This window comes from Nitrosospira sp. Nsp13, from assembly GCF_900101945.1.
Lineage (GTDB): Bacteria > Pseudomonadota > Gammaproteobacteria > Burkholderiales > Nitrosomonadaceae > Nitrosospira > Nitrosospira multiformis_D.
Genome location: NZ_FMVD01000014.1, coordinates 1 through 57,671 on the forward strand (window position 1 = coordinate 1; position 57,671 = coordinate 57,671).

At 53.3% G+C, this 57,671-nt stretch carries 43 protein-coding genes and 1 tRNA gene (1 of these 44 running past the window's edge); 21 read left to right on the top strand and 23 right to left on the bottom strand.

The window, feature by feature from the left end; translation table 11 throughout:
* The 5 genes from BLO43_RS13760 to BLO43_RS13785 form a co-directional block, all read right to left on the bottom strand.
* On the bottom strand, positions 1 to 657 hold a 657-nt coding region (locus BLO43_RS13760; RefSeq protein ID WP_254773486.1), incomplete at its 3' end, for a cytochrome c oxidase subunit II.
* 546 nt (positions 658 to 1,203) lie between these two features.
* The gene (locus tag BLO43_RS13770) at positions 1,204 to 2,307 is read right to left on the bottom strand and encodes a metal-dependent hydrolase (protein WP_090907561.1); all 1,104 of its coding nucleotides are present in this window, start codon (positions 2,305 to 2,307) and stop codon (positions 1,204 to 1,206) included.
* 55 nt (positions 2,308 to 2,362) lie between these two features.
* Positions 2,363 to 2,980, bottom strand: a complete 618-nt coding sequence (locus BLO43_RS13775) for a TetR/AcrR family transcriptional regulator (protein ID WP_090907562.1) — start codon at positions 2,978 to 2,980, stop codon at positions 2,363 to 2,365.
* Positions 2,981 to 3,137: 157 nt separating this feature from the next.
* Positions 3,138 to 3,860, bottom strand: a complete 723-nt coding sequence (locus BLO43_RS13780) for a flagellar brake protein (protein WP_090907563.1) — start codon at positions 3,858 to 3,860, stop codon at positions 3,138 to 3,140.
* Between the two features lie 661 nt (positions 3,861 to 4,521).
* Positions 4,522 to 8,595 (bottom strand): translocation/assembly module TamB domain-containing protein, encoded by a 4,074-nt coding sequence (locus BLO43_RS13785; protein ID WP_175443969.1) that lies wholly within the window; start codon positions 8,593 to 8,595, stop codon positions 4,522 to 4,524.
* A gap of 128 nt (positions 8,596 to 8,723) precedes the next feature.
* Between BLO43_RS13785 and BLO43_RS13790 the strand changes: the two genes are divergently transcribed.
* Complete coding sequence (locus tag BLO43_RS13790; protein WP_090907565.1) at positions 8,724 to 9,818, top strand: tellurite resistance/C4-dicarboxylate transporter family protein; 1,095 nt, start codon at positions 8,724 to 8,726, stop codon at positions 9,816 to 9,818.
* Positions 9,819 to 9,880: 62 nt separating this feature from the next.
* On the opposite strand, the gene BLO43_RS13795 is transcribed toward BLO43_RS13790, so the two are convergent.
* The 6 genes from BLO43_RS13795 to BLO43_RS13820 form a co-directional block, all read right to left on the bottom strand.
* Positions 9,881 to 11,716 (bottom strand): autotransporter assembly complex protein TamA, encoded by a 1,836-nt coding sequence (locus BLO43_RS13795; protein WP_254773480.1) that lies wholly within the window; start codon positions 11,714 to 11,716, stop codon positions 9,881 to 9,883.
* Positions 11,717 to 11,965: 249 nt separating this feature from the next.
* Positions 11,966 to 12,739, bottom strand: a complete 774-nt coding sequence (locus BLO43_RS13800; RefSeq protein ID WP_254773481.1) for an MlaA family lipoprotein — start codon at positions 12,737 to 12,739, stop codon at positions 11,966 to 11,968.
* A gap of 535 nt (positions 12,740 to 13,274) precedes the next feature.
* Positions 13,275 to 13,931, bottom strand: a complete 657-nt coding sequence (locus BLO43_RS13805) for a PqiC family protein (protein WP_090907568.1) — start codon at positions 13,929 to 13,931, stop codon at positions 13,275 to 13,277.
* Positions 13,928 to 15,649 carry a PqiB family protein gene (locus tag BLO43_RS13810; RefSeq protein ID WP_090907569.1) on the bottom strand — a complete coding sequence of 574 codons (1,722 nt, stop codon included), beginning with the start codon at positions 15,647 to 15,649 and terminating at the stop codon, positions 13,928 to 13,930. The genes BLO43_RS13805 and BLO43_RS13810 overlap by 4 nt, the downstream gene beginning before the upstream one ends.
* Positions 15,646 to 16,311 carry a paraquat-inducible protein A gene (locus tag BLO43_RS13815; protein ID WP_175443972.1) on the bottom strand — a complete coding sequence of 222 codons (666 nt, stop codon included), beginning with the start codon at positions 16,309 to 16,311 and terminating at the stop codon, positions 15,646 to 15,648. Before BLO43_RS13815 ends, BLO43_RS13810 begins: the two co-directional genes overlap by 4 nt.
* Positions 16,312 to 16,327: 16 nt before the next feature.
* Positions 16,328 to 16,963, bottom strand: coding sequence for a paraquat-inducible protein A (locus tag BLO43_RS13820; RefSeq protein ID WP_090907571.1), 636 nt, complete (start codon positions 16,961 to 16,963; stop codon positions 16,328 to 16,330).
* 209 nt (positions 16,964 to 17,172) lie between these two features.
* Between BLO43_RS13820 and ftsH the strand changes: the two genes are divergently transcribed.
* Both ftsH and BLO43_RS13830 read left to right on the top strand, forming a co-directional pair.
* Entirely contained in the window at positions 17,173 to 19,020 is a 1,848-nt protein-coding gene (gene ftsH, locus BLO43_RS13825; protein WP_090907572.1) for an ATP-dependent zinc metalloprotease FtsH, read from the top strand.
* 494 nt (positions 19,021 to 19,514) lie between these two features.
* Positions 19,515 to 20,906: a DEAD/DEAH box helicase gene (locus tag BLO43_RS13830; protein ID WP_090907573.1), complete on the top strand. Its 1,392-nt coding sequence runs from the start codon at positions 19,515 to 19,517 to the stop codon at positions 20,904 to 20,906.
* 181 nt (positions 20,907 to 21,087) lie between these two features.
* On the opposite strand, the gene BLO43_RS13835 is transcribed toward BLO43_RS13830, so the two are convergent.
* From BLO43_RS13835 to radA, 3 genes are all read right to left on the bottom strand, one after another.
* On the bottom strand, positions 21,088 to 21,474 hold the full coding sequence (locus BLO43_RS13835; RefSeq protein WP_090907574.1) for a group II truncated hemoglobin: 387 nt from the start codon (positions 21,472 to 21,474) through the stop codon (positions 21,088 to 21,090).
* A 57-nt stretch (positions 21,475 to 21,531) separates the two neighbouring features.
* Positions 21,532 to 22,341 carry an alkaline phytoceramidase gene (locus tag BLO43_RS13840; protein ID WP_254773482.1) on the bottom strand — a complete coding sequence of 270 codons (810 nt, stop codon included), beginning with the start codon at positions 22,339 to 22,341 and terminating at the stop codon, positions 21,532 to 21,534.
* A 147-nt stretch (positions 22,342 to 22,488) separates the two neighbouring features.
* Complete coding sequence (gene radA, locus BLO43_RS13845; protein WP_090907576.1) at positions 22,489 to 23,838, bottom strand: DNA repair protein RadA; 1,350 nt, start codon at positions 23,836 to 23,838, stop codon at positions 22,489 to 22,491.
* Positions 23,839 to 24,054: 216 nt separating this feature from the next.
* Here radA and BLO43_RS13850 point away from each other — a divergent pair, with 216 nt between their 5' ends.
* On the top strand, positions 24,055 to 24,729 hold the full coding sequence (locus tag BLO43_RS13850; protein ID WP_254773483.1) for a hypothetical protein: 675 nt from the start codon (positions 24,055 to 24,057) through the stop codon (positions 24,727 to 24,729).
* Between the two features lie 51 nt (positions 24,730 to 24,780).
* On the opposite strand, the gene tilS is transcribed toward BLO43_RS13850, so the two are convergent.
* Together tilS and BLO43_RS13860 are read right to left on the bottom strand one after the other, a co-directional pair.
* Positions 24,781 to 26,211 (bottom strand): tRNA lysidine(34) synthetase TilS, encoded by a 1,431-nt coding sequence (tilS, locus tag BLO43_RS13855; RefSeq protein ID WP_090907577.1) that lies wholly within the window; start codon positions 26,209 to 26,211, stop codon positions 24,781 to 24,783.
* Complete coding sequence (locus tag BLO43_RS13860) at positions 26,180 to 27,148, bottom strand: acetyl-CoA carboxylase carboxyltransferase subunit alpha (RefSeq protein WP_090907578.1); 969 nt, start codon at positions 27,146 to 27,148, stop codon at positions 26,180 to 26,182. Before BLO43_RS13860 ends, tilS begins: the two co-directional genes overlap by 32 nt.
* 460 nt (positions 27,149 to 27,608) lie before the next feature.
* Between BLO43_RS13860 and kdpF the strand changes: the two genes are divergently transcribed.
* From kdpF to BLO43_RS13920, 10 genes are all read left to right on the top strand, one after another.
* Positions 27,609 to 27,692: a K(+)-transporting ATPase subunit F gene (gene kdpF / locus BLO43_RS17280; protein WP_368086145.1), complete on the top strand. Its 84-nt coding sequence runs from the start codon at positions 27,609 to 27,611 to the stop codon at positions 27,690 to 27,692.
* Positions 27,692 to 29,500 carry a potassium-transporting ATPase subunit KdpA gene (gene kdpA / locus BLO43_RS13875; RefSeq protein WP_090907581.1) on the top strand — a complete coding sequence of 603 codons (1,809 nt, stop codon included), beginning with the start codon at positions 27,692 to 27,694 and terminating at the stop codon, positions 29,498 to 29,500. The genes kdpF and kdpA overlap by 1 nt, the downstream gene beginning before the upstream one ends.
* 12 nt (positions 29,501 to 29,512) lie before the next feature.
* Entirely contained in the window at positions 29,513 to 31,579 is a 2,067-nt protein-coding gene (gene kdpB / locus BLO43_RS13880) for a potassium-transporting ATPase subunit KdpB (RefSeq protein WP_090907582.1), read from the top strand.
* A gap of 9 nt (positions 31,580 to 31,588) precedes the next feature.
* A complete protein-coding gene (gene kdpC, locus BLO43_RS13885) occupies positions 31,589 to 32,161 on the top strand; it encodes a potassium-transporting ATPase subunit KdpC (protein ID WP_090907583.1) in 573 nt (190 codons plus the stop codon).
* Positions 32,162 to 32,240: 79 nt separating this feature from the next.
* Entirely contained in the window at positions 32,241 to 35,078 is a 2,838-nt protein-coding gene (locus BLO43_RS13890) for a DUF4118 domain-containing protein (protein ID WP_090907584.1), read from the top strand.
* A gap of 16 nt (positions 35,079 to 35,094) precedes the next feature.
* Positions 35,095 to 35,796: a two-component system response regulator KdpE gene (gene kdpE / locus BLO43_RS13895; protein ID WP_090907585.1), complete on the top strand. Its 702-nt coding sequence runs from the start codon at positions 35,095 to 35,097 to the stop codon at positions 35,794 to 35,796.
* 188 nt (positions 35,797 to 35,984) lie between these two features.
* Complete coding sequence (locus BLO43_RS13900) at positions 35,985 to 36,275, top strand: hypothetical protein (RefSeq protein WP_090907586.1); 291 nt, start codon at positions 35,985 to 35,987, stop codon at positions 36,273 to 36,275.
* A gap of 443 nt (positions 36,276 to 36,718) precedes the next feature.
* Entirely contained in the window at positions 36,719 to 37,045 is a 327-nt protein-coding gene (locus BLO43_RS13910; RefSeq protein ID WP_090907588.1) for a hypothetical protein, read from the top strand.
* A 357-nt stretch (positions 37,046 to 37,402) separates the two neighbouring features.
* Positions 37,403 to 38,497 (top strand): porin, encoded by a 1,095-nt coding sequence (locus tag BLO43_RS13915; protein WP_090907589.1) that lies wholly within the window; start codon positions 37,403 to 37,405, stop codon positions 38,495 to 38,497.
* Positions 38,498 to 38,753: 256 nt separating this feature from the next.
* Positions 38,754 to 40,358: an ABC-F family ATPase gene (locus BLO43_RS13920; RefSeq protein ID WP_090907590.1), complete on the top strand. Its 1,605-nt coding sequence runs from the start codon at positions 38,754 to 38,756 to the stop codon at positions 40,356 to 40,358.
* Between the two features lie 199 nt (positions 40,359 to 40,557).
* Here BLO43_RS13920 and ampD read toward each other — a convergent pair whose 3' ends face one another.
* The 4 genes from ampD to ispB all read right to left on the bottom strand — a co-directional run bounded on the left by ampD (position 40,558) and on the right by ispB (position 42,683).
* Positions 40,558 to 41,121 (bottom strand): 1,6-anhydro-N-acetylmuramyl-L-alanine amidase AmpD, encoded by a 564-nt coding sequence (ampD, locus tag BLO43_RS13925; protein WP_090907591.1) that lies wholly within the window; start codon positions 41,119 to 41,121, stop codon positions 40,558 to 40,560.
* Positions 41,122 to 41,175: 54 nt separating this feature from the next.
* The gene (locus tag BLO43_RS13930; protein ID WP_074631816.1) at positions 41,176 to 41,415 is read right to left on the bottom strand and encodes a PP0621 family protein; all 240 of its coding nucleotides are present in this window, start codon (positions 41,413 to 41,415) and stop codon (positions 41,176 to 41,178) included.
* A gap of 25 nt (positions 41,416 to 41,440) precedes the next feature.
* A tRNA-Pro gene (locus tag BLO43_RS13935) sits at positions 41,441 to 41,517 on the bottom strand.
* A gap of 197 nt (positions 41,518 to 41,714) precedes the next feature.
* Positions 41,715 to 42,683, bottom strand: a complete 969-nt coding sequence (ispB, locus tag BLO43_RS13940) for an octaprenyl diphosphate synthase (RefSeq protein WP_074631815.1) — start codon at positions 42,681 to 42,683, stop codon at positions 41,715 to 41,717.
* Between the two features lie 191 nt (positions 42,684 to 42,874).
* On the opposite strand from ispB, the gene rplU reads away from it, so the two are divergent.
* The 3 genes from rplU (at position 42,875) to cgtA (ending at position 44,594) form a co-directional block, all read left to right on the top strand.
* On the top strand, positions 42,875 to 43,186 hold the full coding sequence (gene rplU / locus BLO43_RS13945; RefSeq protein ID WP_090907592.1) for a 50S ribosomal protein L21: 312 nt from the start codon (positions 42,875 to 42,877) through the stop codon (positions 43,184 to 43,186).
* 12 nt (positions 43,187 to 43,198) lie between these two features.
* Positions 43,199 to 43,456: a 50S ribosomal protein L27 gene (gene rpmA, locus BLO43_RS13950; RefSeq protein ID WP_074631813.1), complete on the top strand. Its 258-nt coding sequence runs from the start codon at positions 43,199 to 43,201 to the stop codon at positions 43,454 to 43,456.
* A gap of 97 nt (positions 43,457 to 43,553) precedes the next feature.
* A complete protein-coding gene (gene cgtA, locus BLO43_RS13955; RefSeq protein WP_074631812.1) occupies positions 43,554 to 44,594 on the top strand; it encodes an Obg family GTPase CgtA in 1,041 nt (346 codons plus the stop codon).
* Positions 44,595 to 44,658: 64 nt separating this feature from the next.
* Here the strand turns inward: cgtA and BLO43_RS13960 are convergent, their stop codons facing one another.
* A complete protein-coding gene (locus BLO43_RS13960; RefSeq protein WP_090907593.1) occupies positions 44,659 to 45,900 on the bottom strand; it encodes a PepSY-associated TM helix domain-containing protein in 1,242 nt (413 codons plus the stop codon).
* Between the two features lie 27 nt (positions 45,901 to 45,927).
* Entirely contained in the window at positions 45,928 to 47,646 is a 1,719-nt protein-coding gene (locus tag BLO43_RS13965; RefSeq protein ID WP_254773484.1) for a cyclic peptide export ABC transporter, read from the bottom strand.
* Positions 47,647 to 47,997: 351 nt separating this feature from the next.
* Here BLO43_RS13965 and BLO43_RS13970 point away from each other — a divergent pair, with 351 nt between their 5' ends.
* The 4 genes from BLO43_RS13970 to BLO43_RS13985 all read left to right on the top strand — a co-directional run bounded on the left by BLO43_RS13970 (position 47,998) and on the right by BLO43_RS13985 (position 53,807).
* Positions 47,998 to 49,092 carry a GNAT family N-acetyltransferase gene (locus tag BLO43_RS13970; protein ID WP_090907594.1) on the top strand — a complete coding sequence of 365 codons (1,095 nt, stop codon included), beginning with the start codon at positions 47,998 to 48,000 and terminating at the stop codon, positions 49,090 to 49,092.
* Positions 49,093 to 49,102: 10 nt separating this feature from the next.
* Positions 49,103 to 50,407, top strand: a complete 1,305-nt coding sequence (locus BLO43_RS13975; RefSeq protein WP_090907595.1) for a lysine N(6)-hydroxylase/L-ornithine N(5)-oxygenase family protein — start codon at positions 49,103 to 49,105, stop codon at positions 50,405 to 50,407.
* A 66-nt stretch (positions 50,408 to 50,473) separates the two neighbouring features.
* Positions 50,474 to 52,795, top strand: a complete 2,322-nt coding sequence (locus BLO43_RS13980) for a TonB-dependent siderophore receptor (RefSeq protein ID WP_090907596.1) — start codon at positions 50,474 to 50,476, stop codon at positions 52,793 to 52,795.
* A gap of 31 nt (positions 52,796 to 52,826) precedes the next feature.
* The gene (locus tag BLO43_RS13985; protein WP_090907597.1) at positions 52,827 to 53,807 is read left to right on the top strand and encodes an alpha/beta hydrolase; all 981 of its coding nucleotides are present in this window, start codon (positions 52,827 to 52,829) and stop codon (positions 53,805 to 53,807) included.
* A 50-nt stretch (positions 53,808 to 53,857) separates the two neighbouring features.
* Here the strand turns inward: BLO43_RS13985 and BLO43_RS13990 are convergent, their stop codons facing one another.
* A protein-coding gene (locus tag BLO43_RS13990; protein ID WP_090907598.1) for a non-ribosomal peptide synthetase crosses the window boundary here: on the bottom strand, positions 53,858 to 57,671 show its 3' portion. The gene runs 8,132 nt beyond the window's last position; the window shows 3,814 of its 11,946 coding nt (coding positions 8,133-11,946); the start codon falls outside the window, past its right edge; the stop codon is at positions 53,858 to 53,860.

Genomic DNA, 57,671 nt, shown 5'->3' on the forward strand with positions numbered 1-57,671 from the left:
CCAGGTGTCGCGGATGAAACCGGGAATGGCGTCCTGCTTGGCTCCTAATGCCGGAACCCACCAGGCGTGGATCACGTCGTTGGCGGTGAGCAGTACCCGTATCTTCTTGCCTGTCGGCACCACCAGCGGGTTATCCACTTCCAGCAGGTAGTTCTCGCCCTTGGCTTCCTTGTTCTCCTGCTGCGCACGGGGAGTGGACAACGCACTCAGGAAGCTGATGCCTTCCCCCTCGCCTGTAATGTAGTCGTACCCCCATTTCCACTGGTAGCCAGTCGTCTTGATGGTGATGTCCGGGCTGGAGGTGTCCTTCATGGCGATGATGGTCTTGGTGGCCGGATAAGCCATGCCAATCAGAATGAAGAACGGGATGATGGTCCAGATGATCTCGACCGTGGTGCTGTGATGGAAGTTTGCGGCTTTGTGCCCTGCGTCCTTGCGGTGCTTGAGCACCGAATAAAACATGGTGCCAAATACGCCGATAAAGATCGCCAGGCATATCCACAAGGCCAGCATATGCTGATCATAGATCTGCCTGGCGATGATCGTCTGCGGCTCGGGCAGGTTTAACTGCCAAGAGTCCGCCGCCGCCATTCCGAGTCCGGAATACATGGCGAGTGCCAGGACTCCTGCCAGCATCGCTGTTACCTTACTCATAATTTCCTCACTTGATTCGCGATTATTCATTCCGTGGTCAGATGAACATTGAAGATAATCAGATTTTCTTATCCGGTATCGAATCGTATGACGCGCCACGCGAGGAAACCTTGATAAATATCAACTTTTGTGCAGCTTTCAGAAAGGGGATTTATTTTATGAAGAAGCCGGCCGGGGGCGTGCTACGGTTTGTATGGCCGCTATATCGGCGCAGCAACAGTGGCAACACAGCATGTCACTGGCTGCTAACCTGTTACTGGTAATCGATACGGGTGAGAGAAATGCTATCGTTTGTGACTTATTCGGTGGGGAAATATTATGAGTTTCGTCATTCCAGGCTTGACCTGGAATCCAGACCAAACCAATTATGATCTGCTTTAACCGCCGCTGGATACCCGCTTCCGCCAGTAGTACTATTTGCTTACCGGATTAATAATAAGAGAGTTGATATATCGTGTTATACGTGGATTCAGACGGGACTACACTTTATCCGTTCTGCATAGACATACTTAAAGATTCTGCTCCTTCAGACATTTTGATGTACGGCAGTTAATCTCCTTCCCTCTTCATTCCCAAGAGCTCGGAAATCGTATCAGTCCCGAAAGCACCAGTTGCGTGTCCCAGCCGCCAGGGGCCTGCGACACCATCCCGGCATACCCCGAATCCTAAAGACGGCGGCAGGGAAGGGGTAGTAAAGCGCAGATCAAGAAACCACACGCACACACCGCTTCCGGCGGATTCTATTCGATCGAGAAAAGGGAACATCACAAACTGGCGGTAGCGGGTAAAAATCTCCTGGCTCCAGGCTTCACGCGCAAGCATATTTTGAGATTCTGTTACACCAAATCGTCGGTGGTGTACCCACGTTGCCGCTGAAACCGGTTGATAGCTTGAGGCGATCCTTCCCCATATGCCTGATATTCCGCTTGGTGGATTGGGTGAACTCGTGTGGGTGCGCCACAAATTGACCAGTGCTTCGTAATAGTCGTCCCCACTGCTGACGATGATCTTCCAATTGAAAGGCGACAGGGGTTGAGGAATGGCATGAACCTCGGCCCCCGCTCCTCCCAGTCCATGGGTTTCGACGTAAGTTTCTCCCACCTTGATGGCCTGGGAATGGAGAACTCCCTGAAATCCGACGTAGCCCCCCAGAAGCGTCATGGCAATGATGGCGGGATACCGCCTTTGGCGTCTGAGCATGGCCGCCGCCAGGCCAATCACAATAATGCCCGTAAAGTACGGGTCGATGATAAATGTGAAAGGAAGAGCGAAACGATGATAGGAAAAAGGCGCCAGCACCATTGTGCCATATGCGGTAAAAACATCGCCCGCGATATGGATGGCGATACCCAGGGCGGCGGTGCCGTATATTGCCCGCCAGGAATAGCGTTGACGCGAAAACCGTGAAAATAGCCAGGCTAACAGCAACGCCCATGCGGGAAGCAGGATAATCGAGTGGGTGACACCCCGGTGCAGATCAAGATACGGAAGCGCGCCAAACAGGCGCAATACAATATCGCTGTCGGGAAATGCGGCCGCCACGAACCCCACTGTCATACGTGCCCGCGTTGTCAGCGCACCGGGACCCGGTGTTGCCGGTGCGGTTGCACGCGCCAGCAAAGCACCGCTTAACGCATGGGTCAGAGTATCCATGCCACCTGCGGAATTACAAGGAGGAAAGGACGGTGGAAAATACCAGAGTACCGGCTCAAATACCCTGTGGCGCTTTTTCGCCCGTACTTTCCGTAGTTGCATGCCGCCTGAATACCCTACGATCCAGGTTTTCAGCGATGGCGAGACACCCTTCAAGAAACCGGCTGGTTTTGGTCGAACCCGGTGAATTATCATTCATCCAGTGAAAAAATGCCGCCAGGTAAATTGTCGTCAGGCCGGTTTCTTCAAGTGCGCGCCGGACATAGGTCGCATCCCGGCTGGCGGCCTCACGCATCCACTGTACAGTGCGGCTGACGCGCATCAGTCCGGGTACCTGGATATGGATATGTCCCGGTTCCAATTTTCCGTAGATCATCTGCCGGGTTGTTTTGCGGTAAGGATGAAGTGCGCCAAGCCATGTCATGATCAAACGGTGCAAACGCTGACGCGGCGTCAGATAGCAAAAATCGGAAGCTTGTGCGGCTTTGAGCATGGCGCTATCGGCACGCTCAAACCAGGCATCAACAATGTCTTCCTTCTCGCGGAAATGCGCGCGTACATCGTCCAGGGTAATCCCCAGCGTGACCGCCACGTCGTGCAAGCGCACAGCCTCCCACGATCCCTGCTCCCCCAGCTCAACCGCGGCGTCAACAATCTGATCAATTGTTGCCATGTTTCCTCCGATGAGTGATTGATTCAGAAGAAGGAAAATGCTTTAGCTCAGTCGTAATGCAAAGTGTAAAGGACATCGGGGACGTTATCAATACCGATAGCCTGAAGAGCTGGGATCTATGGACGCGAGGCAGTGCATAAAAGCATCAAATGAAAAATTACTGCTTTCGCCTTCGCTCCAATTCCAGCTTGTTGATATAACGCTGGATCATGGACAGCACACTCTCCTGCGGATCAACATAGACACACCGGGCGCGCTGGCCGTTTCCATGGGGAATTTCTGAAACATCCTGTACCTGGAGATTGACCTTGGCCGTACCAATCTCAGGCAACACGACCAGGCAGTCGTGGTGGATGGCGCCCGTCTCAAAATTGAGACTGGATTGAGCGCCGATCACCGCCATGCCGCCACAGCTTATATCATGCAGAATAACTTCGATGGCGGCCGGAATGCGTCCCTCCGGCAATGGTATCACGCACTTGATGGGCATGGCTCTCGGGGTGTCGACGCGGTAAAACTCCCTTCTTTGTATACGCAATAGCGTTTCCGGAATCCGGGTAAGGAAGGCGGCGTGTCCTTCAAACTGGATTTTCTCGATCCCCTCGCAAACGAACTGAATCTTCACATGGTCCGGAAATGCGACGGCATCCAGTTCATTGGCCTTCAGCGCCTGCTGGTTGACGATCTCATCGGCACCGTAATCCAGCACCATTTCACCCTGCTCCGCATCAACATCGATAACTGTCGTCAAAATATGACTGTCACTGTGACCAACATTACACGTCACCAGGGAATTATTCCGCATCATGGACCGCAGAATCGAGAGAATCCCAGCCTCTGAATAAATGCGATACTTTTCGTCGTCATTCTGTTCCAACATGATCCATCAGCTTGCTTAATCAGATTGTATGGCTATTATTTTTCCAATTCCAGCGTCAATTATAGTGATTCTTCATGTTTGATTGAGTCCCATCAGATAAAAAGTATCGTCTCTAACAAGGTCTGGTGAAATACCCAGAGCTGGCAGATGGCCGGATCTGAAGAATCAAAGCGAAAAAACGACTGATCGAGGATGGATTTTGAAGATTTTCAATCAGGGTAAGAACTTTTTATATTAGTGCGAGTCAAATTTTTGCGGACGTGTTATATATTGTTCGCAGGTGACGTTTTTTAGACAGTAATGGAGATGTTTTTGAAGGCGTTTGCTGACTGGACTGAGAAGTGCAACGTTGGTAGATGGTCATCAAATGAGTCATATTCTTGAGCATCTCAATCCTTAAAGGAGATAATCATGGAATTGGCGATTCTCGTAGTAGGTGTAGCGGCGGTCGGCCTTTGGTTCTTTCTGTCGAAGGATGGACGGCACGAATGAAACCGATCCTACAACCTTGCGTAGGACCCGTGGCAAGGAATATCTTCTGACTACAGCATACAGAAGTCGGAACTAATAACTTAATTAGCCGATGCGCTTGCGGCTTTAACTTGTCCGGCGCATCGGCTTTTCTTGAACTGCGCCTGTAAAACGAACAGAGTCTTAGCGCTCAATCAAACCGCATTGTATAAAGCACATCGATCGCGTTATCAATACCCGCCCTAGTGACAACCGTAATACGGGAGGTCAGGCTATAGACGAGCTTGGTCACTCCGGCCACCGCCGTTAATGCCTGCTCATAGCTGATATAGGCTCGGTTCGAAAGGCGCTTGCCGACGGTGCCGATCTGACCCATCAATACATCTCCACCCATGGGTCGCGCCTGTCGTATGGATAATTCATCCACACCCAGCGCCTGGGCGATTTTATCCGTGACACCGCCGGATTGACCACCCAGAATGGCATTGGCCGCAGTCATTAACAGCGATGCATCGGCCTTTCCTTCAGGGGCACGGCCCAGCGTGATCCACGAAAGTTTCTCCAGATCCGAAACGGCCGGCGTGGAGACCAGCCGCACCCGGGGCCGGCGCACGCTGCCAGTCACTTCGACACCCGCTTCCACCGGTAACCCCGTACGCACCGCCAGCACGTTCATTCCGGGATCGTCGATTGGCCCCTGGAAACTTACGATGCCGCGCTCCACCATCAGGCGCTGACCATACGCTTCAAAATTCGCGTTGCGAGCAGTGATTGTACCGGTAGTGCGCAATTGTTGACCTGGCTCACCGTGCACGCGCAGTTGGCCAGCCAACCGGCCTTCCAAACCCGAAGCGCGTATATAGAACTGCTCGCCCAGATCAAGGGTTGCCTCAAGCCTGATCCGTGGCGCTTGCCGGGTGGCAGGTTCTCTCCCCATGACGATGACGTCATCTGGCAGTTGCGGGCGGCCGGCCTCTGGCTGAGCGATCAAACCGGCATCCGCCAGCAGATTCCCATTCAGAGTCAGCACGTTTTTTTCAAGACGGGCGCGCCCGCCTCCCGATACGATAATCCAGCGGTCCGCCCGCTGAGCCAGGGGCAGGCGGCTCGCCGTGAACTCCAGATCACCCTGCTCGCCCATGAAGTTCAAGGTGCCCGATGCCTGGAGACTACCCGGACCTGTTGGAAGCGCCAGACTTTTGGGCATATCATCGACGGAGGGCGGTTTATGTCGCGCCGTGTCATCCAGGATGCCGTACTCACCCAGAAGGTTCATGATGCCAGATGCACGGGAACCGCTCGGATTGATGGAAGTTTTCACGTTTTTAAGCAAACGGTCGGCGGGAGGCGGTGCATGCGGTGCGACAAAACTCAGAACATCCATATGCAATGACTCTTCATCGAAACGTGCCGCCAGTTTTCCTTGCTCAAGCCGCATGCCCTGATCCAGAAGTGCCAATACAAGATCATCGCCTCGTATTTGTCCTTTTAGACGCGGCTTGCCGAGAGTGCCGGTCACCTCCGCCTGCAAGGCAACCTGGCCACCGCTTCTCAGGTTGTTATTGACAAGGGGCCCCAGCCATGACATATCGCCCATATCGGCGGATATCCGTCCGGTAAGGGGCGCACTGGGCAATACGGTCCAATTCAGGCTGGAACTCGTGGATCTGGCTAGCGGCGCGGAGACGTTGGCATTCACCATGCCCAGCCGTTCGCCTTGTGCGTTCAGTTGCGCCGTTAGGCTTCCGCCGCCTGCATGAGCGGAAAGCTGAAGGGCTTGCAAACCCAGTGGCGAGAACGACATGTTTCCCGGCAAAATCCAATCGCCGCTTTCGCGCGTAACCCTGAGGCTGCCTGTCAACTGCGTGGTGGATGCAATGTCCCATTCACCACCCAGGCGCAGCACTTTACCATTTTTTTCATTCTCATCCATTCTAGCCAGCCCGCCGGGGCGCAACCCGATGCCGCTGAACTTGCCACGGCTGAGCCATTGCTGAGGCGTCCATTCGGTTCCACTGAACTGCACGCCGCCTCCAGCAACGACTAACTCTGCCATACCGAGCGAAATGCGTTCCCTGCCAGCCTCCAGCGAGGCGGCCCGTGTTAAATGAAAGGGTAATCCGCCAGTCATGGCCAGTTCCGATATCTCCCCTAGCCATGCAGTATCTTTCCATTCCTTCCCGCCTTGTCCCTTTTTCCCCTTCGATCCTTTCCCTCCTGTCTGCGGCGGTATTTTCAATCCTCCAGCAGCTCGCAGAGTCAGGTTCAGATCGTCGTCCAGACGGGCTGCTGTCCATAGTTTGTGCCGCGCTCTACTGCCCTCTACTCCCAGTTGCAGACTTCGCAAGCGGGTTGCCGCTTCCGTCTTATAGTCCACCGCTTTAATTTTTAGCGAAATGGCGTCACCATGCGAATTGCCGTCAACCATAAAGCTGGCCAGAGAGTGATTGCCCGGAAGAACAAGATCGCGTCCTTCGGCGCTAACGATCATATCCGGCCACTCAGGCTCACCGTTTGTAGAACGGCTTTCCAGTGTAGCCCTGGTCATCAGGGAACCACTGAATCCATGCCCGATTTGCGCAAGGGCAGGTGCGGCCAATTCTAATTGCAGCCGGTCACCCTTGCGGCCGAAACCGCCTTGCGCAAGCAGACGGTTGGCGCCAAGCCATAGTTCAATTTTCCCCGAAGCCCTGGCCGTAGCCGGACTAGCCGGATCGAGATCTGCGAATACGACCCGGCCATCGCCGCTAACGGACTGCCCCGCCACCTGGCTGTTGCTCATATTGAAGCGTATCGTACCAGATGTCTCTGGCATCAGTTCGCCCGCCAGTTCGATTGTGGAGTTGAGGCTGCTGCGCGGCGTCTGTGCAAAGACCGATAAATCAAAGTGCTGGAGTCTGCCCTCGAACACGAACGGCTGCCGTTCGTCCAGTCCCAGCTTGCCATGCCCGGTAAGCGCCGATCGGCCATGTTTGAGATGCATCTTGTCCAGCGTCAATGTACTGCCTGCCTTGGCGATAACGATATCCATGCTCAGCGCTTTGTCGCTGAGCGTCAGAATACCTTGCTGCGTCTGTGTGTTCCCGCTGAGTTTTATCACGCCGCTCAGATTGGCAGCGCGCAAGCGGGTATCCAACCTGACGGGATCAATCCGGCTGACGGCAAGATCCGCCGTTCCCGCCGCCTCCACAGGCCGCCAGAGCAGATTTCCCGAAACCGTACCGCCACCGGCCACGGCCAACGTCAATGCGTTGAACTGAAGTAATTCCGCGGAGAGTATTGTCTGCGCGCTTACCTGGAGCAGTGGCAGACCCCCATGGTCGAGCGGCGCGGGTTCGGCGTTCTCGATCGCCATGCCGCCTTCCAGCCGCCCGGCACTGGTTTCATGTAAATCAGCTTGTAATGAGAGGCTGGCTTTAGGGGCGTCGGGTGAAAATACATGGGGGTCGAGGCCATGCAGCGATAACCGTAGCGCGGCAACCAAAATCGGGGCGTAAGGCCGCAGCAGCGCTTCACCTCCTCCCGTCAACCCAGCATCAGCTCCTCCTATGGCATTCATCCTGATATCGAGTTGTTCCAGGTTGCCGGTAATAGCGGCGGAAATACGCGCGCCCGGCATTTCCGGCAATTCAACACCCGCAATACCAAGTCCGGCGCGCCCGGCAAGTTCAGCTTGAATGTTCAGATCGAAGGGTCTGTTCCCATCTATCTGCCCCGATGCCGTCAATCCACCAAATTCAAGGTCAGCGCGCAGATTGGACAAGCGGTGCCTGCGGCCATCGCTTTCCAGTTGTGCCGCCAACTCTGTCGCCTTGAAATCCGGCGTACCGCCTTCCCCATGCGTTACGCGAAGCGTACCAATATCAAGCTTGTGCAAAGATAGCGCAAAAGATGATTCCAGGCTTACGGGCAGAGATTTTGGCTCGGTAGAAGGTAACGCAACGATCTCCACCTTCCTGGCTGTCAGCGCCGTTATATCCAGACGGCCTTCCTTTAACGCACCCGGTTGCCAGTTCAATTGCACATCCCGTGCAATGACAAGCAGATCGTCACTCGCAAAGCGTATGGTACGCATACTAAACGAACCGGATAACGTACCATCCAACCCTTCAAACGATAGGCTGCCTGCGCTAAGATGAGATATTGCCGACCCCAACGATCTGAGACCGGATGGGGTGGTTGATAGCCAGACGCTGATGCCTGAGGATAGAATGATGATGGCGGCGAGCAATAATGCGGGCCACCGCCATCGCCGCTTTTTCATGGCAAACTTTTTTGCCTGATTTCCGTTTAACAAGTTTGGCATAACAGTAGAATGTCAGCGCAATCGAAAGGCAAGCCGCAATTCGCATGACATGCTGCGAGATTGCCTATCAGTGTGGATTCCCAGGCATGAGGCAGCTCGGTACTATTATCAGCAACGGTATAAAAGATTTTCACCCCGTCTATTTTGCGATGGTGATGGCTACCAGCATTGTATCCATCGCTTTTGAAGCGATGGCTTTCTCCTACATAGCAAAAATTCTTTTTCTGCTGAATCTGGTCTTTTATTCGATTCTATGCACCATCCTGGCTGCACGCCTGTTACTTTTCCGCTCGAATATAATTGCGGATCTCAGAATCTTTCCGCGGGCATGGCTTTACCTGACGTTTGTGGTGGGCACCAATACAATCGGAACGCAGCTTGTCATATTTCAGCATGCCACCGCTCTAGCAAGTTTACTATGGCTTATCGCACTGATCAGCTGGATCATATGTATCTATTTCATTCTTTCCGGTCTCATCCTCATGCGGAAGAAAACCGTGCGGAAAATGATGAACGGTGCCACGCTGCTGATTATTGTCAGCACAGTCTCCATAGCTCTGCTGGGGCTGCGCCTGCTGGACGCAACAGCCATACATGCCGCGTATGCCTACTTTGCCGCATGGATATTCTGGGCCTCCGGATTCGCTCTATACCTGTTCATCGTTCCATTGATAATTGATCGCCTCTTTTTTAAACCCCTTGAACCTGGAGATTGGGAAGCCCCTTACTGGATCTGCATGGGGGCGCCGGCAATCATTACCCTGACGGGTTCGGAGTTTGTCATGCATATGCCCGCTGTACCGGAATGGGAAGATATTCGGGAGATTACGCTGTGGATAACGATTCTTGCATGGGTCATTGGAACATCATGGATTCCCTATCAAGTTTTCATGGATATCCGGCAACTCACCACCGTTAACGTCGCGGGTCGGGTACCGTTATGGATTAAAACCTTTCCATGGTCGCGGCTGGCATTCGGCAGGCGACATTATTTCTATGACCCTTCCTCATGGAGCAGAGTCTTTCCCATAGGAATGTACACCGCCTGTACGCTCTCCCTGGCGAAAGCCACAGGTTCCGCATCACTTGGAATCATTCCCCAATATTGGGGCTGGTTTGCGCTGCTGATCTGGTCTCTGACATTGATTGGCACCGTACGTTCTGTCATATCGTTACGTTGACTGACTTCGGATGTGATAATCGTCGCTGCGCTCGCCTCTTGGCCCATTCAGCATTACCATCATCAGAATGCCACGGCAATCGAAAAGTGCAGCCGCAATTTGCCATCTCTCTGACCTCGAGCGAGATCCAGTGCCAGCGGCCCAACCGGGCTACGCCAGCGAATTCCGCCGCCATAACCAACGGCGAGATGCAGGCGATGCAGACTATCGGCGGCGTCCCCGGCATCGGTAAATACGGCGGCGCCCCATTCGCGCGTGAGCCAGTGATTATACTCGATGGTCCCGCTAACCATCGCCGTGCCGCCCACGATGGCCTGGCCTTCCTGCACACCCAGGCTTTGAAAGTCATAGCCGCGCACAGACTGTATGCCCCCGGCGCGAAACAAATATTCCTGTGGAATGCCGAAACGCGAGTCGGCAAAAGTATATCCCGCCTCACCACGCAAAAATAACACATCGCGCTTACCCACTGGGTACCAATACTGATGGCGATAGTAAGTACGCAGAAAACTCTGATCAGACAACAATTGCTTGCTGCCGCCACCGATGCGCACTTCTATCACGCTGCCATCGCGCGGAAACAACGCATCATCCACCGAGCGGTAGCGCAATTGCCCATCCAATACCAGCGTTTGATTGGTCTGGTGCAATCCGCCTTTGGGGTCCCGGTCTTCCCGTTGCCAATTGATTCCGATTCGGCTTTCGGTCTTCCCCACAAGCTGGTTACGGTTCAAAGCAACTTTCTCGCGCAAGGTGTCCAAGTCCTCAATGGTAGTTCGATCGATGCCCGCACCCACGGAAAACCAGCGACCCGCTCGATTTGGCAAACTGTCCACCGCCACGGCTACTGACTGACGTTTCTGCTCCAGGCGCAACAGGCTGCTGAATCGCAATGCCCTGCCCAGAAAATTGTGATTACCGTAATTGATTTCTCCACGTGCCCCGGTATTGGAGCTGTAGCCTCCGCCAAACGATATGCGCTGCGACTGCGTCTCCGACAACGTCACCTCCACCGGCGCCGCTTGATGTGCTGCCACATCCGGTTCAACACTGACCAGAGCCGAACCGAATTGAGCCAGGTTCTGCAGTTTTGTCTGGAAAGCTTGTAGCTGATCCCGTCGGTAAGGGTCACCGGCTTTGAACGGGGCAAGATTGTTAACCAGCTTCGGATCGTAGCGATTAAGTCCCTTGATCACGATATTTCCATAGTGGAAAACAGGCCCGGAGTCTACTATTACCAACAGCCGGACGCGGGCGGAGACAGGGTCCACCTCCGCCTTACTCTCGTCAATCACTGCCGCGGCGTAGTCGTCCCGCGACACACTGGATATTAATGCCGCTTTGGCTTCTTCCCAGACCGGCGAGCGGAACGGATCACCCACATGCAGAGGCCAAGCGGCCCGCAAACTTTCAATGCGTGCGCGCCGCTCGGGCGCGTCGACTGCAAGATCTCCCTTGAATTCGATACGGACTTCGGTAATCAACGCGCGCGGCCCCGGCGTGACCTCCAGCACCAGGGTTTCATCCGGAGTGGATTGCAATGTTATCGTGGGTATGAAATAACCTTCGGTAGCAAGGAGTTCGCTTATCTCCTGCCGCGCCCGGCGCATGAAAGTGGCTCGGGCAATGTCATCCATCATCGGTTCAGCAGGCAACTGGAAATGAGTCTTCAGCAAATTCCGCAACGATTCCGGGGCGGAAATAATGACAGGTGGTGAATTGTTTTTGGCTTCGGATGGCTGCACCTCATGTGCCTCGACCGCACCACTCCCCAGCGTAAAAAAAATGAGTGCCGGGAGGAGAGCTGAAATCCCTATTCGCGTCGGAGAAAGATAAGTGAAATATTCGGCGAGAGACATGGCAAAGTGAGGGTTGATGCCGTGGAAACAATGATCCACAACGTTGCGGAATGTTCCCGGCCACAGTCAAATGGAATTCCGCATAACCGCGCAACAGCTATGCTAACGAAATGCGTGGATTCGAAAGTGCGTGCAAGCAACGTGCCTGCAAAAGGGATATTGGGATCAAAAGTGAATGTGGCTGTCGTTGCTATAGCCGACGGGATCCGCTGAACGCACCCACTGGATAATACCTAGCTACACCCGTCAATGCAACCGGGCGAAACAGGAGAAGATGGAAACCGCGCTTCAGCGCACCAGCTTGCCAGGAAGTTCATCCTGCATTGCTGGATCTTCGTAGGCCTCACGTGGCGGGTTCCCGTCATATATCAAATGCTTGCGCTGCTGCAGGTAAGCGTCCCGCACAAACAGGTAGGGCTCTACCGCGGCATCGTCGCGGATCCGCATTGGGCCGGTTAGCCGCGCCCGCTTGTCGATAATTCCAAGAATGGAAAGCGGCACCGTGACGGGAGCTCCAATCACATAAGTACCGAAATAAAAGAGCCCATTCGTAAATACACTGACGGGAATGCCTGGTACATCACGGTTGCTACTAGGCCCAAGCAAGGGAATAAACAAATAGGTTTTTGCTTCAATACCCCACACACCCAGCGTCTGTCCGAAGTCTTCGTTATGCTGCGGCAGACCCATGGGGGAAGCCATATCGAAGAATCCAGCCATACCGATGGTCGAATTGACCACAAAACGCAGCGTATCCTGGAATCCTTGACGTACCTTGCCTTGCAAAAAACTATTCAGGACCACATTCGGATATGCCAGATTGTCATAAAAATTTCCGACGATGCGCTGCATACGGTTAGGCACGTAATCGATATAGGCATCAGCAACCGGCGCCACAATCCTCCGATCGATCACATCCGTGAACGTATAGGATTTGCGATTGATATTCTCATAGGGGTCGATCGGATCTGTGCTTTGGTCGTGCGGCCGCGTGGTGGCGCAACCACCACACAGCATTATGCACATCAGTACCAGGACAGTGCTCGGATGGTTATGTCTCATGATCAGTGAATGAATAAGATTATGATATCGATATATGTGGCATCTACCAGCGATGGCGTTTGTTCCCCGAAGTATAAACGATTAAGGTGATGAGTACATTCTGGAAATTGGTTCACCATAAGCAGCAAACCGCCGCCGGGGGATAAGGTCACACCTGTTGGTACAAATACGGTATTCAACGGTAGGGGCCTAAAAAATCGGCCCCAGCGGTATTCTCCACACTTCGCGAAAGAAAGGATTTGTTACGAGTGGAATCAAGACAAAGAGATAAGCTGGCGCAGGACCTTGAGAAAATCCCGCTTGAGCCGGATTTAGTCTAATCCGGCCCTCTCCATCCAACTGATCTATAAGCTAGGGCCTGTTAACACTTATTTCGCACCCGCGACGGCGACGGATTTCATCCAGCACGAGGCATGAGCCGCGCGGCGGAGCAGGCCTCCGTAAGCGGCGAGTAACGACGGGCTGGATGAAATCCGTCCCGTCCCTTCGCGTTGCTACACAAAAAACGCGGATGCGAAATAAGTGTTAACAGGCCCTAATAGATATCATCAACTTTTCTCTGCGGTACGCAGGTCACGGCGCGGCCTGACTCCAGTTCCATCAGATTCTTCGATACCTCCACGACCACACTCGAAACCGCGCGTTGCACACCTTTAACCACGCCCTCGATACCCCCACTAACCGGCTCTGAAATCACCGCGTAACATACAGCGCCGCGGCCATCGGTAGAACGCGTAATTGCCCAGTTGAACCTTGCCGCCACCTTATCGCCCACTACTGCGTCAAACTGATTAAGCTCAATCGCAATACGGTACACCGGCTGATCGGGTTTACGGGCCGCGCGTGCCTCGTTTACCGCTCCGATTTGATCAGCAATGCCGGCGGCGAATGCATCACGCAGTTCCTTGTTGAAATGCGATGACCAGCGATCCTGTTCCAGGATGAAAAGCTGCGTTTCCTGCCCTGAACCCCGGGAGTGCACAACCAGTTGCGGGCGGGCGAGCCGTTCCGGCACGTTGACCGGCATTACTTCAATATGAATCGGTGCGCGCGAACCCTCCGACACATCCTTCAGTTCCGATTGCTTGGACGGAGCCGAGAGCGTATAAAACCGCGTATCCGGAACCGATGCGCAGCCAGCGGCCAATAATGCTCCCATCATGTAAAATATGCCGGGTGTCAATGGTTTCATTGTTTATCCTTTTGCTTGCCGCGGATTACCGCTTCAGGATGAAGCTCGAAATAGTCTGTCAAGATTCGCAAGGAAGCAGCCGCCCGCGATAATTCCTGCAGGGTCTGACGTAAATCCTGCACCAGGGGAGAATCTCCCGACAATATACGCTCCGTCTCATTCAAAGTTTTGCTCACGTCCTTCAACGCCACGGCCATTTCGGGCGCCACATCGTTGTTTAATCTTTGCGCCAGCTGTCCGGTGCTGTTCAGCGTGTGCTTAAGCTCTTTTAACGAAGCGTTTAACTCGTCGCCAATCTGATCGAAAGGTATTTTATTAAACTTCCGCGCCAGCTCCGCAACCTGTGCCTGAATCTGCTCAACGTTACCGGGGACAGTGGGCAATAGAAGTAATGTGGGTGGAGCATCCGTGGGCAAAGCATCTTTGGGCGCAGCATCTGCGGGCGCAGCATCTGCGGGCGGAGCTTTTGTGGCGGTCTCATTTTTGGAAGCAGCTTTTTTTGCCGCGGCGATCTCGGGGAAAAAATCAAGAGCAACATAAAGCTGGCCGGTAATAAGACTGCCAGTTCGCAATTGCGCCGCCAGGCCGCGTTTGATCAGGAAGTGCAACCGCTGTTGCGGCGTGATCTTTTCTTCGTCTCGAGCTTGGATATACTTCCGTCCGATACGCGCCGGATAAATTTCCACCAGCACCGGCATGTTGAATTCCTTCCGCTCGCGATCATACTCCATGCCTATGGATTTAACCTGACCTAGTACCAGCCCGCGGAAATTTACTTCAGCCCCCGGCGTCAGACCACGCACCGATTGCTTGAAATAAAGTAATACGGTTTTTGCTTCGCCATCATCGTCTTTTAACGCTTCAGCCTGGTCTTTCGCCAGGACAAAGGAAGTATTCTCCTTGGCGGAAGGCCCCATATTGTCGTCTGGCGCTTGAAACGCAAGACCACCCATCAAAATAGTCATCAATGATTGCGTATTGACGGCAATGCCGCTGGCACTTAATTTCACCTCAACACCGCTGGCGTGCCAGAAGCGCGTATTGGCCCCGACAAATTTATCATAGGGAGAGTTAACAAATATACGCATGGTAATATTTTTTCCGTCGTCATCCAGATCAAACGAGCTTACCTTCCCAACTTCCATGCGGCGAAAATAGATCGGCGAACCGACATCCAGCGAGCCAATATCGGCCGCGCGTAAAACAAACTGCTTGCCAGACGCGTCTCGCGTAACGATTGGGGGTATCTCCAGGCCGGTGAACTTGTGTGCTTTCTCCTTTTCAATACCCGCATCGGCCCCAATATAACCGCCGGATAGCAGGGTGTTCAGTCCGGATACACCCCCACTCCCCATTCTGGCACGCACCACCCAGAAACGGCTATCGCGCGCAGCAAAGTTCTCTGCTTCCTTGTTCAAGAGCACGGTCACCAGGACCCGGTCATGATCCTTGGCAAGCTTGACTGCTGTCACGCTACCGATCTGGACTTCTTTATATTTGACCTTGGTCTTGCCCGCTTCCAGTCCTTCAGCGGAGCGGAACTCGATAGTAATCTCGGGGCCGCGCTGTAGCCACGTCTGGACCGCGAGTGAAATACCAACTACTGCGGCAAGTATGGGAATCAGCCAGATTAATGAGGGCATCCAGTCCCGCTTCCGCACCTTCTCAGGCACAGGAATCGATCCTTCAGCCGGTTCTTCTACTTTTTCTTCGCTCATGCGGATTTCCTTGATTCGTGTTCATTAGTGTCCCAAGTCAAACGGGGATCAAAGCTGTGCGCCGCGAACATGGTCAACGCCACTACCAGCGCGAAAGCGGCAATGCCTAGTCCAGCGTATATCGTGGCGAAACCCTTGATCTGGACGAGCCCGGCCAGAAGCGCGACGACGTAAACATCCAGCATTGACCAACGGCCGGTTACTTCAACCAGACGATAAAGCTTTGCTCGTTGCAAGAGGCGCCAGTTGCTGCGCCGCTGCACCATGATCAATAGAAGCATCAAGGCCACCAGCTTGAATAAGGGCACCAGAAAGCTGGCAATAAAAATAATCATTGCTAATTCCCAGGAGCCGGAAACCCAGAAATAAATGATGCCGCTCATGATGGTGTCCGGATGATCTCCCGCTATGGAGGAGGTAATCATGACCGGCAGCAGGTTTGCAGGGATATACATAATGCAGGCAGCAATGAGATATGCCCACGTCCGGTTAACACTATCGGGCTTCCGCATGTGCAGAACTGCGTCGCAACGCCCGCAATGGTCATGGGCTTTAACGTTTCTCCACAAAGTGCCGCAATAATGACATGACAACATGCCCAACTCCGCCGCCGTCTTAACAGGCGCTTTGTTTGTGGATGATGCAACCTCCGGAGCATCCATGGCCGATGGGGCGGCGCTACTTGCCGGCATCTTGTTTCCTCCCCTTCTCCTGCAGCGCCATCCGCCAGATATAACGAGGATTAAATGACACCAGTGCCGCAAGAAGGACGGTAAGGACGCCAAATGCCAAGAGCGCCGTACCAGGCACCACCGTTGCCATACTCGTCAATTTAACATACGCCACAATCGTGCCAAGAAGAAATACTTCCACCATTGCCCATGGCCTTACCACTTGAACCATGCGCGCCACGAAATTGAATTCGGGGTGGAAATAATCAGGTCTTTTCGCTGCAATAAGCAAATACATCATGGCAAGAAGCTGCAGCAATGGAAATAGAATGATGGTAAAGAGCACCAGTAGCGCTACGCCAGGCATTCCTTCGGCGTTCAAGGACAGAACCGCACCGATGATCGTGGTCCGGTTGACATTACCCTGGAATTGCATTTCAACGATAGGGAAAGCATTGGCGACAATAAACATAAGCAAGCAGGCGATCGCCAATGGAAGGGCGCGCCGACTGTGAACGCTCATATCCTGTTCCAGCGCGGCGCCACAACGACCGCAAAGCGTGACCTCGTTGTGACCCAGCGCTAACTTGCGGTGAATCGCATCGCATTCTTCACAGGCAATCAGGTCGGTTACTTCCTGCATGTTTTTTCATTATTTGCGTAGCGAATAATGTTAATAATATATCAAGATTCATATTTTGCTGGAAAATAATGAGCTCCGCTTGATGGTAGTGTGATTCTCCCTTTTATACGTGGCGTCCGCCCGTCTATACCTGTTCCTGGCGTGTGCCATACTGAAACAAATCGCTTTCCGAACTGTCTTTAATAACTGGGCACAACAAGGAAAACCCGATGGACAAGAAAACCCAAATCAACGTCTGGTACGTAATCGTGGCGGTACTCGGCGTTCTGGTGGTGCAGAACCTTTATAAGCAATATACGAAGGTGGAGCCGATCCCCTATAGCCGCTTTCATACATTGCTGGAGCAGGACAAGATCGCCGAGATTGCAGTGACCGAGAATCACATTTACGGATCGCTCAAAGAGAAAGGTGCCGACGGATTAAAGGATTTCGTCACCACACGGGTGGAACCCGAGCTGGCCGATAAGCTGGATAAGCATAACGTGATTTATACCGGGATAATCCAAAGTACCTGGGGCCGCGATCTGTTGTCCTGGCTGCTGCCGATGGCGGTCTTCATCGGGATTTGGCTATTTATCATCCGCCGCATGAGCCAAGGCGGCATTAGCGGCGGCGGACTGATGTCGATCGGCAAGAGCCGCGCCAAGGTATTCGTGGAGAAAGAAACCAAGGTCACCTTTGCCGACGTGGCCGGTGTCGATGAGGCGAAGGAAGAACTGATCGAAATCGTCAATTTTCTGAAGGACACGGAAGGGTATAGCCGCCTCGGTGGGCGGGCGCCAAAAGGAATCCTGCTGGTTGGCCCGCCGGGTACCGGCAAGACCCTATTGGCACGTGCCGTTGCGGGCGAGGCAAGTGTTCCGTTCTTTTCGATTTCCGGCTCGGAGTTTGTCGAGATGTTCGTCGGCGTCGGCGCAGCCAGGGTACGCGATTTGTTCGAACAAGCACGCCAGATGGCCCCGGCAATCATTTTTATCGATGAACTGGATTCGCTCGGGCGGGCTCGCGGTGCCTATGGACTCGGCGGACACGACGAAAAGGAGCAAACGCTGAACCAGCTATTGGCCGAACTCGATGGTTTCGATGCAAAAAGTGGGGTTGTATTGCTCGCCGCAACCAACCGGCCGGAGATCCTCGATCCGGCGTTGTTGCGTGCCGGAAGGTTCGACCGCCAGGTGCTGGTGGATCGGCCGGACAAAGTGGGCCGTGAACAAATTCTGGTTGTGCACCTGAAAAAGGTAAAACTCGATACCGATGTGAAGCCGGAACAAATCGCGGCATTGACGCCGGGCTTCACCGGCGCGGATCTTGCAAATCTGGTCAACGAGGCGGCGCTGCTCGCCACCCGGCGCAGAGGCACGTCGGTAACAATGGATGACTTCAATAATGCCATTGAGCGCATCGTCGCCGGACTTGAAAAACGAAACCGTCTGCTTAATCCGGTTGAACGCCGTGTGGTCGCATTCCATGAGCTGGGACATACCCTGGTTGCGCTGGCGTTGCCGGGTACCGACGAGGTACATAAGGTTTCCATCATCCCGCGCGGCGTCGGCGCCCTCGGCTACACGATCCAGCGTCCGACCGAAGACCGGTTTCTGATGAGACGAGTAGAGCTGGAAAACAAAATGGCTGTACTGTTGGGCGGACGTGCGGCTGAGCATGTGGTGTTCAATGAGGTTTCGACAGGCGCATCGGATGATATTGCCCGTGCCACCGACCTCGCGCGCGCCATGGTATTACGCTATGGGATGAGCGACGCCCTGGGCAATGTCGCCTACGATCGCGACCGCTCGGCGTACCTCCAAACCGGCATGCCAATACCACAAAGCCGGGACTACAGCGACGAAACTGCGAATGCTGTCGACGCCGCTGTGCGTGAACTCGTGGATCATGCGCTGGAGCGTGCTGTTGCCATACTACAGCTTAATCGCGCTCTGCTTGACCGCGCTGCGGATGAGTTGCTAAAGACCGAGACGCTGAACCAGCCTCAGATCGAGGCGTTAAAGCGAGAGATTGTCAGCGGCCCCGCCGAACCTTTGTCCCCGCCAGCGGCATAGCGTTTGTATAAACGCGTATGGATATTGCGGTTACTCTGCCGCTTTGCCGCCGTTTCTATTTAAAAAAATAATTTCTAAACAGACCCTGGTTCCTGTATACTTCGCGCTTCGATGAAAAGGCTCTTACGTCTTTTTGCCTTTTTTTCGGTTCATCGTTCCTGACCTCTCTTCGATTTTCAAGTCTCCAACGGAAATTGTGCGGTACCGTGGTTAGCGGCGATGTTTTATGTGCGCGCCAGCGGTACCCTGCCCATTAATCTCCGGCAGCTATATTCTGTTCGCGCGCGTTAGGGCGCTTCTATAAATTCAGAGCTCCAGGCAAGACAAAGCGCGAAGCGGCTGCAATTCGCGACGCGGATGTTTGCAAAGAAATTTTTGTGCTGCATATCAATAATGCAAGCGGAAAATTTTGAGCAATATTCATGCTTTGAGCTCGTCACCGCACTGAGAACTTATGGGGCGCACCATATTTTTCACTTAATAGGAAAAACAACGTGTCTTTTGAAAATCTTAATCTGCATCCACTTATTCTTAAAGCTGTTATCGACTCGGGCTACACTACGCCTACTCCTGTTCAGGCGGAAGCCATCCCTGAACTGATCGCGGGGCACGATATCATGGCCTCGGCCCAGACTGGCACCGGCAAAACCGCCGCATTCATGCTGCCGGCATTGCACCGCCTCGCAACGCCTTCCAAAGTACACAGCCGCGGCCCGCGGGTACTGGTATTGACCCCGACACGGGAACTCGCGCTTCAGGTATCTGAAGCTGCCGCCAAATATGGCAAGCATCTGCCTCGCGTCAGAGTCGTGAGCATCCTCGGTGGAATGCCATATCCGCTACAGAATAAATTGCTTTCGCAGCCCGTGGATATTCTTGTCGCAACGCCTGGCCGTTTGATTGATCACATTCAGCGCGGACGCATCGATTTTTCGCGCCTGGAAATGATGGTACTGGATGAAGCTGACCGCATGCTCGACATGGGCTTCATCGATGACGTGGAGAGAATTGCTTCGGCCACGCCCGCGACCCGCCAAACCTTGCTATTCTCCGCCACACTGGACAGTGCGATAGACAGGGTTGCGGCGCGTCTGCTGAAATCGCCCAAGCGTATCCAGATCGCAACGCAACAGGCACGGCTCGATAACATCGAACAACGGCTGCATTATGTTGATGACATTTCGCACAAGAACCGGCTGCTGGATCATCTACTGCGCGATATCACGTTGAAACAGGCCATTGTTTTCACAGCCACCAAGCGCGACGCCGATATGCTGGCGGACAATCTTTCCGCCCAGGGGCATGAAGCCGCCGCATTGCACGGCGACATGAACCAGCGCGATCGTACCCGCACGCTGACCAAGCTTCGTCATGGCGGGCTGCGGGTGCTGGTAGCGACTGATGTCGCCGCACGGGGAATCGACGTGGTCGGCATTACCCATGTGATCAATTTCGATCTGCCGAAATTTGCCGAAGACTATGTACATCGCATTGGCCGTACCGGCCGCGCGGGTGCATCGGGAATCGCGGTATCGTTTGCTTCAGGTAAGGATGGCGTCAATCTGAAGAAAATCGAACGCTTTACAGGCCAGCGGATCGACTCTCACGTAATACCTGGGCTGGAGCCGCGATTCAAGCCACGTCCCGCTACGGGCGGCCCATCCAGGGGTACGCCCAGCGTCGCCCATAAACGTAACCGTACCTGGGCAAACGATAGTGGACGCCCCACCAGTAGCGCTAATAACGCCAATGGAAATTGGGATAATAGCCGTAGCCGTTCGTTTAACGATAATCGGGAAAACACACGGGGCAATGCCGGGGGAAACACCCGCAGCCAACCATTCGGGAACAGCGGCGCTCCAAGTCCCTATTTCAGAAGCAAATAAGCATCTCTGTTGATGCAACTGGCTCGGCAAGTCCGAGCTAGTTGGGTAGCCAACGCCGGGTAGGATGGGTGAAGTGAAGCGCGACCCATCGCTATTGAGACAACAGGCATGGCGTTCGCCTTTCTACAAAAACATCATTTCGAAAACGAGAGATGACCGGGGAAGTCCTTGGTTATCTTTCCTACTCCGGCTGGTTACGCATGAAATCCGCTGTCTGATAAAACGCCATGGCGAGTTTCTTGCATAATTCTTCATCCAGTCCGACATCCACCATCGCGCGACCCATGCACGATAACCATTGATCGCGCTCCGGAATACCGATCGCAAAAGGCATATGGCGGGTACGCATGCGAGGCTCGCCATATTTCTCGGTGTACAGCGATGGTCCGCCCGTAAAGCCGGATAGAAACATGAACAGCTTCTGCCGGGAGTGAGTTAAATCCTGCGGATGAAGTTTGCGTACACCGAAATAGTCTGGATCTTCATCCATCAGATCGTAAAAGCGATCCACCAGGCGGCGTATAACGGCTTCTCCACCTATCCGTTCATATGACATCGCAATATGCATTCGACTCTCCTTGATTGTTCACGTGCGGTCACTACAGGCGGCAACTAAGCACAATAACTAAACGGTGTGGGACCCGAATCTCCCCATTCTTTCCGGCAATGGCCTGCGTTTTGTCAGCATACGCAATATCCAGTAAATAGCCAGCGCGGCAAGTAAATGCTTTATCGTATGACCGCTTACCACCTGCCCGAGATCATAGATTTCGCGATCCCCCGCTTCCGCCAGTTTGGCGCAGCCATACAATGCAAGCGCCATGTATATATCGGCTCCCCGGGTATATCGCGACGGGAAGAAAATGCCGAGCAGAATAATGACCAGCAATGAATAGAACTGCACAACAATATAAAAGTTCAGATTGCCGGCACCCCGCTGCTCGCTCCAATGCCAGTGCATCACGCTTCCGGCTCCAATCGCAATCAGAACAGGCAGTAGCGGCACACCCATTCTTGGACTGACGCGCTCATTGAGCGTTGCAGCAAGCAATGCCATGATGCCCATCGCTATAGGCAGCCGATCCCAAACCAGCCGGTCATTATCGGGCGCCAGATGATAATAGATTGAACCGATGCACGTCATCGCCACGCTCAGGAAAAAAACCAGGTAAGACCAGCGTTCGGACAGATCGGCAAATGCTTCCGAAGCCATCGATCCGCGCAAGCACAGTAGAAACACCAGACCTGCTACCCCAACAAGCAGAAAGACAGCATTGGAAGCAACATTGAAAAAATTCGGAATATCGAAATAAATACGCCGGTCTGCAAATTGGTGATATTCCGCAGGCTGGGGAATCGCTGGAGCAATCACAGCGGCCAGCAACATACTCGCCGAAAGAATGCCCAATATCCACAACCTGCGCCTGGTATTCATATAAAACCATAAAGCCAATCGTTGTGTCGCATGTAACGGACCCTGGTTTCACATGAATTACCTGCTTCTTACGCCAACACTGAGGTATCGTAACGAAACTGGGTAAGGAGATAAACTAAAGTATGCATACTCACAAAGCTTGTATTTTCAACGCATTTTTGCAACTGCTTCTTCCACTCGTTCCACCGCAATAATCTCAATACCCGAAATCGCCTGTTTCGGCTTGTTGGCCTTTGGGATGATGGCTTGCGTAAAGCCCAGCTTGACAGCTTCTTTCAACCGTTCCTGGCCGCGCTGAACAGGGCGCACTTCTCCCGCCAGCCCGACTTCACCGAATACCACCATTTTTTCTGGCAGCGGCTTGTTCTTGAGCGAGGAAACAATAGCGAGCAAAACTGCCAGATCCGCGCCTGGTTCAGTAATTTTCACGCCACCGACCGCGTTGACGAATACATCCTGATCGAAACAGGGAATTCCCGCATGGCGGTGTAGCACCGCCAGCAGCATCGCCAGCCGGTTCTGTTCCAGCCCCACGCTTAATCGCCGTGGATTGGGTGCGTGCGCCTCATCCACCAGCGCCTGTATTTCCACCAGTAGCGGACGCGTGCCTTCCTGAGTCACCATGACGCAGGAACCCGGCACCTGTCCGCCATGATGAGAAAGAAATAGCGCCGAAGGATTGCTCACTTCACGCAAACCTTTTTCGCTCATGGCAAACACGCCCAATTCATTCACCGCGCCAAAGCGGTTCTTGAAAGCGCGGATCAGACGAAAACTGGAGTGGGTATCACCTTCGAAATAGAGCACCGTATCCACCATGTGCTCCAGTACGCGCGGCCCGGCCAGCGCGCCTTCCTTGGTCACATGACCCACCAGAATAATGCACGTGCCGCTGGCCTTGGCCAGCCGAGTCAATTGGGCGGCGCACTCGCGCACCTGCGCCACCGAACCGGGCGCGGATTGCAGCGCGTCAGAATATACTGTCTGGATCGAGTCGATAACCGCTATGTCTGGCTTGCGTTCGGCCAGCACCGCCTGAATCCTCTCCAGCCGGATTTCTGCCAGCAAATGCACCGCTTTTGCATCCAGCGCCAGACGTTTTGCCCGCAGAGCCACCTGCCGCGCCGACTCCTCACCGCTCACATACAGCACATTGCGCGCAGCGGACATATGACACAGCGCTTGCAGCAACAGCGTGGACTTGCCGATGCCCGGATCGCCGCCCAGCAATACCACACCGCCATGCACCAGACCACCACCCAATACCCGGTCGAACTCAACCACTCCCGTGGAATAGCGTGGCTCTTCGCCCGCCTCCACTTCGCTCAGATTCTGCACCTCGCTCGTTACGGATACAGGGGTAAAACGCGACACCGTTTTCTCGGCGATGGCCTCTACCAGCGTGTTCCATGCCTGGCAATGCGGGCATTGGCCCTGCCATTTTGGTGTCTGGCCACCACATTCGGTGCAGGAATAAATAGATTTTGGTTTAGCCATTTTCAAGAAAATAACTTGTCATATTCCTCCAACCCTCATATAGCCAAGTTTTAAATACTGATGAGTTTTTCTTGGAATACATTAAAAATTAGAGAAAATATTAATTTCATCTATGTTATAAATAATCGTAAACATATCGTTGGCGAGCGTGTTGATGTTTTATGCTCGCAATCTCTTTTCCAGCCCTTTGAGAACTAATGCGTGGAGGATAGAATTATGAATATTTTTTTAAAAATTATGGCCTTGGGCGCGGTTTCCATCGCATTGCTAACAGGGTGCTCGACCACCCACAAAACCACCCAGTCTGCAAGAACGCCCATCGAACAATTGCTCATCAGCGAAGCTGCGATACGGAGTGCTTCCCCCACGCCTGAGCGTCCTCTGCCTATTCCTAAGGGCGCAAACGTCATACTTACCACATCAGGATTGAACACGGATCAAGTTCTCCTGCAGCAAGTTTTGACCGGCTGGTTAGGGCAGCAGGGTTACCTGGTTGTTCAGAAAGACGATAAAAATGCAACGCATCGCATTGATGTGATTGTAGGATCGCTGGGCACCGAGGTATCCGGAACATTCATCGGCATGCCCCCGGTCACGAGTTCACTTATTCCCTTTTCGTTACCGGAATTAGCGTTCTATAAATCTCAATACCAGACCGGATACGCAAAATTCTATATGAATATTTTTGAACTGCCGTCGGGCAAATTTGCCGGATCAACCCCTCCTTTTCTAGCCGACGCCTATTACAATGATTATACGGTTTTTTTTATATTTGCATTTACCTCGACCGATCTCACATCGGCGCCAGAACTCGGCTCTCTCTATCGCAAGCCGCTTAATCCGCCACCTGCTCAAAATGAATATGGAACGAAGCCCGGGACCGGAAAATAACAATATAGGGCTGTTTCAACTGGGAGACGTGAAACAGCAGCGTAAAGTATGTCACGCTGACCTTGGTTTTCCCCCTGATTTCCACTCTATCACTATGCCGGGCTCCATCGCCAGCGCCTGAAAGCCGCAATCCACACCGATTCCCGGCACACACACCAGATGCTCCCCGCTGAAGATCAGCGGGAGTGTTTCCCGTTCCCACAGCGGGAGCAACGCTTCCCGCAGAAGATTTTTGAGGCTGCGGCGCGGACGGTTGCAGTCCGGGCGCAGCCGTTCACCCCCTTGGCGCATCCGCACGGTAACAGGACTCTCCATCAGTTTCCGAAGATTGATTCCTGCACCCTTCCGGCGCGTGAATTTGACGGTACCCAGACCAGCGATGGGGAGCTGCTTTTCTCCGTTCCATGTGGTCCGCCATTCTGAGTCGGGAGATGAATCGGCATTGCGCACATGAACCACCCCCCTGAAACAACGCACCTCCGTATTCCCAAAAATGATATGCAGTTTTGAATCGGCGCTCGAGGACCGCAACTGGCGCAAGATTTCTTCCAGTTTTGCTGTGCTGGGCAGTATTGCGCCCTGCTGCGACAACGCGTAGCGCAACAGATTCCTGGCGCGGGGAAAACTCAATTCCCGTAAATCCCCAGCTTGAAGTTTTCCTGGGACGACACATTTGTTGCTATCGGCTTCGGCCAGTTCATCAAGCAAATCTGCTGCTTCCGCTATATGCCGACTTGCGCGCGAAAAAGTCGTACGGTAGGAAGGAAAGCGCTTTTCCAGCAGAGGAAAAAATTCATGGCGCAGGAAATTGCGGTCGAAAGAAATGTCACCATTGCTTTCATCAGTGATCCACCGCAATGCATTTCTCCTGGCGTAATCCTCGATTTCGAACCGCGATACATCGAGGATTGGCCGCAATATCCGCGGCCCATAATCCGTCGTACCGGCGCTGCTTCCGTACGCACGTTTCCGGGTTTCTGACGCATCATGTTTAATCGGGGGCGCGAAATTCCTGACTACCGGCATCGCGCCCAGCCCCTTCACACCGGCCCCTCGCAACAATTGCAGCAGCAGCGTTTCAGCCTGATCGTCCAGATGTTGAGCCAACACCACATACTCGGCTTTTTGTTGTGCGAATATCCGATAGCGCGCATCACGGGCAGCCGCTTCCAGGCTGATACCGGATTCCCGCTTGATTTTTAATCTGGCAATTTTGAGAGGAACACCCCTGGTCCGGCACAAGTCGCGGCAGAACTTGGCCCATTGGGCCGCATGGGTGCTGATACCATGATTGACGTGAACGGCGGAGAGTGAAAACTGCAAATGAACCGACAGTGGAATGAGCAAATCCAGCAGCACGACCGAATCCACCCCGCCGCTCAACGCCGCAACCAGATGATCGCCACGCCGAGTCTGCTCGCGCAACGCATTTTCGGCCTTGCTGAAGATGCTACTTGACTTTAACTTCCTTGAACTTGCCATATCCCATCAGCCGTTCAAAGCGTTTCTCCAGCAACAGCTCTGTCGCGTAGCCCTGAAATTGCCGAAGCGATTCCTGCAATGCTTTCCTCACGGATTGCATGATGGCAGGGTAATCGCGATGAGCCCCGCCCGGCGGCTCACTGATAATCTTGTCGATCAGCCCCATGGTTTTGAGCCGATGGGCGGTGATGCCCATAATCTCGGCGGCTTCCGGCGCCTTGTCCGCGCTTTTCCACAGGATGGAGGCACAGCCTTCGGGGGAAATGACAGAATAGGTTGCGTATTGCAACATCTGCACGACATCGCCCACCGCTACCGCCAGCGCGCCGCCGGAACCGCCCTCGCCGATGATGGTACAAATTACCGGTACCTTGAGTTCCGCCAGCACATAGAGATTCCTGCCGATGGCTTCCGACTGGCCGCGTTCTTCAGCGCCGATGCCGGGGTACGCACCCGGCGTATCGATGAAAGTAAATAACGGCACCGAGAATTTTTCCGCTAGACGCATCAATCTCAGTGCCTTGCGATAGCCTTCGGGCCTGGGCATGCCGAAATTACGATGAATTTTTTCCTTGGTATCACGGCCCTTCTGGTGACCGATAACCATGACCGTCTCCCCCATAAACCGTGCCAATCCGCCGATGATGGCCTGATCATCGGCGAAATTCCGGTCACCGTGAAGCTCCTCGAAATCGGTGAACAGATGCTGGATATAGTCGAGCGTATAGGGGCGCTGCGGGTGTCGCGCAACCTGCGAAATTTGCCACGGTGTAAGCTTGGCGTATATGCCGTTCGTGAGCGACTGGCTTTTCTTCTGCAGGCGCAGGATTTCCGCCGATATATCTACCGCCGAATCGTCCTGTGCAAAACGCAGCTCCTCGATTTTTGCTTCAAGCTCGGCGATGGGCTGTTCGAAATCCAGGAAGGTGATTTTCATCCTAAATCCCGCAGTTAGACGAACCCACCCTAAAGGTGACGGTCAGATGGATAAAAAAATCTTTGTGAATCATAGTGCTAAGCTTAAAAAGTCAACCGCCGGATTTAGGGTTATGAAACATGGGCGTAATTTTGAAACCGCAATGATACAGGAATACCAAAATACCGCACGACTGTATCAGGATACCGATTCAGCAGTTCCTCAGCATCACATCTGGAAATCCATAATCGCTGGATTCAATTGCATGCATTCGATAACACCGCAATTTTTACACTTTCTTTACGCCCGTTGACCAGATATTTACAAGATTTTTAGGCGACCCCGGTTAATCTGTCTATATTCAAAATAGCCTGGTCGGGGCGACAATGGATCTTCTATATATCGGTGCAATCCTGGCGCTCCTGCTCGTAACCTGTGCGTTTGCCATCGGCTGCGGCAAACTGGGCGAGCGTCAATGAACATGTTTTATGTTATTGGCGCGGTCGTCGCGGCTGGTCTATTAATATATCTGGTCGTTGCCCTGATAAACGCAGAGGATTTGTAATGACTGCGCAATCTCTCGTTTTGCTTGTGGTGTTCCTCGCCACACTGCTGATGCTGGCTTATCCTTTGGGTACGTATCTGGCAAAAGTCGGCGAGGGGGAGCCCATACGCGGCCTAATGTGGATAAGAAAAATTGAAGACTTCTTTTACCGTCTTGCCGGTATCTCGCCAGATTCGGAAATGGGATGGCAGGTCTATGCATTGGCACTACTGGTGTTTAATGCGCTGGGCGGGTTAACCGTTTACGCAGTGCAACGCCTGCAAGCCTGGTTACCGCTCAATCCGCAGGCATTTGCCAACGTCAATCCCGATTCGTCATTCAATACCGCCATCAGCTTTACCACCAATACCAACTGGCAAGGTTATGTCGGTGAATCGACGATGAGCTATCTGACGCAAATGCTGGTGCTGACGGGGCAGAATTTTTTGTCGGCCGCGACCGGCATGGCCGTCGCCTACGCACTGATCCGCGGTTTCAAACGCCACTCGGTAAAATCAATCGGCAATTTCTGGCATGACCTTACCCGTTCGACACTCTATGTGTTGCTACCGCTGTCAACGCTATTTGCCGTATTTCTGATCAGCCAGGGCGTGATCCAGAATTTTTCCGCATACAAGGAAGTAAGCTTGATTGAGCCCGTCACCTATCAGCAGGCGAAAACCGGTTCAGACGGCCAACCGGTACGTGACGAAAAGGGCAACCCAGTGATGGAATCCAGGATTGCCAAAACCCAAACGCTGGCGATGGGGCCGGTCGCTTCACAGGAAGCCATCAAGCTGCTCGGCACGAATGGTGGCGGGTTTTTTAATGCGAACTCGGCGCACCCTTACGAGAACCCAACACCATTGTCGAATTTTGCCGAGATGCTGTCGATTCTGCTGATTCCCGCCGGACTGTGTTTTGCGTTCGGCCGCATGGTCGGCGATATACGTCAGGGCTGGGCGGTATTGGGTGCGATGACAGTAATTTTCGTGGCGATGACAACAGTCGTGCTGATCACGGAGCAGCAGGCGCATCCAGGATTGCAAGCACTGGGCATTGATCAGACGGCCAATGCGCTGCAATCCGGTGGCAACATGGAAGGCAAGGAAACACGCTTTGGCATCAGCGCTTCCGCATTGTTCGCAGCGGTCACCACGGCGGCATCCTGCGGCGCGGTAAATACGATGCATGATTCCTTGACGCCCCTCGGCGGGATGGTACCGATGCTGCTGATGCAACTAGGGGAAGTGGTGTTCGGCGGGGTCGGATCCGGTTTATACGGTATGCTGATTTTCGCCATCCTTGCCGTATTCATCGCCGGGTTGATGATTGGCCGCACGCCCGAATATCTGGGCAAGAAAATTCAGTCGTTTGAAATGAAAATGGTCTCGATTGCGATTCTTGTCACGCCGCTGCTGGTGCTGGGCGGGACTGCATTGGCAATCACGGTTGCTTCCGGTAAGGCAGGTATTTTGAATCCCGGCGCACATGGCTTTTCCGAAATTTTATATGCATTGTCGTCGGCCGCCAATAATAACGGCAGCGCTTTTGCCGGCTTATCGGCCAATACACCGTTCTACAATATCCTGCTGGCAATCGCGATGTGGTTTGGCCGCTTTACTCCTATCGTGGCGGTGTTGGCGATTGCCGGCTCGCTAGCCGCAAAGAAGCGTCTTGAAGTGACTGCGGGAACAATGCCAACCCATGGCTCCCTCTTTATCGCACTTCTCGTCGGTACCGTCATTATGGTCGGGGTACTGACCTACATTCCGGCCATTGCACTGGGACCGATTGTCGAGCATTTACAACTTTATGTCATACGCTAAGAGGGATCTGGCATGTCACGCAAAAGCCTGACACTTTTCGACTCCGCATTGATTGGCCCGGCCATCATTGATGCATTCAAAAAACTGGACCCGCGCACTCAATGGCGCAGTCCGGTGATGTTTGTCGTTTATATCGGCAGCATTATCACCACTTTGTTGTTCATGCAGTCGGCTACCGGCGGTGGTGAGGAAAGCCCTGCTTTTATTCTCACCATTACGGTATGGCTGTGGTTCACGGTGCTGTTTGCAAACTTCGCCGAAGCACTGGCGGAGGGCCGCAGCAAGGCGCAGGCGGCTTCACTCCGCGCCCTGAAACAAACGGTCACTGCCAAGAAACTGGACGCGCCGCGTTATGGCGGCAGCTGGACATCGACACCCGCCACCAGCCTGCGCAAGGGCGATACCGTGCTGGTGGAAGCGGGTGATGTCATTCCGGCCGACGGAGAAGTGATCGAAGGCGTTGCATCGGTCGATGAAAGCGCTATCACCGGTGAATCCGCACCGGTTATCCGAGAATCGGGCGGCGACTTTTCTGCCGTAACGGGCGGTACTCGCGTGCTGTCTGACTGGCTCGTGATCCGTATCGCAGTCAATCCGGGCGAGGCATTCATTGATCGCATGATCGCCATGGTCGAAGGCGCCAAACGGCAAAAGACGCCGAACGAAGTTGCGCTGAATATCCTGCTGATTGCATTGACCATCATTTTTTTGCTGGTAACAGTTACCCTGTTGCCATTCTCATTGTTCAGCGTAGAGGCTGCCCAGGTTGGCACGCCGGTTACGATCACGATACTTATCGCATTATTGGTGTGCCTGATTCCGACCACGATCGGCGGCTTGCTGTCCGCTATCGGCGTAGCGGGCATGAGTCGCATGATGCAGGCTAATGTCATCGCCACGTCTGGCCGTGCAGTGGAAGCCGCTGGCGACGTGGATGTACTGTTGCTGGATAAAACCGGCACCATCACGCTAGGCAACCGGCAAGCAGCAACATTCGTCCCGGCTCCGAATATTACAGAGGAGCAACTGGCCGATGCCGCCCAACTGGCATCGCTGGCGGATGAAACACCGGAGGGACGCAGCATTGTCGTGCTGGCAAAGCAGCGCTTCAACATTCGTGGACGCGAGATAGCATCGTTGAACGCGACATTTGTTCCATTCAGTGCGCAGACCCGCATAAGCGGCGTGGATATCGGCAGTCGTGCCATCCGCAAAGGCGCCGCCGATTCGATGAAAAAATATGTTGAATCGCTGGGACATCCTTACCCTTCTGAAGTCACTCGAGCTGTGGGGGATATTGCGCGCCGCGGCAGTACGCCGTTGGTCGTGGTCGACGATGACTGTGTCATGGGAGTGGTAGAACTCAAGGATATCGTCAAAGGCGGTATCAAGGAGCGTTTTGCCGAGCTGCGCCGCATGGGCATCAGGACCGTAATGATCACCGGCGACAATAGACTGACTGCCGCCGCGATCGCAGCCGAAGCGGGAGTCGATGATTTCCTGGCGGAAGCCACGCCCGAAGACAAGCTCAAGCTGATTCGAACCTATCAAACCGAGGGACGCCTGGTTGCGATGACGGGCGATGGTACCAACGATGCGCCCGCGCTGGCGCAGGCGGATGTGGCTGTTGCGATGAATTCCGGTACGCAGGCGGCGAAAGAGGCAGGCAACATGGTCGACCTCGACTCCAATCCGACCAAATTGCTTGAAATCGTCGAGATCGGCAAGCAAATGCTGATGACACGCGGGGCCTTATCCACCTTCTCTATAGCCAACGATGCCGCCAAGTATTTTGCCATTATTCCGGCGGCTTTCGTCACCACTTATCCGCAACTGGCGGCGCTGGACGTGATGCAGCTTGCCAGCCCCTCATCGGCAATCATTTCCGCCGTGATTTTCAACGCGCTGATCATTGTGATATTAATTCCCCTGGCATTAAAGGGCGTGAAATATCGTGCCGTGGGCGCCGCCCTGCTATTGCGCCGTAATTTGCTGATTTATGGATTGGGCGGCATTCTAGTGCCTTTTGCTGGAATCAAGGTGATCGACATGGCGCTGACTGCTCTCCATCTTGTTTAGGAGCCTGGCATGAAATCCAACCTTCGTCCCGCGTTCGTATTGCTCACTACGCTGACGCTTGTTTGCGGCGTACTGTACCCGTTTGCGATCACCGGCATCGGGCAAATACTCTTTGCAGATAAGGTAACGGGCAGCCTGGTGTTGCGTGATGGCCAGCCTGTCGGGTCCATGCTGATCGGTCAAGCATTTTCATCCTCCGGCTATTTCTGGGGACGGCCTTCGGCCACCGGTCCGATGCCGAACAACGCCGCATCGTCGGGCGGCTCGAATCTCGGTCCAACCAATCCCGCGCAGATCGACGCGTTAAAAACACGTATTGACGCCTTGAGAACAGCCGATCCCGGCAATACCACACGGCTTCCAGTTGACCTGGTGACTGCCTCAGCCAGTGGCCTGGACCCGGAAATCAGTCTGGCCGCTGCTTACTATCAGGCGGGACGGATCGCGCGTGCGCGTCAACTGACTACTGAAGAAGTACGCGGCATGATTGATAAACGCGGCGAACCGCAGTATTTTGGCTTCTTCGGCGAACCACGCGTCAATGTACTGACACTGAATCTGGCACTCGACCAACGGCGTTAAGGGTCCGCCAGGCTGCTGCGCTAACGCGGCCTGCAATACTCGCTACCTGCCATTTCTTATAGATAAAATATCGCTAATCATGTGCCCAGTTGACAACCAGCGCTACCCTCCGCGCCCCGACCCGGACGCCCTGCTGGCGCAAGTACAGGCACAGGAGCGCCACGCATCCCGTGGAAAACTCCGCGTTTATTTTGGTGCTTCCGCAGGGGTCGGCAAAACTTATGCGATGCTGACCGCCGCACGGCAATTGCAGGCTGATGGCCATGACGTGGTGGTCGGGGTGGTCGAATCGCATGGCCGCAATGAAACCGCGTCACTCGTCAACGGGCTTGAGGTTCTACCACAAAAGGAAATCAGCTACCGCGGTAAAGCTATCACTGAATTCGATATCGATGCGGCGCTGGCGCGCCAGCCCGCGCTGATTCTAATAGATGAACTGGCGCATACCAATGCACCGGATTCGCGCCACCCCAAACGCTGGCAGGATGTCGAAGAGTTATTGGACGCAGGCATCGACGTATTCACAACGGTCAATGTGCAGCACCTGGAAAGTCTGAATGACGTCGTGGGCGGAATTACCGGTATTCGCATTGGAGAAACTTTGCCTGATACCGTGTTTGATGAAGCCAACGAAGTCGTGCTGGTGGATATTACAGCGGATGAGTTGCTCATGCGGCTCAAGGCCGGAAAAGTCTATCAGGCGCAACAGGCGGAGCGCGCGGCGCGTAATTTTTTTCGTAAAGGCAACCTGATCGCATTGCGCGAACTAGCGCTGCGCCGCACCGCAGATCGCGTAGAGGATGATGTGCAGGCTTACCGGATTGAAAAATCCATCAGCGCGGTATGGAAGACGGATTCAACCCTGCTTGCTTGCGTTGGACCCAGGATGGGAGGCGAGCATGTGATTCGAAGCACGGCACGGCTGGCCAGTCAATTGAATGCCAACTGGCACGCGATTTATGTTGAGACGCCGCAATTACAGCATCTGCCGTCGGCACATCGCGAACGAATCCTGAAGATACTGAAGCTTGCGCAGGATAATGGCGCCACTACAGCGATACTGACCGGAAATGACATTGCGCTTGCGATCGTCGACTATGCGCAAAGTCATAATTTCTCAAATATCATAGTGGGACGTGGCCACCCTGCGTGGCCCTGGCGGACCGGATATCTAAAACGCATCGCTGCCTACGCACCGGACATGGATTTGATTGAAATCGGCCATGCAAATCCGGAAGAACCGCCGGTTTTGGAAAGATCGAACGAAGCAGCCCGACACACGGAAGGGAGAAAACTCTCTTCTTCAAAACACCGCCCCGCGCGCCAGTGGAGTTACTTCTGGGCAGCGGCGGCCAGCCTGGTAACAGCGCTTGCGGCCATGCCGTTGTCGCTCTATCTGGATTTGGCCAACATCGTCATGTTTTTTTTACTGACCGTGGTGCTGGTTGCCGTGCGATTAGGACGCGGACCTGCGGTGGCCGCCACGTTCGTGGGGATCATAGCGTTCGATTTCTTTTTTGTACCGCCGAGATTTTCGTTTGCTGTCAGTGACCTGCAGTACCTGGTGACATTTGCGATAATGCTTGCGGTGAGCTTGATCACTGGCCATCTTACCGCTGATTTGCGCTATCAGGCTCGTGTTGCATCGCATCGCGAATCCCGGTCGCGCGCCTTGTATGAATTTGCGCGCGAATTGTCCGGCGCATTGCAGACGGAGCAAATATTCGAGAGCACGCGCACCTTCATTCAGCGCACTTTTCGCGCACAGGCGACATTGCTATTACCAGATGAGGCGGGTCACTTACAACCGCCGCCCCTCGCGCCTGGTGAAGAATCAACCGCTTCACCCGTATCTGCGCTGGAACATCTATACAAGCTGGATATGGGTATCGCGCAATGGGCATTTGACCATGCGATATCCGCAGGTATCGGAACGGATACGCTTCCTGGCGGCAGCTTCTTCTATCTGCCGCTGGTCGCCCCCATGCGTACACGTGGCCTCCTGGCCATCCAGCCGGAGAACCGCCATTGGATGCTCATTCCCGAGCAACGGCGGCAGCTCGACACCTTTGCCACGCTGGCAGCGATTGCGCTGGAGCGGGTGCATTATATCGAAATCGCGCAGGGTGCGCTGATACGCATGGAATCCGAACGGCTGCGTAATTCCTTGCTCTCCGCGCTGTCGCACGACTTGCGCACGCCGCTGACGTCGCTTGTGGGGCTATCCGATTCGCTCGCGCGGTCCGCGCCGCTTGCTCCACCGCAGCGGGAACTTGCGGTCGCCTTGCGCGACGAAGCACTTCGAATGAATAATCTGGTGTCAAATCTGCTGGATATGGCGCACATTCAGAGTGGCGAAGTCAAACTCAATCTGCAATGGCAACCCTTCGAAGAAGTTGTCGGCAGCGCGCTGCGTGCCTGCCGCTCGCAGCTTATCCAACATCATATGCAAACCCGGCTCGCCCATGATTTGCCTCTTGTGCGCTTCGATGCCGTGCTGATCGAGCGAGTGCTGTGTAACCTCCTTGAAAATGCGAGCAAATACACGCCGCCCGATTCATGTTTCATTATTGCCGCCGAGGTGAAAGCGCGATTTCTGGAAGTGACTGTTTCCGATAATGGGCCTGGGCTACCTCGTGGCATGGAAGAGGCTATTTTCGAGAAATTCACCCGGGGTGAGCGAGAATCGGCTAAACCGGGCGTTGGTCTGGGACTTGCAATTTGCCGCGCCATCGTCGAGGCGCACGGCGGCACTATCCATGCCGAAACCGCATCGACTGGTGGAGCCTCTTTCATATTTACGCTTCCGCTCGGCACGCCTCCGGATATGCCCAAGATGGATGAAAGTGCTGTCAATCTCGTAAATGAGGGAGATACACCGGATGACGCTGCCCTAAGCCGGCCTGCGGAACTGTGAATCTAAAGGCGCGCCCATGAGTCAATCCGTACCCGTTGCGCTAATAATCGAAGATGAGCCGCAAATACGGCGTTTCGTGCGCATGGCGCTGGAGACGGAAGGATGGCAAGTCTTCGAATCAGAAACCATCCGGCGGGGGCTCATCGATGCGGGAACACGCAAACCGGACCTCGTTATCCTGGATCTCGGCCTGCCTGATGGTGACGGGGTCGATTTCATCCTGGACGTCAGGAAATGGTCATCGATTCCTATCATCGTTTTGTCGGCGCGCATCAATGAGCAGGATAAGATCAAAGCGCTTGATGCCGGGGCCGACGACTACCTCACCAAACCGTTCGGCGTCGGCGAACTTCTGGCGCGGGTACGCGCCATGCAACGGCGAAACCTCCAGCCTGGCGTTAGCGATCATGGGGTTTGCGAGTTTGGAGATGTCAGGATCGATCTCAAGGCGCGCCTCATAACCAAGGCTAATCAAGTAGTTCACTTAACGCCGCTAGAATATCGGCTGCTGACGATGCTGGTGAAAAATGCGGGGCGGGTGGTAACCAGCCCGCAACTCCTGCGCGCAGTCTGGGGACCGTCACACTCGGAAAGCGGTCACTATCTACGCATTTATATGGGGCATTTGAGGCAAAAACTCGAAGACGATCCCGCACAACCGAAATATCTTCAAACCGAAACCGCTGTGGGCTACCGATTACTGTTGTCTCTGGAATAGCGCCGTCGAGAGCACTTCCAAATTTGGATACCGTCGATCAAATAGTAAAGCGTAGCCCGGTGAATGCCCGATCAAGCCATTTTTATGATTTTTTTACGGTCGATGGTTGTTTATTTACTACGTTTTTATGCTGTTTCTTCTAGCATTTGATTCAGGCTCTACTGAGCTTGTTTGATAAGGAGAATCGCATGAAACGCATCAACATCGTAGTGAGCGCATCAGAAATGGCAGCGGTGCGTAAAGCCATTTTTTTCGCAGGCGCGAATAGACTGATAATTGTCCCGGTGTCAAATCGGACATGCATCGGCGAACTCGGCGACTGGTACTGCGGGACCGCCATTGCCAGGCGTGAAGATCATATGCGACTGGAGGTTACGTCCGATGACAATCGGTCTGACAGCATAATTTCCGCCATACTTTCGACCGCACATGCCGCGAAGATCGAGAATATATCGTCCGATATGCCTCACCATGACTAGCCTATGCTCTAAACCACCCGGCCAGCAAACATATGATCTCTCGCCAGCCTCGAATGAAGCTGCCTACAACGGATTTTATCCACACCGTTGCCCGATATGCGGAAAAGCGCACCAGGTCAATCTCGTGCGCCACAATATAGCCTACGGAAGGCCAATAACCTGTATTTTCACGTGTGAAATACAAAGAAGAAAAAAATGGAAATGGCATAAAAACAAAGTTCGGTAGTTCCGTAGGTCGGATTAGCGCGGCGTAAACCGACGCATCCCCGCTTTTGCCGACGTAAAACGGGAAAGCAGGCAATCCGCGAAGCGGGCAAAAAATGGGCGGCCACCGCAAGGCTTGAATTTTGCACCGGTTGGAAGGACTTAATCTCCCAGACATGCGAGGCGTAATATGTCGAAATCAGCAACAATCCAGTTCTCTCAACAAGTCAGGGATGAGAATGAATGCCACGGAACCGCTTCAATTGCCAAACGTCGAGAAATTCAGGGAAATCGTGCTTTGGCCGGTGCAGTTGCTGCCGCACCATGAAGACACACAGATTCAGAATCATTGGGAATGCCTGAGCGCGACAAGCACTGATTCGGTATGGAATGAAGTGGCGGACGAGTTCAGCGTCGATCCAGCCAATTTCAAAGAAAGGCATTACAAGGAATTTGTCACTTTCCTGCCCTTCGTGCAACGCTTTTTGTATGGCGAGGGCGGTGGCAGTGATGGCGATGGAAGGTTCGGGCGCTCGCCAATTCACGTATTTCGCCGCAATGAGTGAAATCGAAACGCTTGGCCGAGTTTCTCGAAGCGCTTTCCGACGAGCGGCTGACCAAGCGAGACAAGCCGAATACCCTGTTCACTACCTGGAAAAAGAACGGCGCGCTTCCCGGTAGGCATGACTCAAACCGAATCCCGCGGTTGAATAAGGTGAAATTTGTCCCCGGAAGAGGCCTACCCTAATCGTCTAATCGTGCGAAAAAGAACCCTCCTGATACATGCACGATTTTTACGAATTTTTTATAACAATTCGCTGGCTATTTACAATATTTTTATACTTTTTCTTCTAATATTCAGTTACTTATAGCTGATAAACGCGTTTCCCCGGTCAAACTTGCCGGAGGCGTAGAAGACAAAGATGAAAAGAATAGTGTTGGCCGCTTGTCTACTGACAACCCTACAAGCCAATGCACAAGTCAGTACCGGAATTTTCAACCGTTTCCTCTCACCATTCACCATTAGCGGCTACGCGGAAACTTACTATGGCGGTGATTTCAATAACCCGATCGGAGACACCAAGCCTTCGTTTCTCTTTAATTTCAATAAAAACAATGAAGCTTCAGTAAATTTGGCTTTCCTGAAAGGATCGTATAACACAAACAAAATCAGGGGCAACCTTGCGTTAGCGACGGGTACCTATATGAATGCCAACTATGCGGCCGAGCCTGGCATATTGGGAAATTTCTACGAAGGTAATGTGGGTGTAAAGCTGTCAGGAGAAAATAATCTGTGGCTGGATGCCGGTGTCTTCGCTTCACACATCGGTCTTGAAAGCGCGGTGGGTAAAGATAATTGGACATTAACCCGGAGTATGGGTGCAGAGAATACCCCCTATTTTGAATCAGGCGCTAAGATCAGTTACACATCAAAGAATGAAAAATGGTTTTTTAGTGCATTAGCTCTAAACGGTTGGCAACACATTAAACCAGTGGAAGGGAATACTGTTCCCGCATTTGGTACCCAGATTACTTATAAACCTTCCTCAAAAATAACATTGAATAGCAGCACATTTATCGGTAGCGACAAACCTGACAGCACCAGGCAGATGCGTTACTTTCATAATTTCTATGGCATTTTTAGCGTGACTGAGGCACTTTCTGCCGCGATAAATTTTGATATTGGTATTGAACAACGAAACAAGAATTCTTCAACCATGAATACATGGTTCAACCCGACGATTATTCTGAGATACACGCCCACAGCAAAAACCGCTATTGCAGTCAGATTGGAATACTACGATGACAGACACGGCGTAATCATCGCATCCGGCACACCTAATGGTTTTAAAACATGGGGGTTTTCAGCCAATTTTGATTACCACATCACCAGCAATTTATTGTGGCGGGTTGAGGCAAGAACATTGAGCAGTAAAGACAATATTTTTACCAATCGGGATGGTACCGCCACCGACAATAACACGCTTATCACAACGTCATTAGCTGTCAATTTCTGATGCAATTATTTGCTCACAGACCAGCAACTCATTGTTATGGTAGGTAGATATCCGAAATTCTTACCCAATAGGTTCAGGGCGCTGAATCCGTTTGCGTGAACAGAGTCAATTTTGCAAACAAGACCTCCGGAACGCCTGCCGTATCTGCTCTGCTCTCGGCCGGTCCGGTGACGGCAATCACAAACGATGCTCGGAATTCATTGTAAAAACGTATAAAATAGGCGGTTTTTTTGCTATCTTTTTCAGGAAGCGAGCTTTGATCACCACTGCCAATATCACCATGCAATTCGGGGCCAAGCCCCTGTTTGAAAATGTCTCCGTCAAATTCGGCGACGGCAACCGCTATGGCCTGATCGGAGCCAACGGCTCCGGCAAATCCACCTTCATGAAAATCCTCGGCGGCGATCTTGAACCCACTTCGGGCAATGTCAGTGTTGACGCCGGTGAGCGGGTGGGCAAATTGCGTCAGGATCAGTTCGCCTTCGAGAATTGCCCGGTAATCGATACCGTCATGATGGGGCATGAAGAGCTGTGGCGCGTGAAGGAGGAACGCGACGCGATCTATGCCAATCCTGACGCCAGCGAAGACGACTATATGCACGCCGCCGAACTTGAAGCGCGCTTCGCCGAGCTGGATGGCTATTCCGCCGAAGCGCGGGCCGGGGAATTGCTGCTGGGCGTGGATATTCCGCTGTCACAGCATACCGGGCTGATGAGCGCCATAGCGCCTGGATTCAAGCTGCGTGTGCTGCTGGCGCAGGCGCTATTTGCGAATCCCGAAATTCTGCTGCTGGACGAACCCACCAATAATCTGGACATCAATACTATCCGCTGGCTTGAAGATGTCATCAACGCCAGCAGGAGTACCATCGTCATCATTTCACACGATCGCCATTTTCTGAACAGTGTCTGTACTCACATGGCGGATCTGGATTACGGGGAAATCCGTATTTACCCCGGCAATTACGACGACTACATGACTGCGTCCACCCAGGTACGAGAGCGCATGCTGGCCGACAATGCCAAGAAGAAGACCCAGATCGCGGAATTGCAGTCGTTTGTCAGCCGTTTTTCCGCCAATGCCTCCAAAGCACGGCAAGCCACCAGCCGCGCACGCCAGATCGAGAAAATAAAGCTGGAGGACGTAAAACCATCCAGCCGCCAGTACCCCTATATTCGCTTTGAGATGGATGAGCGGGAAAAACTGCATCGCCTGGCGGTATCGGTGCAAAGTATCACCAAGCAATTTGCCGGCATGGAAAAACCGCTCCTGAAAAAATTCAGCCTCAATGTCGAAGCAGGCGAGAAAATCGCCATCATCGGTCCCAACGGTATCGGTAAGACCACGCTGCTGCGATGTCTAGCCAACGATCTGCCACCCGATGCAGGAGAAGTAAAATGGGCGGAAAAAGCACGCCCCGGTTATTTTGCACAAGATCACGCGAGTGATTTTGAAGCAGATATGCCGCTCACCGACTGGATGACCCAGTGGCGACGCGAGCACGACGACGATCAGACGATACGCAGCGTTCTCGGCAGGCTGCTATTCTCCGGCGATGAAGTAAAAAAACCGGTTAAAGTAATCTCCGGCGGCGAGGAAGGGCGCATGCTGTTCGGCAAGCTCATGCTACAAAAGAACAATGTATTACTTATGGACGAACCGACCAACCATCTCGACATGGAATCCATTGAATCCCTGAATGGCGCACTGGAAAAATACACGGGGACGCTGATTTTCGTTTCTCATGATCGGGAGTTTGTATCCTCACTGGCCACACGCATCGTCGAAATGAGGCCTGATGGAATCAGCGATTTCAAGGGCAGCTATGAAGACTATCTGCTGGGTCAAGGGGTGGTATGAGTCATTTCTCCTAATTATCCCACGAGAAAATACGATGAATCTCGTCATTCCAGGCTTGACCTGGAATCCAGCCTAAGCCGGCAATGACGTGCTTTGAATACCACTGGATACCGGCTTCCGCCGGTATGACATTTTACTTTCCGCCATTCCCGCGATAGCGGAACTCCATCTGTTTGCTTTGTACCGTTTACTCATCGAATCAACAGCCGGCGGCAATCAGAGCCGCACGATAGCGCTCCCAGTCAAAACAAGGTCCCGGATCGGTTTTGCGGCCCGGCGAAATGTCTGAATGCCCGGCGATGCCGGTGATAGGATAGGCCTTTTGCAACGCCAGCGTGAGCGCTACCAGCGCCTCATACTGGCTGACGGTAAACGGCGTGGCATCACTGCCTTCGAGTTCTATGCCGATTGAGAAATCGTTACAGCGAGCCCTGCCTTGCCAACTAGATACTCCCGCATGCCAGGCACGCTTTTCGCAGGGAACAAACTGGATGAGCTCACCATCCCGGCGGATGAGAAAATGGGTGGAAACCTTGAGGTCGCGCAGAGTCTGGTAGTAGGGATGCGCTTCGGGATCAAGCCTGTTGGTGAATAGCTCAATGACACCGTCACCGCCGAATTCCTCCGGTGGCAGGCTGATATTATGGATCACCAGCAAATCGATCGCACATCCGGCCGGACGCTCGTCGCAATTAAGTGAAGGAATGAAGCGTACACCGTCCAGGCAGCCCGTTTCGTCAATTTGTAGGGGGCTGGCCTTCACACGCTGCCGGGGTCCACGTTACCTGAATCGCCGTATATTCGGAAGCGTTGAAATCTATCGCTGCAGGTGTAAATGACGATGCTCATCACTACAGAAAAACTTGTCTTCGGAGAGAATGCTTTCGCTTTTCGGCAAATGCACACCGCAATGAGTGCAGCGCACCATATCTTCACTCTCGATAGATGGTGACTCTTTTTGAGCCTCTTCCTGCCGCTTTTTTAATCCGCGCCGATAGCTTCGTATTGCCCAGAAAACGAGCACGGCGATAAGGACGAAGAACAGTAGTCTACCCAACGCGTCTCCGTTACCGTATCAAAATTGGTCGGGGTGAGAGGATTCGAACCTCCGACTCCTGCGTCCCGAACGCAGTACTCTACCAGGCTGAGCTACACCCCGAATTATTTAATCAGCGACTTACGTATATTATTAATAGCACGCAACATTTCCAACAATTACATCCACCAGGTGCGTGGGCAGCAATTGTACGCAGGAAGGGGCATCCGGGCAATCCAAAATTATTCCAGAAGCCTCTCGCGAACCTTGAACTTTAGTCGCAAGCCCGATCGCCGGTCCTGGCGCCGAAAACTGTCTGTCTAATAATTTCTCGCCACCGCAAAGGTGGTCAGCTGTAACAGACACTCCTTGTAATCAGAATCCTGGATTGATGAAATCGTTGCGGATGCCGTGTCAGATTCGGCTTGTGCCCGCTGCCGCGTGTAAGCCAGTGCTCCAGTCTGCTGGATAACTTCCAAAACCGGTCCGAAGCCGCCCTCTCCGCCCTGCTCAATCGCATTACGTATGATAGTGGCCTGTTCACTTGATCCTGTTCTCATTGCATAAATCAATGGTAGCGTAGGCTTGCCTTCGGCCAGATCGTCACCCAGATTCTTGCCCGTTTCCTGATAATCCCCGGAATAATCCAGCATGTCATCGGTCAACTGAAAGGCTGTACCCAGATGCATTCCATAAGCAGCCATCGCTTCTTCCTCTGCCGGTGTGGCATTGCCAAGAATCGCCCCCAACCGGGTCGCCGCCTCAAATAGTTTGGCGGTCTTATATCGAATCACCCGCAGGTAGTTTTCCTCATCAACGTTGGGATCGCGGCAATTGAGCAACTGCAACACCTCACCTTCGGCAATCGTATTGGTGGCATCGGCTAATACCTGCATGACACGCATGTTGTCCACTTCCACCATCATCTGGAATGCGCGGGAGTATAGAAAATCCCCGACCAGCACGCTGGCGGCGTTACCGAACAAGGCATTGGCGGTAGCTTTACTGCGCCGTAATTCCGATGCATCAACGACATCGTCATGCAGCAGGGTCGCGGTATGAATGAATTCCACGACTGCCGCAAGATTGAAATGATACCTGCCGGAATAACCGAATGCACCCGCGGCAAGAATCACCAGTGCCGGCCGCAGGCGCTTCCCGCCACTGTTGATGATATATTCGCTTACCTGCCGGATAAGTCCCACATCGGAATAGAGTTTGTCGCGGATAACCGCGTCCACCGCATCCATGTCCTGGGCGATAAGATTTCTGATACGTTCAATAGACACAGGGGTTCCCGCAAAAAAGGTGCCATGGTAGAAACGTCACGGCCAACGTGTCAAGCTCGACAATTCGGCTAGCCGCATATTTTGACACAAAACTCATTCGCAACAGGCCTTTGACCTTGGAGGGGCCGGTATGTATAATGCGCGTTTAATTCTTTCGGGGCATCCCGAGAGAGCAATGACTGGAGTCGAACATGTACGCGATCATAAAAACCGGCGGAAAACAATACCGCGTTGAAGCCGGACTAAAACTTAAAATAGAACAGATACCGGCGGATATTGGCAGCGAGCTGTCGATTGACCAGGTATTGATGATTTCCGACGGCGACAATGTCTCGATGGGCAAACCGCTGCTCAGCGGCGCTTCGGTTAAGGCGACTGTACTGAACCAGGGCAGACACGACAAGGTGCGTATTTTCAAGATGCGGCGACGGAAGCATTATCAGAAACATCAGGGACATCGGCAGAATTATACTGAAATCCAGATCACTGGCATTTCAGCATAGGGAGAGTTTACCATGGCACATAAAAAAGCAGGTGGCAGTTCCAGAAATGGTCGTGATTCGAATTCCAAACGTCTGGGTGTAAAGAGCTACGGCGGCGAATTGATCCCGGCCGGCAGTATCATTATTCGTCAGCGCGGCACGCAGGTCCATGCCGGCGACAATGTGGGCATGGGTAAAGATCACACCCTGTTCGCCAAGATTACCGGCACAGTAAACTTCCGCACTAAAGGCGCAACGCAACGCAAAACCGTAAGCATCATACCGGCCTAACCATAACCAGCGCGAAAAAGCCCTGTCAGCCCGGCAGGGCTTTTTCATTTTAAGCCTGCATATTTATGCATGAAAATCCGGCTGGAAAAATTATCTTATGAAATTCATAGACGAAGCAATAATCCAGGTGGTTGCCGGGAAGGGAGGCGATGGCGTCGCCAGCTTCCGCCGGGAGAAATTCATTCCAAAAGGCGGCCCCTCAGGGGGCGACGGCGGGCATGGCGGCAGTATTTACGCCATTGCTGACCGCAACATCAATACCTTGGTGGATTATCGCTTTGCCCGTTTGCATCGTGCCAAAAAAGGAGAGAATGGTCGCGGCTCCGACTGCTATGGCAAGGGCGCTGACGACATTGTATTGCGCATGCCGGTAGGTACGGTCATCACCAATGCCGCGACGGGAGATGCCATCGCGGACCTGGAGCACCATGAAAAAAAGGTGCTGCTGGCCAAGGGTGGTGTGGGCGGGCTTGGTAACCTGCATTTCAAGTCCAGCACCAATCGTGCGCCTCGCCAATTTACCCTTGGTGACCCGGGGGAGGAATTCGAGCTTAAACTGGAACTCAAGGTGCTGGCGGACGTGGGGCTCCTGGGCATGCCCAATGCCGGCAAATCAACGCTGATCCGCGCGGTCTCCGCTGCCCGCCCGAAGGTCGCGGATTATCCTTTCACCACGATGCACCCTAACCTTGGGATGGTACGCGTCGATCAAAATCGCAGTTTCGTGATGGCGGATATACCCGGTCTGATAGAGGGCGCGGCAGAGGGTGCCGGACTGGGCCATCGCTTTCTCAAGCATCTCACGCGCACCCGTCTGTTGCTCCATATCGTGGATATGGCCCCGCTGGATGAGAGCATTGATCCCGTACGCGAAGCCAAAGCCATCGTCAAGGAGCTCGGAAAATACGATGAATCGCTCTACCAGAAGCCGCGGTGGCTGGTACTGAATAAAACCGATCTGCTACCCGAAGATGAACGCGAAAAGATTTGCAAGAAATTCATTCGCAGTCTGAGCTGGAAAGGAAAAAGCTTCACCATCTCAGCGCTGTCCGGCGAAGGCTGCAAAGCCCTCACCTACGCTATCATGGAGCATCTGGAGCAGGAATCAGTAACCGGAAACCAGGAGCCAATCACGTGATGGGTGAAAGGCTGATTTACTAAGTCCTGAAGAATCGATACATTGAAATGTGCCATCCGCTTCCTCAATCGATCTTTCCAAGCATTTTCTTTCGTACCCAGCGCTTCTTCTGCCAGATAATCACACCGGTAACGGAGAGCGTTGCTACCAGCAGCCCCATCACGGAAATAAAAATACGGCCGGGCAGACCGAGGATACGGCCGGAATGCAAGGGGAACTGGGCTTGCATAAAGATGTCTCCGGCACTGCCGGTGCCTGGTATATTGACCCCGGCAGGCGATCCATTCCTGCCGTCGAAATACAGGGATGGATTGCCCAGGCCAATATCTCCATGCTCGTGCCCCGGCTCGAAGAAAGTCACGCCATAGATACCAAACTCGGGTACGTAAAATATTCCGCCTGGTGGGGCGTCCCAACCAAGCCTTTTAGCTTCCTCGGTAGCGAGCTGGATGATAGCGTGGCGGTTAACCACCGGTTCAATAGGCTGGTCAGGTGGATTGGGCGTACCCGTGAAGGGGCTTGGGGTCAGCGTCGAGAATAGCGATACCAGCGGCCTCATCACCTCCTGATTGAGATTCATGGACGTTGCGGTGACGGCCAGAAGCAGCAAGAATCCCCACACCCACACCCCGCCGGAACGGTGCATGTCAAAATTGAGTTTGGAGCGGCCCTGCCGCCACCGGAAAATGAAAGACTTACGCCATGCGCTCGCCTTGGGGAACGAAATCCATAACGCAATGCAGCAGTCGAGAGCCCAGACAATGGCAAGGATCCCCATGAACAGGACACCAAACTCGATCCCAAACCCATCGGGGATATGCATGCTGTAGTGCAACTTATACAGGAATGGGAGTAAATTTTCACGGCTGAGCGAGACCTCTCCCCACATCCGTTTTCCTCGTATTTCCCCGCTCACGGGATCGAGCGCAACCTGATTGAAATCCAGTTCGAACGCCTTGCCGGACGCTGGATCAAGACGCGGGCCGACGCCCACCCCCAGGTTGTGTCCAGACTCCACCGCGAGCGGAACCCAGGTGATCATCAACCGGTGATCGGCTGCTTCCAGTTTCTCGGCAATCAGCAATGAAGGGAGCGGCTTTCCCAACCCGCGCGCTTCGAATAGTTGCGGGTTAAGCCACTCATCCAGCTCATGATCCCATGAGATTATTGCACCGGTAAGACCGGAAATGAACAAGAATACGGCCAGAAAAAGACCGGCCCAACGGTGCATCAGGACAAGAAAACTACGCCCGATCGACAGTTTGGCAGCGCGTTGTTTTTCGAATTGCTCGATTACATTGGACATTGCAACGCAATACTCCGCTTCATGGCATCAAACCGCATTGCTACAGGCTACCGATGGTGTTGCGGACGCCAGACTGTCCTTGTCCTTCATCGCCGCCTGGCTATTAAGGGTCAGGCAACCGCTCTCCATGCGTATCAGACGATCGGCAAGGTGGAAGTAGCGATCATCGTGCGAGATTACCAGTACCGCCTTACCCATGGCACGTAACTCGGGAAGCACCTCACGATAAAATACTTCCTTGAATACCGGGTCCTGATCCGCCGCCCATTCGTCAAACATAAAGAAGGGCCGGTTCTCCAGATAAGCCACCACTAGCGCCAGGCGCTTGCGCTGTCCTTGTGACAGCTCAAGCGTAGTAAAGGCGCCATCCTTGACCTTTACCTTGTTTTGCAAATGTAGTTTGGCCAGAAGCCGGTTGCCTTCATTGTCCAGATCGACGCCCCCCGTTTCGAGCAGGCGATCGAAAAGATGAAAATCGGAAAAGATTGTCGAAAATAGCTGCCGGTAGTGATCGCGATTTGTCTCGTCCACCACGGTGCCGTTGAAGATTATCTGCCCCTCTTCCGGTGGGTAGAGCCCGACCAGCAATTTGGCTAAGGTTGTCTTGCCACTGCCATTACCGCCGACCAGAAAGGTGATCTGTCCCGGACAAAACTCCAGATCTATCGGACCCATGGTAAACAATTCGTCGCTTTGTTCATGATAGTAACGATGCAATACGCCTTGAAGCTTAATGGATTGCAATGACGGTGGAGAAAGTCCATCTGTCTGCTCTTCCGACGCTGCCATAGTGCGTGTAATCTCGTCAATCCGATCCGCGGACACCTGTGCCAGGTTAGCTCGCGGAATATTCAACAGGAGTGCTTCGAGCGGTCCCACCATATAAACAAACACCAGTGCGAAGCCCGTCATGATTAACGCCCGGTCAGGCACGTCACCCACCAGCACGAACAATACCATGCCGATAAAAGCATAGATCAGGAAATTACCCCAGCTTGCTGAACCAATAAACAGCGACATGCCAAAAGTCCGTTCATGGCGGACGATCTCAATCGATTTCCCTAGCACGTTATCATAAAATGCAACCCGTTTATCACGATTCAGACGTAACTCCTTGGCCCCATCGGTTAGGGAGCGAAAATAGGCAAACAGCCTGTCCTGCTCCTGAGCGGCAGTATCTAAATGCCGTATCGCACGCAAATGGGCAAGATGGTAGCCCAGCGAGCCGAACCCGATAACAATAACCGCGAGCAAGAAGACTTGCCAGGAAAGCAGCGCCATATAAATCAGACATCCAGCCACGATGACTGCATTGGTCAGGATTATCGGGAAACTCACAAAAAATTCAGCAACATGCGTGCAATGCTCGGATAACGCCGATTGTACGCGTGCGGCGCCGATCAACTCAAGATGCCGGTAATCGGAAGCTATCACGCGCTTCGCGATAAAGCTGCGCAATTCAGCGTGGGCGCGCTGCCCCAAGCGCTCAAATAAAATATTCGCAACCATATAGCTCAGCATGACCGCAACTGCGGTTCCCCCAAAAATCAGTGCCATTTCCATGCGATCCGGTGCTTCGGCCGTAAGCGCGGAACTGATCTGCGCCAACAGGAATACACTGCAAGCACCATGCACTACGCTTGCAATCGATGCACCTATTAGTAATCTTTTTGATTGGCTGATGAGATACTTAAGCACGGCTGTCTCGTAATAAAGATGAATATGAAGGTGACGAATGATCACCATGAATATTTACTGCTAAGAGCACAATGTCGTAATAGTTCCTTTTGCAAAGCGCGCTGGTTTCATGGTGTCGCGCCCAGCAATTTTCTCTCCTGCTGCTCAGACTGCAGCTTCGTTTCCTCTCCCTTCGCCTTCGACCGTCATTCTTGTGAATCTATAAGCACGAAACCGCCGGAGCGATGAATCCGGCATGTGCCGGCAACGCCAATCCAGTAGGTTCCGAATGAGATTCTTAGTTAAATCCAATCGATATTCATTACGTTCAAAAAGTTATTAAATAATAACGTTTCTCATTCGTCTTTCTCCACTATAGGGATCATTTGCCTCAAACTAAGTTCTGCCAGGAGTTCATTGATGGGTATACAGCATGAGCAAATTCAGGAGCCATCCGCTCATGTGACACCATTGAAATCCCGCCCTGATGGAACCCTCTATGTTGCAACGCTTTATGGCAATACGCTGCTGTTGCAGACCGTTGATGGAGAAGAAAATCCATCAAGGTGGAAACTGACCCAGCAATCTGGCCAATTAAAGCTGGAATGGACCGATACTCATTCTGGCATGCCGGATACGGCCGAATTGCTGGCAGCGCTCGAAGCCTCCTTTACCCGTTATCCCAATCAACATCAGTTGAACCTCGTGGCACCCGTTGGGCAGGCCGACGAATTACTTCAATCCGGGGTTTTACTCAGAAACGGGAACAATCACCCAATTGCCTATAGTGAGCTTTTCTGGCAGCAAGCCAGAATCTGGCTCCCTTCACCTCAGCCATACGCCTTTCCCTCATCTTACGTCTTCAGCCAGGGCCGTCGCCACCCATTGAGACCACCTAAACCGGCCGGTATCGTTTATCAACGGCACATTCCATGGCTTGACCGCACGCTTTCCTTCCGGGCCGTGAATATCGAATACGATCTGGAACGCTTCAATCGCTGGATGAATGATCCGGTGGTAGCACACTCATGGGGAGAACAAGGTGACCTTGCCAAACACCAGACCTATCTGGAAGGCATCGCTGCCGATCCGCATACCATCGGGCTTGTTGGTTGTTTTGACGACGAAGCATTTGGTTATTTTGAAGTTTACTGGGCGAAGGAAGATCGGATTGCTCCCTTCTACGATGCGGACGATTTTGACCGCGGCTGGCATGTACTGATCGGAGAACCCCACTTTCGGGGCAAGCCTTTTGTTACCGCATGGATGCCATCCCTTTCCCATTACCTGTTTCTCGATGATTGCAGAACGCGGCGCATAGTCATTGAACCTCGTTCGGATAATTACAAGATGATTCGCAATCTAGTCAAATGTGGCTACGCCAATCTCAAGGAGTTCGACTTCCCTCACAAACGCGCCATGCTCAGCATGCTGTTGCGGGAGCGCTTCTTTGTTGAACAATTGTGGGTTCCCCGCGATGCCGTAGCAATGTCAATCTCCGCCACTCCGCTCTGAGGATATCGCCATGCAAATTCATGACCTGATCGGTATTGGCTTCGGCCCATCCAATATTGCGCTTGCCATTACCCTGGAGGAAAAAAAACAGCATGGGTTCAATGTAGACGCGTTCTTTATCGAAAAGCAGCCGGGTTTCGCCTGGCACGCCAACATGATGCTGGATAACACGCATATGCAGATTTCCTTCCTGAAGGATCTGGCGACCATGCGAAATCCTTCAAGTTATTTCACTTTTATCAATTACCTGCATCAGAAGCAAAGGCTGCAAGACTTTATCAACCTGAAAACTTTTTTTCCAAGCCGACACGAGTTTAACGACTACCTGGCCTGGGCCGCGTCGCATTTCAATGATCGCTGTGCGTATGGCGAAGAAGTTTTGGAAGTCCTCCCCGAAAAACGAAATGACGAAGTCGCACTCCTGCGCGTGCGCTCGCGTGATTCGGACGGCGCGATTCATGAACGGCTCACCCGCAATCTTATCGTTGGTGTCGGCGGCATGCCCAGCATTCCCGAGTGCTTCCTGTCTTTAAAAGGCGATCCACGCGTGTTTCATTCGAGCGCATACCTTCGTGAGATCGCACAGCATGGCAGTGCCAAAAAGATAGCGGTCGTAGGAGCAGGTCAAAGCGCCGCGGAAATTTTCATGGATTTACACAATCGCCCCGGCGCTCCACATGTCGACCTGATCATGCGCGCTCGTGCAATCAAACCGTCGGATGACAGTCCCTTCGTCAACGAAATTTTTAATGCCGATTTCACTGAGTTCGTTTTCAGCCGCTCCGATGAGGATCGCGTCGCACTCCTCGACGAGTTCTGGCACACCAATTACGCAGCACCCGATCTCGTTCTGATAGAACAAATTTTCAATGTTTTCTATCAGCAAAGAGTCACGGGCAATGAGCGCCACCACTTCCTGCGTCGTCACGAAGTGGTCAGCGCCAATCTTTTGCCGGAAGGCATTCAATTGGTTCTGCGGGATCTGAATGCCGGTCGCGAGCATGTTACCACCTATGACGCGATCGTACTTGCCACTGGCTATAACCGGGACCACCACAAATCGCTATTGAAACCACTTTCGCCTTATATGGGCGAGTTCGCGGTCGACCGTCAATATTGCTTGCAGAGTACACCAAACTTTCGGCCCGCCATTTTCCTGCAAGGTGCCTGCGAATCGAGCCACGGTTTGAGCGATACCCTACTTTCGGTCACTGCGGTTCGCACGGATGAGATAGGACAAGCATTGCTGGGCGTAGTCAATCAGCCCGGAGCAACGCAAGCAGATAATCCAATACGGGCGGTTGCCGGCCGGTAAATTTTTTATTTCTTTAGTTTAATGCAGTCAATTCCACACTTTTTTTAACCACGAGCAACTACAACTATGAAAGCCTACACAAAAACCAACATAGGGCTGAAACACCTGAAACACACTGTAATTTCACGTGCCCTGCAGTACACATTCCTGGCTTTATCCGTCACCGGTTATGCCCATGCGCAACAGGCTGGCACCGAATCGGCCAAACCGGACACGAAGGGAAAGCCAGTCGCCCCGAGTGTACTCGATGCACAGGAAAACAATCCCAAACCCGCGGACGCTGGAGGGGCGGCGGTGCTGCCGACGGTGGTGGTCAAGGATACAGGACACATTCCTGGCTATGTGACCACTCGCACGCTGAGCGCGACAAAAACCGACACACCGATTATCGAAGTACCGCAGTCCATTTCCGTCATCAATCGCAATGAGATGGATATGCGCGCCGTGAACCTCAATATCACTGAAGCGCTGCGCTATGTGCCGGGAGTCGTGGCCGATCAATTTGGCTTTAGTGGACAAGGCTTCGAGTATCTGGGCATGCGCGGCTTCAATGTTCAAACTACTGCGAATTTTCGGGATAATTTGAACCAGGCAGCGACGGGGGTTTTTTTCGGTGCTTTTATTACCGACCCGTATGCGCTTGAGCGGATAGACGTATTGCGCGGCCCCTCCTCAGTCATGTTCGGCCGCGGCGATGCGGGGGGGATCGTGAATCGCGTCACCAAGCTTCCCACGGCTACCCCGATCCGCGAATTCGAAATCCAGTATGGCAATTTCGATCGCAAGCGGGTCTCCGCCGATTTTGGATTGGCCAATGCGGATGGCACGCTCATGTTCCGCCTTGTCACTTCAGCCCTTGACCAGGACACTCAGGTCCGCTTTCCCAATACCAATGGAGACCGCGCCGGAATCAGGCGTTTTTATATTGCTCCGTCGCTGACATGGCGCCCCAGCGACAGGACATCCATTACGCTTTTTGGTGATATCCTGAACAACCGCGCTGGTGCCGGGGCATTTTATCCAGCAGCACCCGTAGGGGATCCATTCGGGAGCTTTAGCAACACTCCTACCAATGCGGTGCAGGGAGATCCCGGGTTTAGCCGGTACTCCACAAACCAGGCTTCGTTCAGCTATAAACTTGAACATCACTTCAACCAGACCTGGACCATACGGCAGAATTTTCGTTACCAGAGCCAGAGCGGCAATTTTAGGGATTTAACCTCGATCGGATATCTCCCGGATGATTTCAGCGGTCTTCTGCTACGCTCGGCGCTTTCAACCACAGAAAAAATTAATCAGACTGTCCTGGATACGCACCTGCAAGGCAAATTAAGCACCGGGCCGGTAAATCATACGGTGCTGGTTGGAATCGACTGGAACCGCATGAATTCCACAGCCTTGAAATTTACGGGAGATGCGCCGAGCCTGAATGTATTCAATCCCGTATATTTCCAGCCGGTACCGACACCCACTGATCTGAATACCGATGCGAAGCAAAGGCTCGACCAAGTCGGCTTCTACATACAAGATCAGATCAAATATGAAAAATGGGTTCTCACCCTGAGCGGCCGTCATGACAGGGTGTCTAACAACACTGCAGGCGTATTTCCATTTCTCGCCGACTTAGGTGAAAACCCTGTACAAAATTTCCAAAATAGAGATTCCGCCTATACGGGCAGAGCCGGCCTGACATATCTTTTTTCCAACGGAATCGCGCCCTATGCGAGTTACTCGCAATCGTTCCTGCCGCAAGCTGGACTAGCCGACGGCGCACCATTCGATCCTACCCGCGCTTCCCAGTACGAAGTGGGGATCAAATACCAGCCGGTGGGCACCAGAAACCTGTTTACAGTGGCGCTGTTCGAACTGACGAAAACCAATGTTCTTACTGCCAATCCGAATGTGTCTTCGTTTGCTAATCAATTTATACAAGTAGGGGAAATTCGTTCTCGCGGCGCGGAAGTGGAAGCACGGGCGGAAATTTTCCGAGGAATGAATTTAATCGGGGCTTTCACCTATAACGACGTCAAGGTGCTTGATGGTGCCGATGGTACTGTAGGCAAGATGCCGATTCGGGTCCCCAATACGACCACCTCAGGCTGGCTCGATTACAACTTCGATGCATTGAATATAAGCTGGCTGAAGGGTTTCGGTATTGGAGGCGGAGTTCGCTACGTGGGCAGGGTGTTTAACGATGAGGAGAATACCAGCACCACGCGATCGTTCACCCTCTTCGATGCGGTTGTCCGCTATGACCACGGCCCTTGGCGTTTCTTCATCAATGCGAACAATATATTCAATGAAAAATACTATTCGGCAAGTGCTGGCGGAAATTTTTTCCGGGGCACGGAACGAGTGGTTATTGGCACACTTAAGCTTAATTTTTAACCAATTACCCTCATAAGTCGAGATATATACGATGCCGCTTGACCCGGATCTTGCCGCGTTTCTCGAACTGGTCGAGGCTGGCATCGCCAATGGTGCGCAACCGCTGCACGAACTGTCATCTGCACAAGCGCGTGCCCAGTACGATAACTCCACGCTGGCACTTGATGCCGAAGGAATGGATGTCGCCAGCGCAAAATCCATTGTGATCCCATGCCGGGATGGCAATCAGATCGACGCGCGGCTTTATATACCTGCTATCCCGGCCCATGATGGGACATTGTTACCTGCGCTGCTCTATTTTCATGGCGGCGGGTACTGTGTTGGCGGCCTGGATTCACACGATTCCCTCTGTCGTGCGTTGTCCGCACTCACCCCCTGCTGCGTACTGAGCGTTGCATACCGGCTTGCCCCCGAGCATAAATTTCCCACGGCTGTTGACGATGCCCAGGACGCCTATCTATGGCTGCTTTCGAATGGGTCCACGTGCGGAATAGATACCCAGCGTATCGCAGTGGGTGGCGATAGCGCGGGGGGAACGCTGGCAACGGGGTTGACGATCGCTGCGCGTGACGAAGGATGGCTGCAGCCCGTATTACAAGTACTTCTTTATCCTTGCACCAGTGCCTGGCAGGACACCGGATCGCACAGCCGCCTGGCCCAGGGATATCTGCTTGAAGCTCTGACGCTACAATGGATGTTCAGCAATTACCTGCGCAACGCCGAGGATCGTACGGATTGGCGTTTTGCGCCCCTTGAAGTGGTTGACCTAAGCAGGCTTGCCCCCGCATTTATCGCATTGGCCGAATATGATCCGTTGGTGGACGAAGGCGTCGCATATGCGGATAGACTGAAGGCGGCAGGCGTTTCCACTCAGCTCAAGGTCTATGAAGGAATGACTCACGATTTTGCCCGTCTCGGAAATATCGTGAACGAAGCCGAACTGGTACGAAAGGATATATCGCAGGCGCTTGCGAAAGCATTTTCTTCCCAACTTCCTGAAGGGGAAAACTGAACGCTTCTTTCCAGTTTTCTGTGAAACTTGAAAGGGCTACTTGGCATGATTTAGCCAGCCACCCTGCTCTCCGTAGCCAAGGGCGGAATCGCTGCCAGCGCAGATACTATCCCCAGTAACAGAGCTTCCTCCCGCACGATGGCAAAATGGTCAGCTTCGAGTTCGATGGAAAGCAACTTATCTTGATCTATCTGCGAAGCAAGCGCATCCCGGTCCGGCAATGGACGTTCGGCCGCCCACCAGCATGTTGGCCGGCCTTGCAAAGCAGTCAATGCGGAAGATTGTAGCGACAGCGCTTTCAATTGACGCGCGACGGCAAAGGTATGCGCCAATTCTTCTTTTCCCATGTCAGTATAGCCTCCTATTGCTTGATCGCCTTCTGTACGCCCTCTCATCCTTTCGGTTAGAAAAAGTTTTTCCAGCAAGCTGGAAACTGCCTGTGCTTCCGTCATTTCGCCACCGGATGAATCGGTGTCCATCTCGCTTAACGTCATGCCTGGGATAACCACAGAGATGAAATCGGAGAAATCCTGGCGCCAGTTATCGGGCTGGGGTTGCTCGATGCCCGGAATAAAGGGATCAATCAGGCCGAGAAATGCTACCATTTGCGCATCTGCCTCCAGGAATGCAGCGATCATGGCTGCCAGCGTGCCGCCCAGAGACCAGCCAGTCAAATGATATGGCCCTTGCGGCTGGATGCGACGGATCATCTGACAATAGTCTGCCGCCATTTTTTCAAGCGAACTATCCTGGTGTTGAGGATCCGTCAGCATGCGGCAAGGAAGACCGTATACTGTCCGTTCACCCTGAAGCAAGCGTGCCAGAGGCTGATAGTCGAATACCGTGCCCAGTCCCGCGTGAATGCAGAATAGTGGCGCTGCCTCTTCGCACGGCTGATTGAGTGCCAGCAGCGGCTGGACGTCTTGCGGAGCCAGTATATCCAGCCCGAGTAAACCCGCGATGGTGGGACGCTGCATCAGGTCGCGCAGTTTGAAGTTGAGTTTGACACCGGGCAGATTGCGCATCTTGGCCATCACTTTCAGGCTCGATAGCGAATCTCCACCCAGCGCAAAAAAGTTGTCGGTTTCTCCCACGCGCTCGACGCCAAGCACTTCCTGCCAGATTTTTGCCAGCATCCTGGCTTGGTCGGTCGAAGGCGCGCGGTAGCTCAGACCGATAGCAACACCCGGTTCCGGCAACGCATTACGGTCGAGCTTACCGCTGGGTAATCGTGGCAGGGTCGCGAGCGTCATGATATGCGCGGGAAGCATGTAGTCAGGCAGGCGATTGCCGAGCTCCTGCTTGAGCCGCCGAGCAAGGTCGGGCGGCGGCAGGTCATCCATCGGCACCACATAGGCAACCAGCTGGGCGCCCGTTGCACTCTCGTGTACGATAACTGCTGCATCGGCTATTCCGATTGCTTCACGTAAACGGGCCTCGATTTCGCCCAGTTCGATGCGGAAGCCGCGAATCTTTACCTGATGGTCGACGCGGCCGATATACTCGATATTGCCGTCATTCAGCCATCGCACCAGATCTCCAGTGCGATAGAGACGTCCGCCATTGCCGTCGAAAGGATCGGCAACGAAGCGCTCGGCTGTCAAACCGGCTCTGCCTAGGTACCCGCGTGCCAATCCGTATCCGCCAATATAAAGCTCACCTACTGTACCCATGGGCACCGGTTGCATGTCGACGTCCAGCACGTACGCGGTACGCTCACCCACGGGACGGCCGATGGGTGCATAAACGCAATCAAAACTGTTTCTGGCCTCGGTCTTCCAGATCAATGGCGTAACGACCGTTTCGGTGGGTCCATAGCCATTGATCAGGATACGCGGCCGCAGCGTTTGCCGGATCAGGTCATACGAGGCCTTGGGCATGGCTTCACCGCCGAATACATAGAGCTCCACCGGCGGCGGATCATTGCGGGGCGCAGCCCATTCCGCTACCTGCCCCAGGTAGGCGGGTGGAAAGGCAGCGTTGGTAATACCATAATGGTGCAGTGCATCGTAGGTTTGTTCAGCGGTCCACAATTCCTGGTCGCGTACCGCGAGTCCCGCACCGACAGTGAGTGCGGTCAGCCAGCGCTCATGGGCCCCGTCAAAAGAGAATGACATGAAAAGCAATTCGCATGAATGCAAGCTCATGCCATAAATCTCGGCAGTGGCCTGGCAGTGCATCGACAGCGGGCCATGCGTCACTGCCACCCCTTTGGGAATGCCTGTGGAGCCCGATGTGTAAATGACATAGGCGAGATTATGCTCATTAACCGAAACCTCGGGATTCGAATCCTGCTCAGCATCGAGATAGGTTGAATCCAGTATCAACGTTCGCACCCCGGTGGTGATTACAAGCTTGGGCAATACATTGTTTTGCGTAATGAGAAGGGACAAGGCGCTATCATCCATCATGAATGAAAGCCGGTCAGCTGGATATTCCGTATCCAACGGCACATACGCCCCTCCGGCCTTGAGTATGGCAAGCAGCACCACAATCACGTCGAGCGAACGCTCCATTGCCACACCCACCCGGATTTCCGGGCCGATATCCATATCGATCAGGTGATGTGCAAGCCGGTTTGCCCGTGCGTTCAGTTCGGCGTATGAAAGCTCCTGTTCACCCATCAATAGCGCGATAGCGCCGGGTTGCACCCTGGCATGATGTTCAATCAGGCGATGTACCGGCTGGTACGAACGTACCGGGGTGCTGGTCGCAAGATCATGCGTATTACATCCTAATGAAATTACTTGATTAAACTCTTTGGCTCCCATCCATGGCAGTTCGCCTAGCGCCCGTTCCGGATGGGCCATCATTTCCCGCAGCAAAAATTCCATATGGCTTCGCAGCTCCAGCACGAAGTCATCCCTAAAATCATTTCGTCCGTATGAATATTCGATCTCGATCGTGTCGCCGACAACGACTTGCAAGTCCATCGCGTAACCGGTCAGGCCCTTGCCTTCAATATCACCAAAATGAAGACCATATAGTTCATTACTGCGCAACGTCTCGGCGATGGGATAGTTCTCGAACACAACGATACTGTCGAAAAGAGGCTGCCCGGGCGAGCCTGCCCATCGCTGGATATCGGCTAGCGATGTATGTTCGTATTCGCGTAGTCTTGCATTGACACTTTGCAGCATAGCGAGATGCTCACTCACCGTCAAATCGCTGCGCCGCTCAACCGGAACCGGAATGGTGTTGATGAACAATCCGAGAATCTCATCGGATTTTGGTAAATTCGGCGACCGGCCGGCCACGGTAACCCCAAATACAACCGTATCCTTTCCGGTGTAGCGTTGCAAAAGCTGTCCCCATGCTGCCTGTACGAGCGTGTTGAGCGTGACTCGTTCCCGCTGCACGAATGCCTGCAATTTCCCGGTTTCTTCACTACTCAAATGCGTATAGATCTGGGCATAGCCAGTTCGCTTATCCAGGCCGTCCGCTTTCGCTGTCGTCCGAAGGGCGTTCGATAGCAAGGTTGCGCCCTCGACCTGTTTGAGCTCGGTTTTCCAGAAAGCTTTGGTCGCTTCTGCATCCTGTTGCGCGAGCCAGCGCACATAATCACCATAACCCGGACCCGGTGCGTCAAGGGTTTCGCCGGCGTAGGAGCGCAGCCAATCGCTGATCAGCATGGAGTCGCCCCAGCCGTCCAACAGTATGTGATGCTTCGTCCACACCAGCTGATGACAGTTTTCATTCAAGCGGATAAGAGTCAGCCGCGCTACCGGAGGGGTGAGGAAATCAAATTCACGCTTCAAGTCTTCGTCCGCATAAGCGGCAATCCGCGATTCCAGCCCATCCATTCCGCGCCAATCCAACTGCATAACAGGAGTATCAGCCTGCTTGAATATAATCTGCAGCGGG

Excerpts from the sequence above, each read along its gene's own strand:
- BLO43_RS13770 (WP_090907561.1), bottom strand. The coding sequence starts at position 2,307 with ATGGATACTCTGACCCATGCGTTAAGCGGTGCTTTGCTGGCGCGTGCA.
- BLO43_RS13775 (WP_090907562.1), bottom strand. The coding sequence starts at position 2,980 with ATGGCAACAATTGATCAGATTGTTGACGCCGCGGTTGAGCTGGGGGAG.
- BLO43_RS13780 (WP_090907563.1), bottom strand. The coding sequence starts at position 3,860 with ATGTTGGAACAGAATGACGACGAAAAGTATCGCATTTATTCAGAGGCT.
- BLO43_RS13785 (WP_175443969.1), bottom strand. The coding sequence starts at position 8,595 with ATGAAAAAGCGGCGATGGCGGTGGCCCGCATTATTGCTCGCCGCCATC.
- BLO43_RS13790 (WP_090907565.1), top strand. The coding sequence starts at position 8,724 with ATGAGGCAGCTCGGTACTATTATCAGCAACGGTATAAAAGATTTTCAC.
- BLO43_RS13800 (WP_254773481.1), bottom strand. The coding sequence starts at position 12,739 with ATGAGACATAACCATCCGAGCACTGTCCTGGTACTGATGTGCATAATG.
- BLO43_RS13805 (WP_090907568.1), bottom strand. The coding sequence starts at position 13,931 with ATGAAACCATTGACACCCGGCATATTTTACATGATGGGAGCATTATTG.
- BLO43_RS13810 (WP_090907569.1), bottom strand. The coding sequence starts at position 15,649 with ATGAGCGAAGAAAAAGTAGAAGAACCGGCTGAAGGATCGATTCCTGTG.
- BLO43_RS13815 (WP_175443972.1), bottom strand. The coding sequence starts at position 16,311 with ATGGATGCTCCGGAGGTTGCATCATCCACAAACAAAGCGCCTGTTAAG.
- BLO43_RS13820 (WP_090907571.1), bottom strand. The coding sequence starts at position 16,963 with ATGCAGGAAGTAACCGACCTGATTGCCTGTGAAGAATGCGATGCGATT.
- ftsH (WP_090907572.1), top strand. The coding sequence starts at position 17,173 with ATGGACAAGAAAACCCAAATCAACGTCTGGTACGTAATCGTGGCGGTA.
- BLO43_RS13835 (WP_090907574.1), bottom strand. The coding sequence starts at position 21,474 with ATGCATATTGCGATGTCATATGAACGGATAGGTGGAGAAGCCGTTATA.
- BLO43_RS13840 (WP_254773482.1), bottom strand. The coding sequence starts at position 22,341 with ATGAATACCAGGCGCAGGTTGTGGATATTGGGCATTCTTTCGGCGAGT.
- radA (WP_090907576.1), bottom strand. The coding sequence starts at position 23,838 with ATGGCTAAACCAAAATCTATTTATTCCTGCACCGAATGTGGTGGCCAG.
- BLO43_RS13850 (WP_254773483.1), top strand. The coding sequence starts at position 24,055 with ATGAATATTTTTTTAAAAATTATGGCCTTGGGCGCGGTTTCCATCGCA.
- tilS (WP_090907577.1), bottom strand. The coding sequence starts at position 26,211 with ATGGCAAGTTCAAGGAAGTTAAAGTCAAGTAGCATCTTCAGCAAGGCC.
- BLO43_RS13860 (WP_090907578.1), bottom strand. The coding sequence starts at position 27,148 with ATGAAAATCACCTTCCTGGATTTCGAACAGCCCATCGCCGAGCTTGAA.
- kdpF (WP_368086145.1), top strand. The coding sequence starts at position 27,609 with ATGTTTTATGTTATTGGCGCGGTCGTCGCGGCTGGTCTATTAATATAT.
- kdpA (WP_090907581.1), top strand. The coding sequence starts at position 27,692 with ATGACTGCGCAATCTCTCGTTTTGCTTGTGGTGTTCCTCGCCACACTG.
- kdpB (WP_090907582.1), top strand. The coding sequence starts at position 29,513 with ATGTCACGCAAAAGCCTGACACTTTTCGACTCCGCATTGATTGGCCCG.
- kdpC (WP_090907583.1), top strand. The coding sequence starts at position 31,589 with ATGAAATCCAACCTTCGTCCCGCGTTCGTATTGCTCACTACGCTGACG.
- BLO43_RS13890 (WP_090907584.1), top strand. The coding sequence starts at position 32,241 with ATGTGCCCAGTTGACAACCAGCGCTACCCTCCGCGCCCCGACCCGGAC.
- kdpE (WP_090907585.1), top strand. The coding sequence starts at position 35,095 with ATGAGTCAATCCGTACCCGTTGCGCTAATAATCGAAGATGAGCCGCAA.
- BLO43_RS13900 (WP_090907586.1), top strand. The coding sequence starts at position 35,985 with ATGAAACGCATCAACATCGTAGTGAGCGCATCAGAAATGGCAGCGGTG.
- BLO43_RS13910 (WP_090907588.1), top strand. The coding sequence starts at position 36,719 with ATGAATGCCACGGAACCGCTTCAATTGCCAAACGTCGAGAAATTCAGG.
- BLO43_RS13915 (WP_090907589.1), top strand. The coding sequence starts at position 37,403 with ATGAAAAGAATAGTGTTGGCCGCTTGTCTACTGACAACCCTACAAGCC.
- rplU (WP_090907592.1), top strand. The coding sequence starts at position 42,875 with ATGTACGCGATCATAAAAACCGGCGGAAAACAATACCGCGTTGAAGCC.
- rpmA (WP_074631813.1), top strand. The coding sequence starts at position 43,199 with ATGGCACATAAAAAAGCAGGTGGCAGTTCCAGAAATGGTCGTGATTCG.
- cgtA (WP_074631812.1), top strand. The coding sequence starts at position 43,554 with ATGAAATTCATAGACGAAGCAATAATCCAGGTGGTTGCCGGGAAGGGA.
- BLO43_RS13960 (WP_090907593.1), bottom strand. The coding sequence starts at position 45,900 with ATGTCCAATGTAATCGAGCAATTCGAAAAACAACGCGCTGCCAAACTG.
- BLO43_RS13965 (WP_254773484.1), bottom strand. The coding sequence starts at position 47,646 with ATGGTGATCATTCGTCACCTTCATATTCATCTTTATTACGAGACAGCC.
- BLO43_RS13970 (WP_090907594.1), top strand. The coding sequence starts at position 47,998 with ATGGGTATACAGCATGAGCAAATTCAGGAGCCATCCGCTCATGTGACA.
- BLO43_RS13975 (WP_090907595.1), top strand. The coding sequence starts at position 49,103 with ATGCAAATTCATGACCTGATCGGTATTGGCTTCGGCCCATCCAATATT.
- BLO43_RS13980 (WP_090907596.1), top strand. The coding sequence starts at position 50,474 with ATGAAAGCCTACACAAAAACCAACATAGGGCTGAAACACCTGAAACAC.
- BLO43_RS13985 (WP_090907597.1), top strand. The coding sequence starts at position 52,827 with ATGCCGCTTGACCCGGATCTTGCCGCGTTTCTCGAACTGGTCGAGGCT.